Annotated in this window: 52 protein-coding genes (1 of these 52 running past the window's edge); 30 read left to right on the top strand and 22 right to left on the bottom strand. The window is 37.5% G+C overall.

Annotated features, from left to right (window positions below):
• The 3 genes from ACTCIM_RS08980 to pyk form a co-directional block, all read right to left on the bottom strand.
• Window positions 1-550, bottom strand: the 5' portion of a protein-coding gene (locus tag ACTCIM_RS08980; RefSeq protein ID WP_464280079.1) for a hypothetical protein. Its footprint begins 284 nt before the window's first position; only the first 550 of its 834 coding nucleotides appear in the window; it begins with the start codon at window positions 548-550; its stop codon lies beyond the left edge, outside the window.
• Window positions 551-764: 214 nt separating this feature from the next.
• Entirely contained in the window at window positions 765-1,751 is a 987-nt protein-coding gene (locus ACTCIM_RS08975) for an HD-GYP domain-containing protein (protein ID WP_464280078.1), read from the bottom strand.
• Window positions 1,748-3,148, bottom strand: a complete 1,401-nt coding sequence (pyk, locus tag ACTCIM_RS08970) for a pyruvate kinase (RefSeq protein ID WP_464280077.1) — start codon at window positions 3,146-3,148, stop codon at window positions 1,748-1,750. Before pyk ends, ACTCIM_RS08975 begins: the two co-directional genes overlap by 4 nt.
• 157 nt (window positions 3,149-3,305) lie before the next feature.
• Between pyk and mraZ the strand changes: the two genes are divergently transcribed.
• Genes mraZ through ACTCIM_RS08880 form a run of 18 tightly spaced genes read left to right on the top strand, consistent with a single transcriptional unit; the run spans window position 3,306 to window position 21,911 of the window.
• Window positions 3,306-3,761, top strand: coding sequence for a division/cell wall cluster transcriptional repressor MraZ (mraZ, locus tag ACTCIM_RS08965; RefSeq protein WP_029967971.1), 456 nt, complete (start codon window positions 3,306-3,308; stop codon window positions 3,759-3,761).
• Between the two features lie 2 nt (window positions 3,762-3,763).
• Complete coding sequence (gene rsmH / locus ACTCIM_RS08960) at window positions 3,764-4,690, top strand: 16S rRNA (cytosine(1402)-N(4))-methyltransferase RsmH (protein WP_472315096.1); 927 nt, start codon at window positions 3,764-3,766, stop codon at window positions 4,688-4,690.
• The gene (locus tag ACTCIM_RS08955) at window positions 4,687-4,953 is read left to right on the top strand and encodes a hypothetical protein (RefSeq protein WP_029967967.1); all 267 of its coding nucleotides are present in this window, start codon (window positions 4,687-4,689) and stop codon (window positions 4,951-4,953) included. The genes rsmH and ACTCIM_RS08955 overlap by 4 nt, the downstream gene beginning before the upstream one ends.
• Window positions 4,950-6,872, top strand: coding sequence for a penicillin-binding transpeptidase domain-containing protein (locus ACTCIM_RS08950; RefSeq protein ID WP_472315093.1), 1,923 nt, complete (start codon window positions 4,950-4,952; stop codon window positions 6,870-6,872). The genes ACTCIM_RS08955 and ACTCIM_RS08950 overlap by 4 nt, the downstream gene beginning before the upstream one ends.
• Window positions 6,873-6,875: 3 nt before the next feature.
• Window positions 6,876-8,300, top strand: coding sequence for a UDP-N-acetylmuramoyl-L-alanyl-D-glutamate--2,6-diaminopimelate ligase (locus ACTCIM_RS08945; RefSeq protein ID WP_472315090.1), 1,425 nt, complete (start codon window positions 6,876-6,878; stop codon window positions 8,298-8,300).
• Window positions 8,290-9,654: a UDP-N-acetylmuramoyl-tripeptide--D-alanyl-D-alanine ligase gene (locus tag ACTCIM_RS08940; RefSeq protein WP_464280073.1), complete on the top strand. Its 1,365-nt coding sequence runs from the start codon at window positions 8,290-8,292 to the stop codon at window positions 9,652-9,654. Before ACTCIM_RS08945 ends, ACTCIM_RS08940 begins: the two co-directional genes overlap by 11 nt.
• Window positions 9,655-9,656: 2 nt before the next feature.
• Window positions 9,657-10,733: a phospho-N-acetylmuramoyl-pentapeptide-transferase gene (mraY, locus tag ACTCIM_RS08935; protein ID WP_464280072.1), complete on the top strand. Its 1,077-nt coding sequence runs from the start codon at window positions 9,657-9,659 to the stop codon at window positions 10,731-10,733.
• Window positions 10,734-10,735: 2 nt separating this feature from the next.
• Window positions 10,736-12,040, top strand: a complete 1,305-nt coding sequence (murD, locus tag ACTCIM_RS08930; RefSeq protein WP_472315088.1) for a UDP-N-acetylmuramoyl-L-alanine--D-glutamate ligase — start codon at window positions 10,736-10,738, stop codon at window positions 12,038-12,040.
• Window positions 12,024-13,121 (top strand): putative lipid II flippase FtsW, encoded by a 1,098-nt coding sequence (gene ftsW / locus ACTCIM_RS08925; protein WP_472315084.1) that lies wholly within the window; start codon window positions 12,024-12,026, stop codon window positions 13,119-13,121. Before murD ends, ftsW begins: the two co-directional genes overlap by 17 nt.
• Window positions 13,118-14,197 (top strand): undecaprenyldiphospho-muramoylpentapeptide beta-N-acetylglucosaminyltransferase, encoded by a 1,080-nt coding sequence (gene murG / locus ACTCIM_RS08920; RefSeq protein WP_464280069.1) that lies wholly within the window; start codon window positions 13,118-13,120, stop codon window positions 14,195-14,197. The genes ftsW and murG overlap by 4 nt, the downstream gene beginning before the upstream one ends.
• Window positions 14,198-14,199: 2 nt before the next feature.
• Window positions 14,200-15,561: a UDP-N-acetylmuramate--L-alanine ligase gene (gene murC / locus ACTCIM_RS08915; protein WP_472315081.1), complete on the top strand. Its 1,362-nt coding sequence runs from the start codon at window positions 14,200-14,202 to the stop codon at window positions 15,559-15,561.
• The gene (murB, locus tag ACTCIM_RS08910; RefSeq protein ID WP_029967933.1) at window positions 15,558-16,436 is read left to right on the top strand and encodes a UDP-N-acetylmuramate dehydrogenase; all 879 of its coding nucleotides are present in this window, start codon (window positions 15,558-15,560) and stop codon (window positions 16,434-16,436) included. Before murC ends, murB begins: the two co-directional genes overlap by 4 nt.
• The gene (locus ACTCIM_RS08905) at window positions 16,427-17,182 is read left to right on the top strand and encodes an FtsQ-type POTRA domain-containing protein (protein ID WP_029967932.1); all 756 of its coding nucleotides are present in this window, start codon (window positions 16,427-16,429) and stop codon (window positions 17,180-17,182) included. Before murB ends, ACTCIM_RS08905 begins: the two co-directional genes overlap by 10 nt.
• Before the next feature lie 22 nt (window positions 17,183-17,204).
• Window positions 17,205-18,431: a cell division protein FtsA gene (gene ftsA / locus ACTCIM_RS08900; protein WP_472315079.1), complete on the top strand. Its 1,227-nt coding sequence runs from the start codon at window positions 17,205-17,207 to the stop codon at window positions 18,429-18,431.
• A gap of 28 nt (window positions 18,432-18,459) precedes the next feature.
• On the top strand, window positions 18,460-19,677 hold the full coding sequence (gene ftsZ, locus ACTCIM_RS08895; protein WP_029967927.1) for a cell division protein FtsZ: 1,218 nt from the start codon (window positions 18,460-18,462) through the stop codon (window positions 19,675-19,677).
• Between the two features lie 8 nt (window positions 19,678-19,685).
• Complete coding sequence (locus tag ACTCIM_RS08890; protein WP_472315076.1) at window positions 19,686-21,350, top strand: radical SAM protein; 1,665 nt, start codon at window positions 19,686-19,688, stop codon at window positions 21,348-21,350.
• Entirely contained in the window at window positions 21,334-21,630 is a 297-nt protein-coding gene (locus tag ACTCIM_RS08885) for a MoaD/ThiS family protein (RefSeq protein ID WP_464280063.1), read from the top strand. Before ACTCIM_RS08890 ends, ACTCIM_RS08885 begins: the two co-directional genes overlap by 17 nt.
• A 26-nt stretch (window positions 21,631-21,656) precedes the next feature.
• Window positions 21,657-21,911, top strand: a complete 255-nt coding sequence (locus ACTCIM_RS08880; RefSeq protein ID WP_029967921.1) for a DUF6899 family protein — start codon at window positions 21,657-21,659, stop codon at window positions 21,909-21,911.
• A gap of 51 nt (window positions 21,912-21,962) precedes the next feature.
• On the opposite strand, the gene ACTCIM_RS08875 is transcribed toward ACTCIM_RS08880, so the two are convergent.
• The 9 genes from ACTCIM_RS08875 to ACTCIM_RS08835 all read right to left on the bottom strand — a co-directional run bounded on the left by ACTCIM_RS08875 (window position 21,963) and on the right by ACTCIM_RS08835 (window position 33,068).
• Entirely contained in the window at window positions 21,963-22,568 is a 606-nt protein-coding gene (locus ACTCIM_RS08875) for an FmdE family protein (RefSeq protein WP_029967919.1), read from the bottom strand.
• Between the two features lie 164 nt (window positions 22,569-22,732).
• Entirely contained in the window at window positions 22,733-24,028 is a 1,296-nt protein-coding gene (locus ACTCIM_RS08870) for a sigma-54 interaction domain-containing protein (protein ID WP_472315073.1), read from the bottom strand.
• Between the two features lie 2 nt (window positions 24,029-24,030).
• Entirely contained in the window at window positions 24,031-25,263 is a 1,233-nt protein-coding gene (locus ACTCIM_RS08865; RefSeq protein ID WP_472315070.1) for a type II secretion system F family protein, read from the bottom strand.
• Window position 25,264: 1 nt separating this feature from the next.
• A complete protein-coding gene (locus ACTCIM_RS08860) occupies window positions 25,265-26,962 on the bottom strand; it encodes a GspE/PulE family protein (protein ID WP_464280059.1) in 1,698 nt (565 codons plus the stop codon).
• Window positions 26,963-28,369, bottom strand: coding sequence for an ExeA family protein (locus tag ACTCIM_RS08855; RefSeq protein WP_472315067.1), 1,407 nt, complete (start codon window positions 28,367-28,369; stop codon window positions 26,963-26,965).
• Window positions 28,370-28,371: 2 nt separating this feature from the next.
• Entirely contained in the window at window positions 28,372-30,306 is a 1,935-nt protein-coding gene (gene pilQ, locus ACTCIM_RS08850; RefSeq protein ID WP_464280057.1) for a type IV pilus secretin PilQ, read from the bottom strand.
• Window positions 30,296-30,808 (bottom strand): hypothetical protein, encoded by a 513-nt coding sequence (locus ACTCIM_RS08845; protein WP_464280056.1) that lies wholly within the window; start codon window positions 30,806-30,808, stop codon window positions 30,296-30,298. Before ACTCIM_RS08845 ends, pilQ begins: the two co-directional genes overlap by 11 nt.
• On the bottom strand, window positions 30,805-31,335 hold the full coding sequence (locus ACTCIM_RS08840) for a hypothetical protein (protein WP_464280055.1): 531 nt from the start codon (window positions 31,333-31,335) through the stop codon (window positions 30,805-30,807). Before ACTCIM_RS08840 ends, ACTCIM_RS08845 begins: the two co-directional genes overlap by 4 nt.
• Window positions 31,332-33,068: a hypothetical protein gene (locus ACTCIM_RS08835; RefSeq protein ID WP_472315064.1), complete on the bottom strand. Its 1,737-nt coding sequence runs from the start codon at window positions 33,066-33,068 to the stop codon at window positions 31,332-31,334. Before ACTCIM_RS08835 ends, ACTCIM_RS08840 begins: the two co-directional genes overlap by 4 nt.
• A gap of 145 nt (window positions 33,069-33,213) precedes the next feature.
• On the opposite strand from ACTCIM_RS08835, the gene ACTCIM_RS08830 reads away from it, so the two are divergent.
• Both ACTCIM_RS08830 and ACTCIM_RS08825 read left to right on the top strand, forming a co-directional pair.
• The gene (locus ACTCIM_RS08830; RefSeq protein WP_464280052.1) at window positions 33,214-34,476 is read left to right on the top strand and encodes an amidohydrolase; all 1,263 of its coding nucleotides are present in this window, start codon (window positions 33,214-33,216) and stop codon (window positions 34,474-34,476) included.
• On the top strand, window positions 34,437-34,979 hold the full coding sequence (locus tag ACTCIM_RS08825) for a cob(I)yrinic acid a,c-diamide adenosyltransferase (protein ID WP_472315062.1): 543 nt from the start codon (window positions 34,437-34,439) through the stop codon (window positions 34,977-34,979). The genes ACTCIM_RS08830 and ACTCIM_RS08825 overlap by 40 nt, the downstream gene beginning before the upstream one ends.
• Here the strand turns inward: ACTCIM_RS08825 and amrS are convergent.
• Window positions 34,976-35,995, bottom strand: a complete 1,020-nt coding sequence (gene amrS / locus ACTCIM_RS08820; protein ID WP_472315060.1) for an AmmeMemoRadiSam system radical SAM enzyme — start codon at window positions 35,993-35,995, stop codon at window positions 34,976-34,978. The two genes, ACTCIM_RS08825 and amrS, sit on opposite strands and share 4 nt — an antisense overlap.
• 81 nt (window positions 35,996-36,076) lie before the next feature.
• On the opposite strand from amrS, the gene ACTCIM_RS08815 reads away from it, so the two are divergent.
• Window positions 36,077-36,415 carry a tRNA-binding protein gene (locus ACTCIM_RS08815; protein ID WP_464280051.1) on the top strand — a complete coding sequence of 113 codons (339 nt, stop codon included), beginning with the start codon at window positions 36,077-36,079 and terminating at the stop codon, window positions 36,413-36,415.
• A 9-nt stretch (window positions 36,416-36,424) separates the two neighbouring features.
• Entirely contained in the window at window positions 36,425-38,410 is a 1,986-nt protein-coding gene (gene uvrB, locus ACTCIM_RS08810; RefSeq protein ID WP_472315058.1) for an excinuclease ABC subunit UvrB, read from the top strand.
• Here uvrB and ACTCIM_RS08805 read toward each other — a convergent pair.
• From ACTCIM_RS08805 to ahbD, 8 genes are all read right to left on the bottom strand, one after another.
• On the bottom strand, window positions 38,396-39,400 hold the full coding sequence (locus ACTCIM_RS08805; RefSeq protein ID WP_472315057.1) for a protein-tyrosine phosphatase family protein: 1,005 nt from the start codon (window positions 39,398-39,400) through the stop codon (window positions 38,396-38,398). The genes uvrB and ACTCIM_RS08805 overlap by 15 nt on opposite strands.
• Window positions 39,378-41,720 carry a PEP/pyruvate-binding domain-containing protein gene (locus ACTCIM_RS08800; RefSeq protein WP_472315055.1) on the bottom strand — a complete coding sequence of 781 codons (2,343 nt, stop codon included), beginning with the start codon at window positions 41,718-41,720 and terminating at the stop codon, window positions 39,378-39,380. The genes ACTCIM_RS08805 and ACTCIM_RS08800 overlap by 23 nt, the downstream gene beginning before the upstream one ends.
• Window positions 41,720-42,082 carry a response regulator gene (locus ACTCIM_RS08795; protein ID WP_472315053.1) on the bottom strand — a complete coding sequence of 121 codons (363 nt, stop codon included), beginning with the start codon at window positions 42,080-42,082 and terminating at the stop codon, window positions 41,720-41,722. Before ACTCIM_RS08795 ends, ACTCIM_RS08800 begins: the two co-directional genes overlap by 1 nt.
• A gap of 9 nt (window positions 42,083-42,091) precedes the next feature.
• The gene (locus tag ACTCIM_RS08790) at window positions 42,092-44,146 is read right to left on the bottom strand and encodes an ATP-binding protein (protein ID WP_472315051.1); all 2,055 of its coding nucleotides are present in this window, start codon (window positions 44,144-44,146) and stop codon (window positions 42,092-42,094) included.
• 3 nt (window positions 44,147-44,149) lie between these two features.
• Window positions 44,150-45,073, bottom strand: a complete 924-nt coding sequence (locus tag ACTCIM_RS08785; RefSeq protein WP_464280045.1) for a phosphate/phosphite/phosphonate ABC transporter substrate-binding protein — start codon at window positions 45,071-45,073, stop codon at window positions 44,150-44,152.
• Between the two features lie 87 nt (window positions 45,074-45,160).
• On the bottom strand, window positions 45,161-45,832 hold the full coding sequence (gene rpe / locus ACTCIM_RS08780; RefSeq protein ID WP_472315049.1) for a ribulose-phosphate 3-epimerase: 672 nt from the start codon (window positions 45,830-45,832) through the stop codon (window positions 45,161-45,163).
• A complete protein-coding gene (gene ahbA, locus ACTCIM_RS08775; RefSeq protein WP_464280044.1) occupies window positions 45,825-46,286 on the bottom strand; it encodes a siroheme decarboxylase subunit alpha in 462 nt (153 codons plus the stop codon). The genes rpe and ahbA overlap by 8 nt, the downstream gene beginning before the upstream one ends.
• Before the next feature lie 5 nt (window positions 46,287-46,291).
• A complete protein-coding gene (ahbD, locus tag ACTCIM_RS08770; RefSeq protein WP_029967857.1) occupies window positions 46,292-47,344 on the bottom strand; it encodes a heme b synthase in 1,053 nt (350 codons plus the stop codon).
• Between the two features lie 145 nt (window positions 47,345-47,489).
• Here ahbD and ACTCIM_RS08765 point away from each other — a divergent pair, with 145 nt between their 5' ends.
• Window positions 47,490-48,866 (top strand): FAD-binding oxidoreductase, encoded by a 1,377-nt coding sequence (locus ACTCIM_RS08765; RefSeq protein ID WP_029967856.1) that lies wholly within the window; start codon window positions 47,490-47,492, stop codon window positions 48,864-48,866.
• Between the two features lies 1 nt (window position 48,867).
• Window positions 48,868-50,127, top strand: a complete 1,260-nt coding sequence (locus ACTCIM_RS08760) for a (Fe-S)-binding protein (RefSeq protein ID WP_472315047.1) — start codon at window positions 48,868-48,870, stop codon at window positions 50,125-50,127.
• Here ACTCIM_RS08760 and ACTCIM_RS08755 read toward each other — a convergent pair.
• On the bottom strand, window positions 50,124-52,346 hold the full coding sequence (locus ACTCIM_RS08755; RefSeq protein WP_472315045.1) for an EAL domain-containing protein: 2,223 nt from the start codon (window positions 52,344-52,346) through the stop codon (window positions 50,124-50,126). The genes ACTCIM_RS08760 and ACTCIM_RS08755 overlap by 4 nt on opposite strands.
• 167 nt (window positions 52,347-52,513) lie before the next feature.
• Between ACTCIM_RS08755 and ACTCIM_RS08750 the strand changes: the two genes are divergently transcribed.
• From ACTCIM_RS08750 to ACTCIM_RS08725, 6 genes are all read left to right on the top strand, one after another.
• On the top strand, window positions 52,514-52,684 hold the full coding sequence (locus tag ACTCIM_RS08750; RefSeq protein WP_464280040.1) for a hypothetical protein: 171 nt from the start codon (window positions 52,514-52,516) through the stop codon (window positions 52,682-52,684).
• A gap of 18 nt (window positions 52,685-52,702) precedes the next feature.
• The gene (locus ACTCIM_RS08745) at window positions 52,703-53,518 is read left to right on the top strand and encodes a transporter substrate-binding domain-containing protein (protein ID WP_472315043.1); all 816 of its coding nucleotides are present in this window, start codon (window positions 52,703-52,705) and stop codon (window positions 53,516-53,518) included.
• Between the two features lie 82 nt (window positions 53,519-53,600).
• Window positions 53,601-54,605, top strand: a complete 1,005-nt coding sequence (locus ACTCIM_RS08740; RefSeq protein WP_029966608.1) for an amino acid ABC transporter permease — start codon at window positions 53,601-53,603, stop codon at window positions 54,603-54,605.
• A 10-nt stretch (window positions 54,606-54,615) separates the two neighbouring features.
• Window positions 54,616-55,356 carry an amino acid ABC transporter ATP-binding protein gene (locus ACTCIM_RS08735; protein ID WP_464280039.1) on the top strand — a complete coding sequence of 247 codons (741 nt, stop codon included), beginning with the start codon at window positions 54,616-54,618 and terminating at the stop codon, window positions 55,354-55,356.
• 340 nt (window positions 55,357-55,696) lie between these two features.
• Window positions 55,697-56,269: a hypothetical protein gene (locus ACTCIM_RS08730; RefSeq protein WP_464280038.1), complete on the top strand. Its 573-nt coding sequence runs from the start codon at window positions 55,697-55,699 to the stop codon at window positions 56,267-56,269.
• Between the two features lie 301 nt (window positions 56,270-56,570).
• Window positions 56,571-57,671, top strand: a 1,101-nt coding sequence (locus ACTCIM_RS08725) for an FAD-dependent oxidoreductase (protein ID WP_472315042.1), incomplete at its 3' end; no start/stop codon positions are given.

Below are 57,671 nucleotides of genomic sequence, written 5' to 3'. Positions count from 1 at the left end.
TTTCACCAGATAAAGGCTCTCTTATCTCAAGAGAAATCCACATTTCTACAAATAGTTTGCCTGTTTTAACTTCACATCTTATAGGATTGCCATAACCATCATCATAAAAATAATCATTTTTCTCTCTGTTTTCTTTTTCAATAGGATAAATATAAATAGTTTCAGTTAAGGTTAAATTTGAGTCTTTTTTATCTGGATATGGTATGTCATCCAGGCTAGAATATGGCCCTTTTGAGGTCATTCCTTTTGCTATAATAATCTGCTCTAAGCTTATTCCAATGCTATTATTGAAACTCTTTATAACTTTATAGTAATCTTTTGCAAGTTTTTCTTTGTATGTAGGTTCTACTACTGAGATTGTAAGTGGTATTGATGCTGGGGGTGAATAAGATTGTGGAGTATACCCAGAGAAAGAATATGCAGACAAAGTAGAAGGTAATTTCATATAGGTATTAGTAGTTTCTGCACAAGAAATAATCAAAAATAAAATTAAAATTAAACATCCAAACCCATATATAGATGTAGTCATAACTTTATTAAATTTTTGCATAGTTAAACCTCCAATTTTTACTATGGATAACAGAGATTAACAATTATTTTTATGTTGAAATATAGCTAATAATTTTGAAATATGTCAAGACTTTTTTAACTTTATGGTTAGGAAGTTTTCAACTAAAACTGTACTTTTTATTTTTTTAAAAAGGAGTAAGTAAGGGGTAAGTAATATCAATGGGTTATTTTTAGTTCTTATAAAATATTATCTTTTATTTAACAAAGGTATCTGTTAAAATATTTAACAATCCAGTATAGGCTTTGGAGTCCAGCTTTTTGCTTTGGGAGGGGAGTACTTCTATTAGTTGGATGGGTTGAATACCTTGAGCCAGGAGTTCTGCACTGAAGTTGGCCAGGCTACATATCCTGCCAGCTGTGCTTAATTCCTGTCCGGAAAGTTTGCGAGGATAGCCACTGCCATCTAAGAATTCGTGGTGTTCCAGATGACAGTTTAAAAGAGGTTCTTCCCGAATATCTAGCTTACGCATTATATTGGCACTGGTGGTGGGGTGGTTAAAAAGTTTTTGTTGTTCTTCTGGAGTGAGATTGGATTTTTTTTCTCGGATAAATTTGGGTATACGGTAAAAACCGAGTTCATAGGAAAAGAGCCCCAGGGTTATAAAGATAATTTCTTTTTCTTTAAATTCCCTGGACATGTTTAAAAGAATGCTAAGACCAATTATACCTGCATTGTAAGTGTGTTTGGTCAAGTCTTCAGAGGTCTGGGTAAAGAGATTTTTTAAAAGGCCTTTTAGGCGATAGGGGTCCTGGCGCACATATTCTAGTAAAACCAACACATCTTCTTTTAACTGTTCCCAGGCTGGTTTTACCGGTTGTTCATAAAATTCTAATATCTTTTCTGGAATAGCTAGCTTTAAAATATCTATAATCTCTGTAGGAGTTAGATTTTTATCCACTAAAATAAGGTCCAATTGTTTACTGATGTGCTTGGAATAAATGGGATGGTCGTCTCTGGAAACAAATACAACTCCTTCTTTGGCCAGATTGATGATGTTTTCTCTTTCTTCTTCCTGGAGTCTGGTTTCTTTTTTATAAAGAGGTTGAAGAGAGGCAATGTTTTCTTTGAAGAGGTATAAGTTTACTGGCATTCTAAACTTGGGAAAACTTTCTAAAATGCGAGGGGATATTTGATAAAATTCCTGATTTAAAGAAGCTGCATCAATTTTTATATTTTTCATTTTATGTAGACCTTAATCAAATTGGTTGGACAGCTATCCTGTCCTTCTTTAGGATGCCCTGCAGTAATTACTACCAAGTCTTTGGAAACAAATTTATTACTATTTTCCACAAAATATTCTACTCTTCTTAAATGGTCTATAATATTTTGTCCAGTCAATATTGGAATTACTCCCCAGAAAAAGTTCATATACTTTAACACACTTGCAGATGGACTGAGTCCATATATGGGCTCTTCTGGTCTAAAAGAGCTAAGTAATCTTGCTGTAGTGCCAGAGTTGGTATGGGCCAGTAAGGCTTTGGCCTTTAACTTTTGAGCCAATACACAGGCAGCGTGAGCTATGGACATTTCAGAATCTTTTTCTTGCGGCTCGGCAATGGATTTTCGCAATTTAAAGAAATTTTTTTCTGCTTCTTCTCCTATTTCGCGCATGTATTTTACTGCTTCTACAGGGTAATTACCTATAGCTGTTTCTTCAGAAAGCATGACACAATCTGCTCCATCCAGAATGGCATTGGCAATATCTGTGGTTTCAGCTCTGGTGGGCATGGGACTGTTGACCATGGAAAGTAGCATTTGAGTAGCTACAATAACAGGTTTACCTGTTTGTTTGCATTTGCGAATGATTTCCTTTTGTAAAAAAGGTAAGCTGGGCAGGGGACACTCCAGCCCCAGGTCTCCTCGAGCTACCATTATGCCATCAGCAATAGCTAAAATGTCCTCCAGCCTGTCCAGAGCGGCCTGTCTTTCCAGTTTGGCAATAACAGGTAATTTTTTATTTTTTTTGGCACAAATGGCTTTGGCCTGGGCAATGTCTTCTGGCCCCTGTACAAAGGAAAGGGCAAGGGCATCAATTCCCAGGTCTATGCCTTCTAAAATGTCTTGCTTGTCCTTTTCAGTAAGGGCTGCCAGTTTTAATCTTTTGCCTGGGAAGGTAATACCTTTGCCAGAAGTGATAAGTCCATTGTCTCTGGCTTTTAGGAGTAATTCCTCAGAAGAGTTTTTTAACACTTCAAAGGCCAGACCACCATCACTGATGCGCACCAGGTCTTTGGGAGAAAGAGTATCCAGTAGTTCCAGGTTGGCAAAAGGGATGAAATTTTCTGCTTCCTGCGGCCCTTTTCCCAGGTAGAAGAGCTCTTCTTTGTGTACGGTAAGAGGGCTTTTTTTCAGGTGTCCAATTCTGATTTTGGGTCCGCAGAGATCCTGGAGAAGGGTAAGAGGCTTTTTTAATTCTTCTTCAATGGTTCGGATTTTTTGCACTATATTTTCAAAGTCCTTGGCCCGGCCGTGAGAAAAGTTTAAACGAAAAATGGATACGCCATTTTCAATAAGACCTTTGATTACTTCTACTTTTTCACTGGCAGGACCTAGGGTGGCAATAATCCTGGTACGCATAGGCCTCTCCTTGTTCTAAGAGATTAGTATCTTTTATTTTCTTTATATCGAAAAAAAAAAGAAAAAAAAAGGGGTAAAGTTGTAAAAAAATAGTTGACTTTTTCTTGCGCTATGTAAAAGAAAGTGGTAAAAAGTGGTAAAAAGTAGAAGGAAAGGGATGTTTAGAGGGCACACACTGCGCAATATTGATGCCAAGGGAAGGCTACTCCTTCCTCCTGAGTTTCGGGAAGAGGTTTTACGGCTTTCTCCAGAGGGCAAGCTAATGTTGACCAATTTTGATCAGTGTGTGGTGGGGTATCCCTTGCCTGAGTGGGAGGCTATTGAAAAGAGTTTTTCCTCTTTAAATATGGCCAATAAACTTTTCCGAGATTTTCATCGTTTTTTTATTAGCGGAGCTATGGAAGTTTCCCTGGATAAGCAGGGAAGAATTTTAGTTCCTCCCTATTTAAGGCAATATGCCAAACTTCAGAAAGATATTGTACTGGCTGGTGTGGGGCGTAAGTTTGAAATCTGGGATAGAGAGCTTTTTGAAGCCCAGAGACAGGAAGTGGAAGCCAATTTTGAGCAGGTAATGGATAAACTGGCTGAACAGGGTTTTGAGTTAAGGTTTTAGCAATGGAACATATACCTGTTTTGGAGAAAGAAATTTTATTCTGGCTGGAGCCTGAAAAAAGAAAAAGAATTCTGGATGGGACCCTGGGTTTGGGTGGACATTCCTTTTCTTTGTTAGAGCATAGCCAGGCCAGACTGGTGGGGATTGACCTTGACTCTCAAGCCCTGGAACTAGCCAGACAAAGACTTACTCCCTTTGCAGATAGGGTGCACTTATTTGAGGGTAATTATGCGGATTTTGATTTGTTTTTGGCTGAGATGGGGTGGGAAAAAGTGGATGGAGTGCTCTTAGATTTGGGAGTGTCTTCCCTGCAGTTAGATTCGGCTGCAAAGGGGTTTAGTTTTTTAAGAGACGGTCCTTTGGATATGCGTATGAGTAAAAAAGAGGGGGAATCTGCTTTTTTTTTAGTTAATAAAGCTTCTTTTGAGCGCTTAAAGGAAATTATTTTTGAGTTTGGAGAGGAGCCCTTGGCCGGAAGAATTGCCAGAGCCATAGTAGAGGCTAGAAGTAAGAAAACTATAGAAACCACTTTAGAGTTAGCAGAGATTGTGAGCCGGGCCTATCCTGCCAAGCGAAGAAGAGAGGCCAGAAACCATCCGGCCACCAAGACCTTTCAGGCTTTAAGGATTGCAGTTAATAAGGAATTGGATTCTTTAAAAAGGTTTTTGGATAAAATATTTTCCTATCTTGCTCCCCAGGGTCGCCTGGCCATTATTTCTTTTCATTCGCTGGAAGATAGAATCGTCAAAAAGGTATTTAAAAAAGAAGCCAAAGACTGTCTTTGTCCCCCAGAAGTGGTGATTTGCCAGTGTGGCCATAAAAAACAAATTAAAATTTTAACTAATAAACCCATTTTAGCTGGAGAAGAGGAAGTTAGGCAAAATCCCAGAAGCAGGAGTGCTAAATTAAGAGTGGCTGAAAAGATATGAAAAAGGAAAGCTGGTTCCTGATAATTTTAATTTTTAGCGGACTCTTGTTGGGCTTTTTTAAAATCTGGCTCAGTATTTCCATTGCGGACTTGGCTTATCAATCCAGTAAATTAGAGAAAAAGGTTCTTGTAGCTCAGGAAAAACAGGCCAAGCTACTAGCAGAAAAAGAATACCTGCTCTCACCTTTAAGGTTAAAAGAAGAAGCTGAAAAATTGGGGTTAAGGCCGCCTCAGGAAAAGGAAGTAAGGGTACTGGCCAAATGAGCTTAAAGCATAGACTGAAAGCAAAAGACAAAAGTAAGCATCGCTTTGGACTGGTAGCAGTAGTTTTTTTTCTCCTGACTTTAGGGCTCTGGGCCAGGGCCTTTTGGATTCAAATTTGGTGGGCTCCAGAGATAAAAGCCAGATTTTCCAATCACTATTTTGTAGAAAAAAAGGTCCAGGGCTATCGAGGTAAGATCCTGGATCGCAATGGAGTGGTTTTAGCCCAGAGTGTCCAGACCTTTTCAGTATTTGCCAGACCATATGAGGTAAAAAGTGCCTCTTCAGTAGCTAAGCAGTTGGCCCGTATTTTAGAGTTAGATTCCAAGGAAGTATTAGAGAAGTTGCAAAAAAAGAATTCTTTTGTCTGGATTAAGAGAAAAATAAGTGATGCCAAGGCGGCTCAGATCAAGAAAATCTTTTTACCTGAGTCAGGGATATATTTGACTACAGAGTTCACCAGGGTTTATCCCCAGGGGCATCTGCTGGGGCAAGTCTTGGGCTTTACCAATATAGATGGAGAGGGTTTAGAGGGGTTAGAAAAGAGTTTTGATAAGGTTTTGCAGGGAAAGGAAAAACAATTTGTTGCCTTTCAGGACGGTAAGGGAAGGCTCATAAAATACACTTTCCTATCTCCTCTTTTAGCTGGCAAGGACCTGGTTTTAACCATAGACACAAGGGTTCAAGCCTTTGCCGAGGATATTTTGGAAAAAAGTGTGCAAAAGTTTCAGGCCAGGCATGGTCAGCTTATAGTGGTAGAGGTGGACAATGGCGAAGTCCTGGCTTTGGCCAATTATCCTTTTTTTAATCCCAACCTCTTTTATCTCTCCACTCCTCAAGAAAGAAGAAACAGGGCAGCCCTGGATCTTTTTGAACCAGGCTCTACAGCTAAGCCTTTTTTATTAGCTGCAGCTTTAGAAAAAAAAGTGGTGAAGCCCAAATCTATTTATTTTTGTGAGCAGGGAAAGTGGAAGCTGGACAACATAGTTATTGAAGATACTCATCCCTATGGCTGGTTGCCTGTAAACAAAATCCTTAGATATTCCAGCAACATTGGGGCAGGTAAAATTGCACTGGAATTGGGAGCTGAAAACTATTATCGCTTTCTCGCTGAGTTTGGCTTTAAGGATAAAGTGGATATCCCTTTACCTGGTCTTTCGGAAAGTTTGTTACGGCCACCCTATAAGTGGAATAGGGTAGACCTGGCTTCTGCTGCCTTTGGCCAGGGTTGGGCAACCACTGGTTTGCACCTGGTTCAAGCTTACTTAGCTATTGCCAGAAAGGGAGAGTTTGTTCCCTTAAAGTTATTACGTTCTCCTACAGTAGAGCAGGAAAAAGGAAGAAGAATTTTTAGCGTGCAAACAGGTAAGCAACTTTTGGACATGCTCTGGGAAGTGGTCAATCAGGAAGGCACAGGAAAGTTAAGCAAATTAGAAGAAGTGGAGTTAGGTGGAAAAACCGGAACAGCTCAAAAGGCGGATTTAAAACAAGGTGGTTATAAAGAGGGGGTTTATACTTCTTCCTTTGTGGGGTTGTTGCCAGCCAGAAATCCTAAATATGTTGTTTTTTTACTCTTAGATGAGCCTCGAAAAGGACATTACGGAGGGGTAGTTGCTGGTCCAGGCGTGAAGGAGATGTCTTTGCGACTTTTATCAGTAGATCACTCTTTACTTCCTTCAACTACTGTTCCTGCAAAAACAAAACATGTTTTTTCCCAGGAGATAAAAAAAGAAGTGGTATGGAAAAATAGATTGCCTGATTTAAGGGGACAGTCAGTGCGTAGAGCAATGGATGTGCTTATTTCCCAAGGCCTTATCCCTCAATTAAAAGGACAGGGTTTAGTGGTTAGAGGCCAGAAACCTGCACCAGGGGTGGAATTGAAGAAAAATATGCAGGTGGAATTATTGCTGGGAGAAAGTTAATTTATGTCTAAAGAATACTCTTTTTTACTGGATTTAGCTAAAAAAGGAAAAAGAGTTGTTTCTGACTCTAGAAAGGTTGAGCCTGGAGATATTTTTGTGGCTTTGCCTGGTACTACAGTAGATGGTAATGAATTCATACAAGATGCCTTGAGTAAAGGCGCTCAATATGTACTTTCTGCCAACCAGGAAATAGTTTCTAAACTGGGAGAAAAAGGAATTTTTCATCCCAATCCTACTCAGGCCCTGGGAGAACTGGCCAATTCTTATTATTTTCCTCAAGGACGAAAAATAAAACTTATTGGAATTACTGGAACCAATGGCAAAACCACTACTTCTTATTTAATTGCCCATGTGTTGGAAAAAATAGGGTTTAAAGCAGGTATTGTTGGCACTATAAATATAAGGATAGGAAATACTTCTTTCCCAGCTTCTTTAACCACTCCGGATTGTTTGAGCTTGTATAGTTATTTATCTGATATGGAAAAAAAAGGAATGGATTATGCTTGTATAGAAGTTTCTTCACATGCTTTAGACCAAGATAGAGTTGCAGGACTTGAATTTGAGGCTGGTATTTTTACCAATTTAACTCAGGATCATCTGGATTATCATAAAAGCATGGAAGAATATTTTTTAGCTAAGAAAAAGATGTTTACATTATATTCCAGTAGGGCAGTTGTAAATGGTGATTCTGAGTGGGGTAAAAAAATTATAGATGATTTAAAAAATAAAGATAGTATAACCTATGGTTTTAATGATTATAATGACATTAAGGTGTTAGATTATATAGCTAACTTAAAAGGAATAGAAGGTACAGTAAAGTTAAAAGATAGAATAGAAAAAATTTTTTTACCACTTTTGGGCAAATATAATCTCTATAACTTATTGGCCTGTATGGGCTTAATAGAGTGTTTACAGTTGTCAGTTGATTGGCCAGAGGTTTTAAGAAGTTTTCCCGGCGTTCCAGGCAGGGTAGAAAAAATTGTTAATAAGAAAAATTTAAATATAGTAGTAGATTATGCTCATACTCCTGACGCCTTAGAAAATGTATGTAAGACTTTAAGAGAACTTACAGATAAAAAGTTAATCGTTGTATTTGGGTGTGGTGGAAATAGAGATAAAAGTAAAAGACCTCTTATGGCTAAAGCAGTAAGTAAGTTTGCTGATATGGCAATCGTTACTTCTGATAATCCTCGTTTTGAAGAACCAGAAAAGATTATTGAAGATATTCTTCCAGGGTTTTCAGAGAATTATTCTTATGAGGTAGAGGTAGATAGAAAAAAAGCTATAAAAAGAGCTCTTGAGCTTTTAACTCCAGAAGACCTTTTGCTTATTGCTGGTAAAGGTCATGAAGATTATCAAGAAATAAAAGGAATTCGCTATCCTTTTGCAGATAAAAAAGTGGTGCAGGAAATTTTAAATGAAGCTTAGACTAAAGGATATTTATTTAATTACCAGGGCCATAGGAGAATTAAAAGGCCAGGAAGATAAAGCTATAAAGGGTATAAAAATAGATAGTCGTCTGGTAGAAGAGGGAGATATCTTTTTTTGTATTCGTGGCAACAGGTTTGATGGTCATAGTTTTGCCCAGGAGGCAGAAAAAAAAGGCGCTTTGGCTTTAGTAGTACATAGGCCTTTAGAATATGAACCTCACATACCTGTGCTTTTAGTAGATGATACTATTAAGGCTCTGGGTAGAGTGGCTAATTTTTTAAGAAAAAATTCTAAAGCCAAAGTAGTGGCTTTTACTGGTTCAGCTGGAAAAACTACAACCAAGGAAATTGCTTATTTTTTATTGAAGCAAAGACATAAAGTGGAGAGAAATTTTAAGAACTGGAACAATCAAATTGGAATACCTCTTTCTATTTTCAATTTTAGTGGAGAGGAAGATATTTGGTTGCTGGAAGTTGGTATAAATAACACTTATGATATGGATGAATTGGGAGAAATTGTGACTCCTGATGTGGCTGTGATTCTCAATGTAGGACCCTGTCATTTAGAAGGACTTAAGAATGTAAAAGAAGTAGCTAAAAATAAGATGAAGTTGCTACAATTTCTTACTTCCAGTGGTATTTCTTTTATTAATGATAAATATTTAGAATTAGTGGAAGAAGCTAAAAATTATCCCCGGGTTAACAAGATATATTTCAAGCAAGAAGATAGTATTCAGGTAAAATTTAAAGGCATTTCTAAAGATAAAAAAGGGTTGTTTATAATTACGTGGATAGGGGAAGAATTTGAAGTAGAGCTTCCTTTTTGGGGAATTCAATTTGAGGATAATTTAAAGTGTGCACTTTTATTAAGCAAATACTTTTCCCTAACTAAAGAAGAAGTTATTCAAGGCTTAAAAACAATAGAACTTCCCCAGCATAGGTTTAACTTTTTTCAGCAAGGTGTTTTTGGGGTTATAGATGATAGTTATAATGCCAATCCTCTTTCTATGCGGGCTTCTTTATATAGTGCCAAAACTATAGCTAATGAACTTCCTTTGATTTTGGTTTTAGGAGATATGGCTGAATTGGGAGCAGCAACAGAAGAGGAACACTTAAATTTAGGAAAACTATTAAGAGAAATAAATCCCTATTTGATTTTTTATAAAGGTAAAAATTATCGCTTTGTTGCTCAAGGTTATGGAAAAGAAGATAGTATTTTAGAAGTAAATAATGAAGATGAATTTATTTCTTATATTAAAAATTATAATCTAAAAAAAGGACTGTTTTTATTTAAGGCTTCCAGGTCTATTGGTTTAGATAACTTTGTAAACAAATTTAAACGAGAGTTTTAATCATGTTTTACCATTTATTATATCCTTTATCTGATGTTTATAGTGTCTTTAATGTTTTTAGGTATATAACTTTTAGGAGCATATATGCATTGCTTACTGCTTTACTTTTAAGCATAGTTTTTGGCCCAAGATTTATTTGCTGGCTTAGAAAAATAAAGTTTGGGCAATACATTCAGGAAGAAGTTAGTTGTCATGAAAAGAAACAAGGTACTCCCACTATGGGAGGGTTATTAATTGCCTTTAGTGTACTTACCAGTGTGCTTTTATGGGGGGATCTTACCAACAAATACATTTGGCTTAGCATTTTTGTTTTTGTTGGTTTTGGCCTGGTAGGTTTTGTAGATGATTATTTAAAAGTGGTAAAAAAGAACAATAAAGGGCTTAGTGCCAGGGGGAAGTTTTTAGGGCAAGTCATTGTTTCAGTGGGAGTGGTGACCTTGCTTTTAACTTTGCCAGGTTATGATACCAAGCTTCTGGTTCCTTTTTTTAAAAATTTTCAGCCAGACTTGGGACTTTTTTATATGCCCTTTGCCGTACTGGTCATGGTCGGAGCTTCCAATGGGGTAAACCTTACAGATGGTTTGGATGGCTTGGCCATTGGTCCTACTATTGTTTGTGCTGCCTGTTTTGCTTTGTTTATCTATGTCAGTGGACACATTCATTTAGCACGATATTTACAAATAGCCTACATTCCAGGGGTTGGAGAGGTTACAGTCTTTTGTGCTGCCCTGGTGGGAGCTGGCCTGGGCTTTTTATGGTTTAATGCCCATCCTGCAGATGTGTTTATGGGAGATGTGGGTAGTTTGAGTCTGGGTGGAAGTTTGGGGTTTATGGCGGTATTGTGCAAGCAGGAATTGGTTTTGGTGATAGTAGGCGGTCTTTTTGTCATTGAAACCCTTTCTGTAATCTTACAGGTGGGTTATTTTAAACTGACCAATGGAAAAAGAATCTTTAAAATGGCCCCTATTCATCATCATTTTGAGCTCAAAGGTATTCCAGAATCCAAGATTATTGTGCGGTTCTGGATTTTATCCATTTTATTGGCACTAATTGCTCTTAGTACTTTAAAGTTGAGGTAAGTATGCGCCAGTTGATTTTTCCAGGTCAATTAAAGGGTCATAGAGTGGGAGTGGTTGGTTGTGGTCGCTCCGGGCAGGGAGCGGTAAAACTACTTGCCAGGCTAGGCGCAGAAATAGTTTGGCTGGAGCAGGACCCTGCTAAAATCAGGGAAGAGGTGAAAAGCTTAGCAGATACTCTGGGGGTAAGGTTAAAAGTTGGGCAGCATGCTAAAGAAGACTTTCAAGGGCTGAATATGCTTATTTTAAGCCCTGGAGTGAATAAGAGAAATCTGGAAAGCTATCTAGATCCAAAGACCTTTGTTTACTCAGAGCTGGAACTGGCCTTCTGGTTTGTGGACAAGCCCATTATTGCGGTAACAGGTACCAATGGTAAAACCACTACAACTTTGATTCTGGAACATGTTTTAAAAAAATGGGGAAAGCGGGTTTTTGCTGGAGGAAATCTGGGAACTCCTCTCAGTGAATATTTGCTGAGTGGAGAGGAAGTAGATTATCTGGTACTGGAAGTAAGTAGTTTTCAGTTGCAAAATTGCAACTCCTTTTCTCCCCAGATAGGAATTTTACTCAACTTTTCCCCCAATCACTTGGATTTTCATTTAGATTTAGAAGAATATTGGGAAGCAAAATTAAATCTTTTTAGAAAGCAAAAAGAAAAGGACCTGGCTATATTACCTTTTATTTTTAAAGATAAATTGGAAAAATACAACTTTAAATCTTCACGCATTTATTTTGTAGCTAGAGATAAATTTAAAAATAAATATTTAAAAGGAAAACACAATCAGGAAAATTTAGAAGCAGCTTATCTAGCCTTAAATTACCTGGGATTATCTGAAAAGGAATTTCAGGACTACATACAGGATTTTAGGCCTCCTGCGCATAGGTTAGAATACTTTTGGCAATGGCAAGATTGTTATTTTATTGATGATTCAAAATCTACTACTGTAGATTCTCTTAGAGTGGCACTGGAAAGTGTATCAGAGCCCATAAGGCTTTTTTGCGGAGGGGTTTTTAAGGGCGGAGATTTAACCTTACTTGGAAGTTTGATTCAACAAAAAGTGAAGAAGGTTTATCTTTTTGGGGAAAGTAAAGAAATTTTTGAAGCAGCCTTTTCTGACCTGGTAGATATGTCCTGGACTCCCTCTCTAAAGGAAAGTCTTTTGCTGTTAAAAGCAGAAATAGGAATTAAAGAAAATATTTTACTTTCTCCAGCAACAGCAAGTTTTGACTTGTTTAAAGACTATAAGGAGAGAGGACAAGAATTTAAACGTCTGGTAAAAGAGATATTTAGTGATGGTAAAGAAGTATAAAAATTACTTTTTATATGATAATATACTTTTATTTTCTGTACTTATACTGTGTGTTATTGGTTTGACTATGATTTTTAGTTCCAGTTCTGTTCTAAGCGAAAGTAAGTTTTCCTACTTAACTAGACAGGCTGTTTTTATGGCTGTGGGTGTTTTAGTTATGCTTGTTACTTATAAAATAAATATAAATCTTTTTTTTAAAATGAGGTATATATTTATATTTGTGTCTATTTTGCTCTTAAGTTTGGTTCTATTTTCTCCCTGGAGTAAAAGTGCTGGTGGAGCCAGGCGCTGGCTTTATTTTCACTATTTTTCTGTTCAACCTCTAGAGTTTGTAAAATTTACTTTGCTTATATATCTTAGCTATTTTTATGGATTTAAACAGGATAAAATTGATAAATTTTCAGTAGGAATACTTCCACCTCTGGTCTTGACTCTTGCTTTTTGCACCTTCCTCTTTTTACAACCGGATTTTGGTGGAGCTGTATTTTTACTGAGCGTGTTTTTGGGGTTGGCTTTTGTGGGAGGAGTACCTCTACGCTATTTTGGAGGACTTTTAGGATTGGGAATTGGCGGAGTGGTTCTGGCTGTATTGCAAGCTCCTTATCGTTTGGAAAGGATTAAGGCCTTTTTAAACCCCTTCCAGGACCCTTATGATAGTGGCTATCAACTTATTCAGTCCTTTTATGGCTTGGTTAATGGGGGAATCTGGGGAGTTGGTTTGGGAGAGAGTAAACAAAAGTTTTTTTATCTACCAGAAGCTCATAATGATTTTATTTTGTCTATTTTGGGAGAGGAACTGGGGTTCTGGGGGTTAAGTTTAATTTTTGTCTTAATTCTTTTGATTTTTTGGCGCTGGATAGTGATTTTTTTGCGACAACAGGACCTGGAGAGAAGGTTGCTGGCCTTTGGGGCAGGGTTTATCTTGCTCTGGAATATGTATTTGAATCTGGGAGTGGTGCTTGGCGTTGTACCACCCAAGGGAATACCCATGCCCTTTATAAGTTATGGAGGAAGTAATCTTTTGTTGTCTTTTACTTTGGTAGGATTACTTTTAAATTTAAGCAAGCGAGGTCAAAGTTGAAAAGATTGGAAAAAATAGTCCTTTCCACTGGAGGAACAGGAGGACATATTTTTCCTGCTCTAGCTTTAGCTCAAGAAATAAAAGCAAAATATCCTGAGTGTGAAATTGTCTTTATGGGGGGTAAGTATGGACCTGAAGGTAAGATTGTGCAGGAAAAGGGCTTTGCCTTTAGGGGACTTCCAGTACGAGGCATAATGGGCAGGGGCATAAAGGGGATTGTTCAGCTTACTGGCCTGGGTCTGGCCCTTGTTCAAAGTATTTACTGGCTGAAAAAGATTAAGCCTCAGGTTGTGGTAGGCTTTGGCAGTTATGCGGGATTTGCTCCAGTGTATGCTGCTCATATCTTAAGGCTAAAAAGGGCCATTCATGAGCAAAATTCCTTTCCTGGCCTGACTAATAGGCTTTTGGCCAGAAAAGTAAATAGGGTGTTTCTTTCTTTTCCTGATGAGTTTGGCATTTTTCCTAAAGATAGGACAGTGCTTACCGGAAATCCCATTCGACAAGAGATAAAAAAAGTTTCCTTTAAGGAAGACTTTAGCTCTAAAAATCTTTTAATTTTGGGTGGTAGTCAGGGAGCCACTGTTCTCAATAAAGTTGTAGTTAAGTATTTAAAAGAATTTAAAAAACAAAAAATAAACATCTGGCATCAAACTGGTCCTAGAGATTATGAATGGGTAAAAAAAGAGTATGTAAATATTTATCCAGAAGCAAAGGTGGAGGCCTTTATTGACAACATGACAGAAGCCTACAGCTTTGCTGATTTGGTTTTTTGTAGAGCTGGAGCTTCTACCATTGCTGAACTCTGTGCAGTAAAAAGACCCAGTATTTTGGTACCCTATCCCTATGCTGCCTATGACCATCAATTAAAAAATGCTCAAGCCTTGGAAAAGATAGGAGCAGCTTTGGTGGTTTTACAGCCTTACTTACAGGAAATAAATTTTGCTTCCCTGGTTATTGACTATTTGGAAAGTCCTGCCAAATTGCGCCAGATGGCTGAAAATAGTTTAAAGTTGGGCGAAAACAGAGCCTCAGAAAAGATTCTAGAAGAGATAGAAGGGTTAATCCAAGGAGCTTAGCAGTGAAAATTAAAATCAAAAAAATTCACATGATTGGTATTGGCGGTTCAGGAATGTGTGGCATTGCTGAAGTGCTTTTAAATCTTGGTTATGAGGTGAGCGGCTCTGACTTAAAAGAAGGTGCTAGTGTAAAACGCTTACAATCCCTGGGGGCAAAGATTTTTATTGGCCATAGAGCAGAAAATCTAGGAGAGGCTCAGGTGGTGGTGCGCTCCACTGCAGTTAAGGATGATAATCCTGAAGTTATTGCTGCTAAAAAAAGAAAAATTCCCATTATTCCCAGAGCAGAAATGCTTGCTGAATTGATGCGTTTAAAGGTGGGTATTGCTGTGGCTGGCACTCATGGCAAGACCACCACTACTTCTTTTTTGGGTACTATTTTTAAAGAAGCAGGTCTTGACCCTACTGTTATTATTGGAGGTAGATTAAACGCTTTTGGTAGCAATGCAGTTTTGGGAAGTGGAGAATATTTAATAGCTGAAGCTGATGAGTCAGATGGTTCTTTTTTGTGTTTGTTTCCCATTTTTAACATTGTAACCAATATTGATGCAGACCATCTTGATTTTTATAAAGATATAACAGAGATAAAAGAAGCCTTTTTGCAGTTTATGAATAAAGTTCCTTTTTATGGTTTAAATGTAGTATGTGGAGATGATAAGAATATAAGGTCCCTTTTACCTCTGGTAAAAAGGCCAGTAATTACTTATGGTTTTTCTGAAGAAAATGACTTACAGGCTAAAATAGTTCATTGTGAACAGGGAAGTTGTTTTAGAGTGCTTTATAAAGGTAAAAATCTGGGTGAAGTTAGTTTGCCTCATCCAGGTAAACACAATGTTTTAAATGCTCTTGCTTCCATTGGTATATCCTTAGAAGTTGGTATTCAGCCAGAAGACATATTTAAGGGACTTTCTTCTTTTAAAGGAGTGGGAAGGCGTTTTGAAATCAAAGGAGAAAAAAAGGGAATAATCGTGGTGGATGATTATGGTCATCATCCTACAGAAATAGAAGCTACCTTAAATACTGCGCGCCTTTGTTTTCCAGAAAGAAGATTGGTGGTTTTATTTCAACCCCACCGGTTTACTCGTACCCAGGCCTTGTTTGGAGAGTTTTGCAAGGTTTTATCCAAACCAGACTTGCTTTTACTCACCGAGATATATCCTGCTTCTGAAACTCCCATTCCTGGAGTAAGTGGCCTTACTTTAGCCCAGGGGATCAAGCAAATGGGAAAGCAGGTCCTGTTTTTTGAAACCTTTGAAGAGGTGCAAAATAAACTGGAAGATATTTTGAAACCAGGAGATTTGTTTATCACCTTAGGGGCGGGTAGTGTTTATACCATAGGGGAGAAGTTTTTAGGTTTACAATGAGAATTATAAAAGAACCAGACTTAAAAAAACTGGCTACTATTAGGCTCCCGGGCAAGGGAACTTATTTATATCTTTTAGAAGAAGAAAGAGATCTGGACTTTATTTGCCAACTTCAGGAAAAACAAGAACCTTTTCTGGTTCTGGGCAGGGGAAGTAATCTTATTTTTGCTGAAAAGATAAATCAGCTTTTAGTAAGGTGGTTGCCTAAAAAAAGGAATTTACAGGTACTCAGGGAAGATAAGGAAAGCATAACTATTGGAGTGGATGCTTCCTTTTCTTTGCCCAGGCTACTTCAGGTTTGTGTTAGGGAAGGCTGGAGTGGTTTGGAAAATTTAGCAGGTATTCCTGCCAGTTTGGGAGGAGCTGTAGCCATGAATGCAGGCTCCTTTGGTAGCGAAATAGGAGAGGTCTGGGAAGAAGTGGAGATATGGACTGCTGAGACAGGAAAAATCAAGCTTTCCAAAGATAAAGTTGCTTTAGGGTATCGTTATTTTAACTGTGGCTATGAGTTCTTTTTGGTTGTTAATCTCAGGCTAAGGTTGAGAAAGGTAAGTAAGAGTCTGGTAAAGGAAAAAATAACATATTGGTACAAAGAGAAAAAGGATAGACAACCTCTAGCATATCCCAGTGCAGGCTGCGTGTTTAAAAACCCCAATAAAGAAGTTAGTGCAGGTAAAATTTTAGAGGAATGTGGCTTTAGAGGAAAGGTTTTAGGTGGTATGGCTTTTTCCGAAAAGCATGCCAATTTTTTAATAAATTTGGGACAGGGAAATCCTACAGATGCTTTTACTCTTATAGATATGGCCAGGGAAGAAGTATTTAAACAAAAAGATATTCTTTTGGAGCCAGAAGTAAAGTTAATAAAATGGCAGTAAGTTTAACCAGTAAAAAATATAAGAGAAAAAGAAGAACTTTAGATATATTTTCTTTGCTTTTTACCCTGTTTTTAGCTATTAGTTTTGTGGCTATAGGTTCTTTTATTGTTTTGAAATTATATTACACAATAACCACTATGGATTATTTTTCTTTGAAAAAAATAGAAATAAAAGGTAATGAAATGCTTACCTACAATGATATAACTTCTTATCTTGGACTTAGGCTTGGTGATAACTTATTTAGTTTAAATATATCTGAGCTTAATAGAAAGCTAAGAAGAAATCCTTGGGTTTATGAAAGCATAATTAAGAGAACTATTCCAGATAAACTAAGTATTGAAATAAAAGAAAAGGAACCTTTTTTCTTGTTAAAAGACAGTGATAAAATTTTTTATGCAGATATAAATGGAGATAAAATAGATATTCTAAATCCTAAAAAATATCTGTCTTTACCTTTGTTAGTGAAAAGAGACAATATTTCCTTAAAGCCCATTGTGCTTGCTTTAAGAGAAAAAAGTTTTCCCTTTTCCTGGCAGAAGATTGGGGGAATAAAGGTAAAAGGTAAAGAGGTAAGGCTTTTTATTGATGGTTATAATTTATGGATTTCTCTGGAAAGAAAAGGGCTGGAAGGAGAAATAACTTTTTTAAAAAAGGTCTTTATGGATTTAAAGTTAAAAAAAGAATTGGATAGGGTAAGAGAAGTGAAGATAGCTGGCAACAGGGCATGGGTTAGTTATGTCCACTGAAGTATAAGCAAGGAGCTTTTTTATGGCCAAAGACAATTTAATTGTAGGTTTGGATTTGGGCACTACTAAGATTTGTTGTGTGGTGGGGGAGATAACTTCAGAAGGAGTAGATGTTATTGGTATAGGCACCAGTCCTTCTACCGGGCTTAGAAAAGGGGTGGTGGTGAATATAGATCAGACTGTAAAATCCATTAAACGGGCAGTAGAAGAAGCAGAACTCATGGCTGGAAGGGAAATTCGAAGCGTCTATACAGGCATTGCCGGCAGTCATATCAAGGGATTTAATAGTCATGGAGTAATTGCAGTTAAAGGTGGAGAGGTAAGTTCCAGAGATGTGGATAGAGTAATAGATGCAGCTAAGGCTGTGGCTATTCCTCTGGATCGGGAAGTAATACATATCTTACCCCAGGAGTATATTGTGGATGAACAAAGGGGGATTATGGACCCTTTGGGAATGGCTGGGGTGAGGTTGGAAGTAAAGGTGCATATTGTCACTGGTGCTGTTAGTAGTGCCCAAAATATTGTGCGTTCTTGCCATAGGGCAGGTTTAGATGTTGAAGACATTGTCCTGGAATCTTTGGCTTCTGCCCAGGCAGTACTTACAGAAGAAGAACGGGAAATCGGGGTTGCTTTGGTGGATATTGGAGGAGGTACCACTGATATTGCTATTTTTTCCAATGATTCCATTCGGCATACTGGCGTTTTGGCTATTGGAGGGACTAATCTGACCAATGATATTGCCTTTGGCCTGCGTACTCCTATGGCTGCTGCAGAGCAGATTAAAATCAAATATGGATGTGCTTTGGCAGATTTGGTGCAAGATGCAGAAATAATAGAAGTTCCCAGTGTAGGGGGGAGAGCACCTCGTAAGTTGTCTAGACATATCTTGGCTGAAATTTGTGAACCAAGAATGGAAGAATTGTTGGCTTTGGTAGACCAGGAATTAGTTCGTTCTGGCTTTAAAGAATCTATTGCAGCTGGAGTTGTATTAACAGGAGGGGCGGCTTTAATTGAAGGTATACAGGACCTGGCAGAGCAGATCTTTAATTTACCTACCAGGGTAGGTGAACCCATTGGGGTAGGGGGATTAAAGGATGTGGTTAATAGCCCCATGTATGCTACAGCAGTAGGTTTATTAAAATATGGGTCTGAAAAACAGCATGAGGCCAGCAGATTTAGGATAAGGGATAAAAATATTTTTAATCGTATTTTAGGGCGCATGAAAAAATGGCTTTCTGATATAAGTTAAATTTTAACTTAAAGGGAAGGAGGAACTTATGGAGTTTTTGGAATTAGAAATGGAAGGTAATGCTAAAATTAAAGTAGTAGGTGTTGGTGGTGGAGGTGGTAATGCCGTAAACAACATGATTTGTTCGGCCATGAAAGGAGTTACCTTTATTGCTGCCAATACTGACTTGCAGGACCTCAAGAAGTCCAAGGCTGAGTTTAAAATCCAGCTGGGTGAAAAACTTACTAAGGGTTTAGGGGCTGGAGCCAACCCTGAAGTAGGTCGAGAGGCTGCCCTGGAGAGCGCAGATAAGATAAAAGAGGTATTAGAAGGCAGTGATATGGTTTTTGTTACTGCTGGTATGGGCGGTGGTACAGGAACTGGGGCAGCGCCAGTGATTGCCGAAATAGCTAAGGAAATGGGAGCCTTGACTGTAGCTGTAGTCACTAAGCCCTTTTATTTTGAAGGAAAAAGACGCATTAAACAGGCTGAAGCAGGAGTAAATAATTTAAAAAAGGTCGTAGACAGCTTGATTGTTATTCCTAACGACCGTTTACTTACTTTAGCCTCTAAAAAAGCTTCTTTTATTGAAATGCTTAAAAAAGCAGATGAAGTATTATATTATGCAGTTAAGGGTATATCTGACTTGATTATGGTCCCAGGCCTTATTAACCTTGATTTTGCTGATGTAAAGGCTGTGATGGGAGAAATGGGACTGGCCATGATGGGTACTGGAATCGCTCAAGGTGAAAGCAGAGCAAGAGAAGCAGCTATGAAAGCAATTACCAGTCCTTTGCTTGAAGATATTTCTATTGAAGGAGCTAGAGGTATTTTAATGAATGTTAGTTGTGGTCCTGATATTGGTATAGATGAAGTAAGTGAAGCTGCTAATATTATTCATGAGGCTGCTCACGAAGATGCAAAAATTTACTTTGGTGCTGTAATAGATGAAAATATTGGAGATGAATTAAGAATTACTGTTATTGCTACTGGTATTGAGCACAATGATGAAAGTGGGCAGGGAGAAGATAAGGTTACTTCTATTTCTGAGGCCAAAAAATATAAAGAGCAGGGCCTGAAAAAGTCTAGAAAGGTAAAAGTTAATGTGGAAAACGAGGAAGATCTGCGTATTCCAGCTTATCTCAGGCGGGGGAAAGTAGCATCTACAGAACTCCAGGAGCAAATGGAAGAAAATTCCAAAGAAGATTTTGTTTTTGATGATGATGAATTTGAAATTCCCTCTTTTATTCGTATGCAGGCTGATTAATTAGGTTAATGAAGAAAAAAAGGAGTGTTATCTACCCCAAATTAAAAAATGCACTAAAAGAATGGGGTGGACGACTGCCAGTAGCTATTGTTTTTCCGGAAAAGGAAAGTCTGGCGTTTTCCACTTTGGGCTGGCAGAGAATATATAAGGAGTTAAGCGAAGAAGATGACTTTGTTGTAGAAAGCTTTTACGGACAGGGGAGAAAAGAAGATTTGTTTTCTGTGGAAAACAATACTCCCCTTTCCTCCTTCCCGGTTATTTGTTTTAGTTTAAACTTTGAATTAGATATTTTGCCTTTTTTAAAGTTTTTAAGAGAGTTAAATCTTCCCTTAAAGTCAGAAGCCAGAGGAGAGGACTTCCCCCTTATAATTGGGGGAGGTCCTCTTTGTTTTTTAAATCCCTATCCTTTTCTTGGGACTCTGGATTTTGCCTTTGTAGGAGAAGGAGAAGAAAAATTTGTTCAATTATTAAAAGGTCTAAAAGACACCTACTTAAAACAAGGTAGTAAGCAAGATTTATTAAATGTTGCTTTAAAATCTCCTTATGTGCTTACCCTAGATAAAAAGGCCAAACGGGCTATTTGCGTACAAGATAGATTTAGCCCCAGTTATTCCTTGTTTATTTCTGACCGAAGTGCGTTCCCAGATACTCTTTTGTTGGAAATAAATAGAGGATGTTTGTATGGATGTAGGTTTTGTGCTGCTGGGTTTATCTATCGTCCTTTTAGAGAAATTAGAGTTGAAGAAGCTAAAAAAATAGTGGAAGATATAAAACCGCGTAAAGTTGGGCTGGTAGGTACTGCTCTTACTGATTGGCCTTATTTAAAAGAATTTCTTTTCTGGCTACAAGATAAAAAAATAAAATTTTCCCTCTCTTCTCTAAGAGTAAATAGTTTAGATTTTGAGTTTCTTTATTTTTTGAGAAAAACAGGTACCAGAAGTATTACTTTAGCAGTTGAAGGAATAAGTAAAAAAATTAGAAAATCCATTAATAAAAAATTTTCAGAGAAAAAATTTCTAGAAGTAGTAGAGCATATTTCCAAACTACAATTTAATAATTTAAAACTATATTTTATTTTAGGATTTCCTCAAGAAACAGAAGAAGACTTTTTAGAATTGGAAGATTTTTTTTTCAAAATAGAAGAAGCTAGAGCTAGGGGTAAGGGAAAACGGAAAAAAGGATTGGATTTAATAAGTGTAAGTGTAAGTTTTCTGGTCCCTAAACCCTGGACTCCCTTGCAGTGGATAGAGTTGCTTAAAGAAGGAGAACTGGAAAAAAGAGCTAAAAGGTTTAAACAAATAATTGGCAAATTTCCCAGGACAAAGGTGAGCCTGGAAAATCCTCTTTTATCCAGGATACAGGGGATTCTGGCCAGAGGAGATGAGAAGCTATTTTTCTTTTTAGAAGAAGCTTTAAAAACTAATTCCTGGGTTAGGGCCTATAAAAATTGTAGAGAAAAATTGGATCCTTATACCAGAGAGAAAGGTTTACAAACAAGTTTTCCCTGGGAGCATATAGACATGGGGGTAAATAAAGCTTACCTGTATAAGGAGTATCTTGATTTTAAAAGAGGAAAACAAAGCCCTAAGTGTTTAAAGGGTTGTGAACCTTGTGCTCGTTGTGGTTTAAAAAAATTTTATAAAGAGGAAGAGCTAGATGAAAATCACCTTTAATGCCTTTGGTTTTTTATTGTTTAAACTCAGGGAAAATAATATACCCTGTCAAAACGCTATCTTAGAATTAAAAGAAGAAGCAACTCCTAAAGATATTTTGGAATTATTAGATATTAAGGAAGAAGAAGTGGAAGGGGTATTTGTAAATGGAAAGGTAAAATCCTTTGACACCAAGTTAAAAGATGGTGATAGAGTGGCCCTGGTGCCTCCTGGCACTCCAGGTCCTTATCGGCATCTTTTAGGAATCAGAGATTGTAAACATAAAGGTTCTTCCACTTAAGTTTATTTTTTTTACAAGGAGTGTCTATGCCCTATATAAAAAAGGAAAGAAGAAAACTCTTTGATTCTTTTTTAAAAGAAATAGCTAAAAATGTAGAGAGTGAAGGAGAGCTTAATTATTGTATTTATAAGCTTAGTTCCCTGGTGATTGAAAAAATTGGAGAGAGTTATGCCAATTTAAGCATGTGCTCTTCAGCTATGGAGCATGCTAAACTGGAATGGTATAGAAAAAAACTTGTTCCTTATGAAGAAAAGAAGATCTTAGAAAATGGTGATATTTAAAATTGGCAGCAGCGAACAAATATTTTTTTGTCCGCTGCTGCAAAGAATAAATTATTCCTTATAACCACTACAGGGAATACAAACTTCGCTACCGTCTTCCAGTACTCTTAGTTTGTTTACAAAAGTAAGCTCTCCACATTTAGTGCATTTTTTAGCTGTGAAAACAGCTTTTCCTTTTTTTACTTCAAAGTCAAAAATATCTCCTATTTCCAGGAAGTTTTCCTCAGGCATTTTTAAAATCTTTTCCACTAAAGGATTGGCTATTTCAGGCTCAATATCTTGAGGAGGGATACCTTGTTTTCTTTTTTGAACAAAGGGAGAATTTAAGGCCTTTTCAAAAAAATCTGCTTTTAAGGCCACTCGTACGGCTTTTCCTTTTTGGGCATCAACCAGAGTAAAAGCCATTTTGTTGTAATAGAGTTTTTGGATATTGGATTTTCCATAGGTACAGCCTGTAGCCACCATGATGCCATCTAAAAAACAACCCGCAGCATGGCCTTTTCCGGTTTCAGAAATGACCATAAGTTCTTTATCTTTGGCCCTTTCCACTCCCAAGACCTTCATAGCTGCTAAACCTGCCCTGATTCCTAAGGGCATAGCAGGACACTTGTGGCCATGAAACTTTAGTCCCATTTCATAAAGTTCTTCTAATTGCATGATGACCTCCCGTATGGTTATAATATGTTATTTATATATTTCCATATATCTATATGATTTGATAATTTGTCAAGGTCTTTTTTAAAAAAGATATACTTTTTGTAAGGCGTTAGGTGAAGTTGTGGTAAGATTAAGATAGGGTTGGAGGGGGGTAAAAGGTGTTTTTATTTAAATTTGTTGGGGTCAAGGGCATATTTTTTTACTCTATGCCAAAGGCTCCTTTCCTTTATGCCCAGGAGTTTAGCTGCTTCTCTTTGTACTCCTCTGGCTTCTTTAAGAGCCTGTACAATAAGTTGTTTTTCTATTTCTTGCAGGTGTTCATCTAGGTTAGAAAAGGGAAGAGAAGAGGTTTGTTCGGGACTTTGTTCCCTGGAGATATTCAGGTGTTCTGGTAAAATTTCTTCTTGCGGGCAAATTAGGGCTGCCTGTTCCAGGACATTGAATAATTCACGCACATTTCCTGGCCAGGAGTAATTGTTTAACACTTGTAAGGACTTGGGAGATAATTTTTTTTGTGGAAAATTTTGTTTTAAAAAGTACTCAGCTAAAAGAGGGATATCTTCTTTGCGTTGCCTTAGAGGTGGAAGATAAAGGGGAAAGGCACTTAGTCGGTAATATAGGTCTTCTCGAAATTTTCCCTCCTGAACCATGATCTTTAATTCTTTGTTGGTAGCAGCAATAATTCTTATGTCCACTGGGCGAGGATATTTCCCTCCTAACTTTTCTACCTGTTTGTCTTCAAGAACTCTTAAAAGTTTTCCCTGTAGTTCTAAGGGTAAATCCCCTATTTCATCCAGAAGAATGGTGCCCTTATGGGCAAGCTCAAACTTACCAGGTTTGGAAGAAGTGGCACCAGTAAAAGCTCCTTTTTCATAACCAAAGAGTTCACTTTCAATGAGTTCTTTAGGCAGAGCTGCACAGTTTACCTTTATTAAGGGGCCATTTTTTCTTTTGCTTAGAGTGTGGATATTTTCAGCAATCAATTCCTTTCCTGTACCACTTTCTCCTAGGATTAGAACTGTAGTATCAGTACTGGCAATAGTGGCCACTTGTTTTAATATTTGACGCATTATTTCACTTTTACAGATTATATTGGGAAAAAGTTCTTCTTTTTCTACTTGAGTCAGGGACCTGGTTAAGCGATTAAAAAAGTATTCGTATTTAAATTCACTTTTTTCTTCTTTTTCCTTTCCTGGTTCTATTTCAATTATGGGACTAACTTTTTTTATAAATTTGTCTATGGGATGTAGAATTATTTTAATTAAAATAATGGTTAAAATAAAAATAATAAAGAAAACAAACACACCAGATGATATTTTTAACCACAGAGGATATTTACCTAAAAATAGACCAGCAAAAAAGAAAAGAAAGGACATACCTGCTAGAATTACTGCAATGGATACCTCTGCGGGTATGAAAAATTTAGTAGATTTAAGCTGGTGAATTATCTTTTTGAACATTTTTACATTTTGGCCATTTTGGTCAAATCCCACATGGGCATAAAAATGGCTAAGGCAAAAAAGCCTACCACAGCAGCCAGGCCCACAATCAAAATAGGACCAATATTGGTAGCCATTTTTTGAACAGCATAGGCCACTTCTTCATCATAGTGTTTGGAGATTTCTGTTAACATCTCATCTAAATTTCCAGTTTCTTCGCCCACAGCTATCATGGAGATAACCATGGGAGTGAAAAAGCGTGCTGACCTTAAAGGGCCTGATATGCCCATTCCTTCTCTAAGCTTCTCTTTTAATTTAGCAAATTCTGCAGCAATAGCTGCATTGCCAATGGTTCCGATAAGGATATCCAGAGAATTCAGAACGCTGATTCCACTTGCCTGCAAAATGGCAAAAATACTTGAAAATCTAGATAAGGCAGCTTTTTGAAACACAGGACCTATTAGGGGCATTTTGAGTAAAAAGGTGTCTCTGGCGATTTTTCCTGATTCAGTTTTAAAGTAGAGGTAAAATCCTGTAATTATAGACATAATTACTAAAATGCAAACATACCAATAATCTACGATAAAGTGATATAGGTTTAAAGCCATTACAGTGGGAAGGGGTAGAGTTATCCTAGCATTTTTAAAAATAAGAACAAATTTGGGTATAACAAAAGTTAATAGGAAAAAGAAAGCGCCTGTAAGGGCAACCAGTACGATTATTGGGTATTGTAGAGCTGATTTTATATCTTGTTTTACCTTGTATTCGTGGTCTAAAAGATAACAAAGCCTGTCCATTACTTCTACCAGAGAACCACTGGTTTCACCTGCCCGAATCATAGCGCAATAAAGGTGGGAAAATATTTTAGGATGTTTGGAAAAGGCCTGAAAAAGAGTTTTTCCCTCTTTAATATCTTGAGACATCTGGATAATTGCTTTTTTTAATTTTATATTTTCCACCTGGTTTTCCAGAATAGAAAAAATTTCTACCACTGGAAGACCTGCCTTAAACATGGTTCTAAATTGTTTGGTAAAAATAATTAACTCAGGTGTTTTTAGTTTAAAAAGAGTGGATTTTATTTTTTGCCACAGAGTAGCTTGGTCTGAAAGTGACTTTTCTTCTTCTTTTTTTATTTTTTGAGGGTATAAATTTTTTTCTAAGAGAAGTACTTCCGCTTCTTCAGAAGAAGATGCAGAAATACTTCCTTCTACTAAATTCCCGTTTTCATTTAGGGCCTGGTAATAAAATTTAGCCATATCAAGCAATAAATACCTTTAGGGCTTCTTCTGGAGTGGTTATACCTTTTTTTACTTTATTTAGCACATCTTGCTGTAAAGTGCGCAGTTTCCCTTCTTGCACTAGCTGTCTGGTAATTTGTTTGGAAGAGAGGTTTTTTAGAGTCATTTCCTGTACTTCTTCGTCATTGATAAGTATTTCATATACCCCAATACGGCCGATAAATCCAGTATGATGGCACTGTATACACCCTTTTCCGCGTTTAAAGCTGATGGGTTCCTTATCTAAACCCAAGTAACGGATTATTTTGGGGTCTGGAGAATATTCTTCCTGGCAATAGGGACATATTTTGCGCACCAATCTCTGGGCAATGGAAACAAGCAGGGAAGAAGCTACTAAAAAGGGCTCTATTCCCATATCAATGAAACGAGTGATGGCACTAGCTGCATCATTGGTGTGAATGGTACTTAAAAGCTTATGTCCTGTAAGGGCGGCTTGAGTGGCAATTTGCGCTGTTTCCAGATCCCTTATTTCTCCTACCATGATTACATCTGGGTCCTGGCGCAATATGGAGCGCAAGCCACTGGCAAAGGTCATGCCGGCCTTACGGTTTAATTGGACCTGGCGTACACTGGCCATTCTGTACTCTACAGGGTCTTCTAAGGTGATGATATTGATATCTGGCTTGTTTATAAGGGATAAAATGGCATAAAGAGTAGTGGATTTACCGCTTCCTGTAGGGCCTGTAGCCAGAATCATTCCATAGGGATTTAAAATAATTTTTTTTATCTTTTCCTGGTCTTCTAGCTCCATCCCCAGTTCTTCTAGGGAAGAAATGTTACGGTTCATATCCAGAAGGCGAAGAACAATGTTTTCTCCATAAATGGTGGGAAGGGAGGAAACACGGACATTTATTTCTTTATTTTCTAATCTTATAGTAAAGCGTCCATCTTGCGGTATTCTGGTATTGGCAATATCCATATTGGCTAGAATTTTTATTCTAGAGGCTATGGCCAGAAACATTTTTCTGGGTGGGGCTGGCCTTTCGTAAAGGGTCCCGTCTATGCGGAAGCGAAGCTGCACATGATCCCTTTCCGGGCTAAAATGGACATCACTGGCACGCTCTTTTATGGCCTGGCTTAAAATGGAATTAACCAATCTGACTACTGGTGCTTCTTCAGCTAGACCAGTTAAACTGGAAATTTCCAATTCATCTTCTTCTCTTTTTACTTCATCTCCTTGAGCTATTTCTAAGTCATCTATTTCTTCAATAATTTCATCCAGCTCTTTTTTACTTCCATAAAGAGTGGCTGTAATTTGCTCAAATTGAGTGGGGGTGCAAACAACAGGGTCTACTTCTTTATTGGTATATATCTCAATGGCATCTACTGCTTCCATATCCAGAGGGTCTACCATGCCTAAAGTTAAAATACGCCCTTGCAGTTTTAAAGGAATAACTTTGTGCTTTTGTACCAGATCCAAGGGTAAAATTTGGGCAAGAGCTGGATCAATGGGAAACTTATGAGGATCAAAAATAGGCAATCCTGTCTGTTTACTTAGCACCTGGGCCAGGTCTTTTTCTTTTATTAGACCTAAACTAATCAGATATTCCCCCAGTTTTTCTTTGGGAGGATTTTTAAGAATATTTTCCAGTTCTCCCTGACTGATTAAACCTTCTTCTACTAGAATCTCTCCTATTTTCTTGTTTATTAAAGCCATTTAACTTACCTCTTTTAGGGGAAGATGGTTAAAGATAACAGTTCCGGCAGGCAGAGATAGTAAATTATCTTTTAGAGGAGAAGAATTTCTTTTTATAAGATAAAAATTTACTTGGGTTTCTTTTGGTTTTTGAAAGCATAAAAAAAGGTATAGTTTTTTTTCAGGGTCATTTAGTAGAGAAAATTGAAAAAGGTCTTCCAGATTTTTACCTTTATATACGTAGTCAAAAGACACCTCTTTTTTTAGGGTTAAAAAGGGACGGGCAGGTATATTTAAATTCAGTCCTGGATATACGCTGTTGAGGTCCTTTAGTTTAGGATTTACTTTAAGTAAGTGAGGAAAAAATATTTTTATCTCTTCCAGGTTGTTTAGATTATAAATCCTAGATAATATTTTTACAGGCACATAACCTTCTTTGATTTCTATGCTACCCAAAGAAGCTGGTAAAAAAAATTCTTTTTTGGGGAAGTTGCTGGAGCTAGTCTTAAGAGTAGAAAAGTTTTTTAGAGGAAGAAAAAAGGATAAAGTTAAGAGAAACACTAAAAAAGTGCCTGTAACTATTAGAATTTTTCTAGATTTGGGATAGGTTAGTTTTTCTCTTTTAACTATAGCCTTTACTTCAGAGCAAGATACTCTGTCTTTGTTACTTATGGTTGCCTGTAAAAGGCTTTTGTGGGCCAGATGAATGAGTTTTCTTGGATAACCCTGGCTGTATTTTTTTAGGTAGTATATAGCAGGCCAGGTAAATAGAGAATTGGCTGTAAAAATATCTGCTCCAGCTACTCTTAATCTGTACTGTAAAAAATTTTTTACTTCTCTTAAATTTAAGGGAGTGAGATAGAGCGTTAGATGGATGCGATCTTTAAAATTTTTTCTTTCCTCTAAAACTGGTAAAAATTCTTCTTGAGCAAAAATAATTACTTGTAAGAGCTTATTTTCGTTGGTTTCAAAGTTTAAAAGCTCTCTTAAGGTTTCTAAAATAAAAATAGGAGTTTTTTGCCCCTCATCAATAAGAATAACAGGAGTTTTTCCTTCTTGTTGCAGTTCTAAGAGTCTTGTTTTTATTTCTTCTTTTAAAGTTCTGGAAGAAGAGGGGGCTTTTTTTTGCGGATAGAGAACAGAGTATATTTCTTGTAAAAACTCTTCAGGAGATTCAAAGGCCGGGTCTAAAATAAGACCTACTACAAAGCGTTGGTCTGCTAAAAGGATGGTTAAAAGCTTACGGCATAAGGTGGTCTTGCCCGTACCTACCTGGCCGATGACCAGATTTAGCCCTCTTTTTAATTCCAAACTTAACTGGAGCTGTTGAAGGCAGGATTTGTGAATTTTTGATTGGTATAAAAAAGCAGGGTCAGGGGTGTTGGCAAAGGGCTCTTTGGTTAAATTGAAAAGAGTGTAATAACTCATGCCTATCCTGTTAGCTGGTAAAATAGTCGTTTGTGGTTTTCACAGGCAGAATCATCTTCCAGGGCACAGCCTTTTTGATAGAATTTTAAAGCCTCTTGGGGATAACCCAGTTTTTCCAGTACTTCTCCTTTAACATTATAGGCTGAAGGCCAGCTGGGAGCCAGGATAAGAGCTTTGTTGCATTCTTTTAAGGCTTTCTGGGGCTTAGCCTGGGCCAGATAGGCCTGAGCGGCATTTAAGTAAGCTTCCACCAAACCAGGATCTAAACTTAAAGCCAGATAGGCCGTGCGCAAGGCTTCTTTATAATTTTTTTCCTGCAAATACTTTTTACTTTCTGCCAGCCACTTTTGGGCTCTGGGGTCATGGGTAGGTTTTAGTTGTTCCAGGTCTTCTGGACTCAGGGTGGGAGAAACTTCTTTAGCTAACTCAGACTTGCGTTTTAAAATAGTAGGAGTGATAAAAATGAGAATTTCTTCCATTTTCTTGCTCTTGCTATCTCCTTTAAAGAGATAGCCCAAACCAGGAATGTCTTTTAAGCCAGGAATACCAGAGATACTATCCTGTAAGGTTTGTTTGCTTAATCCTGAAATAACAATGGTTTCTCCATTGCCCACAATAAGTGAAGTTTGGGTTTCCTTTTTATAAATAGTGGGATTGCCATCTACTTTTTTCTCTTCAGAAAAGTCCACTTCATCTTTTTTTACTTTTATTTCCATTTTTAAATAATCTTCATTAATGACATGGGGAGTCATTTCCAGTCTTAAGACTGCATCTTCAAACTTTACTTCCTTATCTCCATCTTCATAGGTAACATAGGGCACCTTCTGACCATTTTCAGTAAAAGCCATGTGATTGTCCATGGTGGTAAGGGAAGGACTGGAAAGAATGTTTATTTTCCCTTCTGCTTCCAAGGCTGAGAGTTGCATTTCTAAGATGTTTTCAGCAGGATTGCCAATTAAGATATTTAAACCTGCACCTAGAGTGGATACAGAGGAGCCAGTAACCTGGCCTGTGGGGAAGTTAAAGCCAAAACTATTGCCACTTCTACCCGTGCCAAAGGCATCTCCACTGTCTGAGCCTATGGGGCCCTGGATGCCAATTTGGTCCTTATTGTTTATTTGGCTAAACCACTTTCCACCCCACTGGATTCCCAGGTCTCTAGCTACATTTCTGGTGGCTTCCACAATATAGGCTTTTAAATGAATCTGGTCTGTAGGTTTATCCAATACTCCAATCATTTTAATTATTTTTTGTAAGTCTTCTTCTGTAGCCTGAATGACCAGAGAGTTGGTATGACTATCTACTACAATACTTCCTCTGGATTTTCCCTCTTTGTCCTTGGTAAGCAGAGAACTTAAAACCTTTTGTAAGCTATTGGCATCTGCAAAATTTATTTTTATCACCTGGGTAATGAGGGGAGAGATTTGTTTTTTGGCTTCTTCTTGTGCTTCTTTCTGGGTTTTTATTTCTTCTATGGCCAGGTCGCGGGCAAAATCCTCTTTGGACATCACTCTGATAATATTACCTTCCCAAGTGTAAGTTAAACCATTGGCTTTGAGTAAAGCCTCAAAAGCCTGGTTCCAGGGCACCTTTTCAATGTTGACATTTATTTTACCTGCCAGGTTGGAACTAAGGATAATGTTTTGTCTGGCTGCCTTGGCTAGCGCTTGAATGATAGCTTTTATGTCTGTATCGCGCATTTTAAGGCTTACGGGAAAAGTAGGTAAAGCTGGAGAAGCTTTTTTAGTAGTAGGGGGAGAAGCCAGCTTAAGGCCTTTTTCTATTTCTACCTTTTTTAGAGAAGGACTGGGTGAATGGCCTAAGCTTTCTTTGGCTAAGGTCCTCCACTGATCAAAAAAAGGGTCCTTTTCTGGCTTTTTGGAACTACATCCCAAAACCAAGAGAAAACAGAGAAAAATTATCCATTTATTGTTCATTTTTTGGTCCACTCTTTATTTCTAAAATATCCCAGAAAGGTATTTTTAAAATATTATCTTTGCCTGGGCCTTTTACCAGTATATAATCTCTAGACACCTTTAGTAAAGAAAAACCACTTTCTTCCAGGGGTTCTCCTTCTGCATACTCTCGACCATTGATAATGGCAAATCGCTTGGACCCCAGAAAGAGATAGCCTGTAAATTTGAAAACAGCAGAACTCACTTCATTATTAGATGGAGCTTGGACCTTTGCTTCCTTTAGTTCGTACCAGAAGGGATCTCTTATTTCTTTTAACTTCAACAGGTAATACATTCTTTTTTCTTCAGGGGTTAAATTAATTTTGCTTAAGGAATTAATAAGTTGTGTTTTTAAAGGGGAAAAGTTAATTCTTTCCCCATTAGAATTGGACTCCCTGGGAGGTGTGGCAAATATAAAATGATATAAGCCGTATAAAAGGGCTATTCCAGCCAAGCTAAGGATAATTTTTTCTCTCTTAGTCATGAGCTTACTTCTATGTAAGAGGTAAATTCTATGTTTAAGGTGTCCAGTTCTTTATTCAGTTTTAATGCATCTATTTTACGGATATAACCAAGTTTTAGAAAATTTTCTAAAAATTTTAAAAAATTTTCAAAATTTCCGCGTATGGCTACTTCTATTTTTAATTGATTATTTTCTGTTAAATTAAAGTCAGGTTTTAGATAAATTAAGTTTAAATTATAGTCTGTACATTTTTTTTGTAATTCTTCTTTAAAATCTCTTATACTGATTGGCTTAAACTCTATAATACTTAGGTCCTTGTCAATTTTTTTTATCTCACTCTCTAGTCTGGCAAATAAGGGTAAAAAATCTTGTTGAAATTTTACCTTATATTCAAGATTTTCTAACTCATTTTTTAAGTTTTTTAATTCTTTTACTTCTGGCCTTAAGAAAAATAAATAAAAAATAAGACTTAAAAGAAGAAAAATGCTTAAAGGAGCTACTATTATTTTTAAGCCAAAAGGAAGATTTTCTAAGTTTACTTTACTCATTTTAATTCCAGCTCTACTTCAAAGGCCATAGCCTTTTGATTCTCTACAGGCTTAAAGTATTTATTAGTGATAGTTGTTTTCTTTATAAAAGGAGAATCCTTTAATTTCAATAGATAGTTGGCCAATCCTAATTCTGCCTGTTCTGGCTCTAAGAGAATAACTCCCTCTAAGGATATGGTTTGTTGGTTAAAATCAAGTTTAGTCCATTTTATGTCCTTAGGAGTAAGAACTGATAACTCTTTAAGTATAGCTATGTTTTTCAAAAAATGTAAATTATTTTTTAATTTTGTTTGATTTAAAGTTAACTCCTGTAGTTTTTTCTGGATTAAAGCAGAAGAAAGTATTGGCTTGGAATTGTTTAAAATATTAGATAGGTTTTCAATTTTTCCTCTGGTTGTTTTTATCTCCTGGCTTACTTGAAGGTGGAAGATAAATAGAAGTAGAAAAATAAAAATAAAAAATAGACTTGTTCCAGTGCGTAAATAATTTTCCAGGCGTTTTTGTTTTTTGTCTTTAGAAGTAAGAAGAAAATTTATACATTTAGCAGAGTCTAGGCAGGCTCCAATAGCTGGAGCAAAGTCCATTTCTTCCTGCAGGCTAAACTCACAGCTAAACTCAGAATCTACAATTTTTTTAGTAATGGGTGCTAAGGGCTCTATTTTTATTTCTAAATTTTTAGAAAGTTCTTCTAAGATAAACTCTGGAATGTTAAAAATGCTTGAGAAGTAGATTATAGTTACATTGTTTTTATTTAAATTACTTATATAGTATTGTAGAGAGCGTTTAATTTGCAGTAAAAGCCTGTTTAAAGCAGGCTGAAGAGCTTCTAAAATTTCTTCCTTTTGTATTTGTGTGCTATAAAGTGGATTGTCTGGGTCTTTGTTTTGGCCCAGAAAGTTTTTTACATCCTCCAGGGTTATTTCTTTCAGTTGGTTTTGTTTAAACTCTGGAGAGAGAAGGTTTTGAGTTTTTAAGTAGGTAAGCAATTCTTCAACCAGGCTAATAAATCCGGTTTTGATTTCGCGGTTAAAGATAAGCCGTCCATGATTGTAAATATCTATGCGTGACCAGTCTGAACCCAGAAAAAGATAACCAATATTTTTTTCTTTTTGTCTTATAAATAGGTCTGCTAAGGAAAATTGATAACTGGTAAGGGCTAAATTAGGCAGTTTGCCAGCTTTGGCCAGGTCTTGTGCTTGCTCTATGGCCTTTTTATCTACTACATAGGCAAATATTTCTAATTTTTCTACTCCCCGCTCTCTTGTTTTTCCTATAACCTGAAAGTCATAGGTTAAGCCCTCCAGATTTAATTCCAGATGTTTTTTTAGGGCCATTTTAGCTGTTTTGGAAAGGAGCTTTTTGTTGACCCTGGGAATAGTAAACAAAAGGGTTTTTACAGCATTGGCTGGCAGTAAAATCCAGTAAAGGGCCTGTGGATAGTGTTTGCGGAGTTTTTTGGTAAAGGACTTAAACCACTCTGTAAATTCTGGAGTATTTTTTTTTATATCCTTGGGATAGATTATTTTTTCTAGAAAAAGAAGTGTAGGCCTGTCTCCTTCTTGCAGGCCACAGACGAGCAGATAGGTTTCCCTGAAATCTAAAGCAATATTTACTTTGTTTTTGGTGAGAGAGAATAGGGATTTTTTAGGGGATAAAAATTGTGGTAATCTACACGCCTGGGTTTCTTTTAGACCTTCTATAAGTTTTTGGGTAGAGCTTATTTCTTGTTTCATATTAGGTATATTGATTTAAACTTAATTTTTTAGGTGATTTCCAGGGAAAAGTAAAGAAAATTTTCTGGGAAAAGGGGAGAGTTTGACAACCTAGAGGCCTAAAAGATATTAGGAGCCTCAATAGCTTAGTTGAAGGAGTAAAGAGGTGAGTATTTTAATAAAAAAGGTGCAACTGAATTTTAAAACTGTAGATATTTTAATCAAAGGAAATAGAATAGTAAAAATTGCAGAGAATATAGAGGAAAAGGTGGATCAGGAAATTGATGGTAAAAATAAGGCTGCTTTGCCTACCTTTCATAATGTACATACTCATGCAGCCATGACTTTGCTTCGGGGATATGCTGATGATTTACCTTTGCACACCTGGCTTGAACAATACATCTGGCCCTTTGAGCAAAAACTTACTTTTGAAGATGTCTATATAGGAAGTAAGCTTGCCTGTCTGGAGATGATAAAGTCTGGAACCACTTTTTTTTGTGATATGTACTGGCATCCTCTGGCCACTAAACAGGCTGTAGAAGAAATGGGGATCAGGGCGGCCTTATCTACTGTTTTTGTGGATTTTAATGATAATAAAAAAGCTAAACACTTCAAGGAGAGAACAGAACGATTTTTTGCTGAAAATCAGGATAGTGAACGAGTGTTTTTTATTCTTGGTCCTCATGCCATTTATACCGTATCCAGAGAATCTTTGCTCTGGTTAAAGGATTTTGCTCAGGCCAGGGACCTGTTTATTCATATCCACCTGGCTGAAACTAAAAAAGAATTAGAAGACTGCAGAAAAACTTATGGGCTTACTCCTGTAAGATACTTAGATTCCCTGGGCTTTTTAGGACCCAAGGTGGTGGTTGCTCACTCCATTTGGGTAGATGAAGAGGAAATGGAGATTTTGGCCAGAAGAGAGGTAAAAGTAGTTCATGTTCCCTCTTCCAATATCAAGCTGGCTTCAGGGCTTTTCCCCTATGCCCCAATGAAAGAAAAGGGAGTTTTCTTGAGCTTGGGTACAGATGGCTGTGCTTCCAATAACAACCTGGATATGTTTGAAGAAATGATGGTTGCTTCTTTTAATGCCAAGATTTATGCCCAAAGTCCTTCCAGTTTGCCTGCTGAGGAAGCCTTTGCTTTGGCCACGAAACAAGGGGCCTGGGCCTTTGGGCTGGATAGTGGGGAAATTAAGGAGGGAAAGCTTGCTGATTTGATGTTGGTCAATTTAAATCACTACTTATTGGTGCCCAACCACAACCTTATTTCCAATTTAGTTTATTCTGCCAATCCCGCTTGTCTGGATACGGTTATTTGTGACGGTAAGGTTTTAATGGAAAAGGGCAAGGTAGAAGGAGAAGAGGACATAATTGAGGAAGCCAGAGAGTGTGTGCAAAGGATTTTGGAAAGGGTAAGAAAGGGATGATTTTAGTTTATACCGGAGAAGGAAAGGGCAAAACCAGTGCAGCTTTAGGGCAAACCATAAGGGCTTTAGGCCATGGTTTTAGAGTGGTTTTTTTGCAATTTTTAAAAAGAGATGGTCAAGCTGGAGAGCAGATTTTTCTTAAGTCTCAGCTAAAGGAAGACTTTTGGGCCTGTGGCCTGGGGTTTGTTCGCAGCGAAGAAAATAAAAGGAAACAACGGCAAAAGATAAAGGAAGTTTTTTCCTGGCTGGAACAAAAGTTTGCAGAACGACCCTTTTTAATGGTTTTGGACGAAATTTTTTATGCCCTGAACTTAGGGGTTATAAAACCAGAAGAAGTGGAAAAGATAATAGACTTGGCCCGCCAAAAAGAAGTAAACTTAGTGCTTACAGGCAGGAACTTTCCCTTAGATTTTTTGGCCAGAGTGGATATGGTATCAGAAATCAAAGAGGTAAAACATCCTTTTCAAAAGGGAGTAAAAGCTAAAAAAGGGATAGATTTTTAGTTGAGATTGCTAAAATCTCCTGCAATTTTGTAATCACAAAAGGCACATTTTCCTTCTTTTAGATTAATCTCCAACAGGGTAAAGCCTCTTCTGGCTATAACTACTTTGCCACAAGCAGGGCAATAGGTACTTTCACTCATATGCCCGGGTACATTTCCCAGGTAGACATAGTCCAGTCCCACTTCTTTACCTATTTCATAGGCCTTTTCCAGAGTGCTTAAGGGCGTAGGTGGGTTGTTTAGCTTATAGCTGGGATGGTAGCGGGAGATATGCCAGGGAGTTTCTTTTCCCAGGTAATTCTGGATATACCTGGCTATGTTTTTTAATTCTTGAGGACTATCATTTAGCTCAGTAATGACCAGGGTGGTTATTTCCAGCCACCAGCCAAGTTTTTTCATGTGTTCCAGGTTGTTTAAAACTGTTTTTAAGGAAGCCTGGCAATATTCTCGATAAAAACATTCAGCAAAACTTTTTAAATCCACATTGGCTGCCTGAATGTAAGGACCTAGTTCTTCCAGGGCCTTGGGACTTTGATAGCCATTGGTGACTAAAATGTTTTTTATGCCTTCCACCTGGGCCTTTCTAGATACTTCTAAGACCAGTTCGATAAAAATAGTGGGTTCAGAATAGGTATAAGAAACACTCAAAGCCCCTTCTTCTTTGGCTAGTTGCAAAATGGAGTCAGCAGAAATATTTTCCCCCAAAATTGTCCCATCTTTTTTAGGGGGTTGAGATAAGCTGTGATTTTGACAAAAGATACAGGCAAAATTACAGCCCATGGTGGCAAGTGAAAGGGTCTTGCTTCCTGGCAGAAAGTGAAAAAGGGGTTTTTTTTCTACAGGGTCTAGATTGAGGGCAGCAATTTTATCTTTGACCAGAGTATACAGGCGACCTTTTTGGTTTATCCTTACTCCACACTTGCCCTTTTCTCCTTCTTTTAGATAGCAAAAGTGAGAGCAGGCTTCACACTGGATATCCAGATTTTTTACAGGACGCCACAAAATAGCTGGATGCATTATTGCTCTCCTTGGTTTAATTTATTAAACTTATTTAATATTTAATTTTATTGAAGAAAAAAATCAAGGTGGGAGGAAAAAATGACAACTATTTCCTGGGAGGATTTCTGGAAGGTAGAGCTTCGGGCAGGGACCATTGTCAAAGTGGAAGAATTTCCCAAAGCCAGAAAGCCAGCCTATAAATTGTGGGTGGATTTTGGTCCGGAAGTGGGGATAAAAAAGTCCAGTGCCCAGATTACCAAACTTTACTCACCAGAAGAATTGGTGGGAAAACAGGTTTTAGGGGTGGTAAATTTTCCTCCCAAACAAATTGCTGATTTTAAGTCTGAGTGTTTGATTACAGGCTTTATTTTAGAAGGGGGAGAAGTGGTGCTGGCTGTACCAGAAAAAAAGGTTCCCAATGGGACCAGATTGGCTTAAAAGTTGGCCATGTCGTTTAAACTCGTTAGTCCTTTTAAACCCACAGGAGATCAACCTAAAGCTATTTCTGCTTTGGTGCAAAACTTAAAGCAGGGAGTAAAGGAGCAGGTGCTTCTGGGGGTAACAGGCTCTGGTAAGACCTTTACCATGGCCCAGGTGATTAGTAAGCTCAACCGTCCCACTTTGGTCATGGCTCCTAACAAAACCCTGGCTGCCCAGCTTTATTCAGAGTTTAAAGAGTTTTTTCCTGAAAATGCTGTGGAATACTTTGTGAGTTATTATGATTATTATCAGCCAGAAGCCTACTTACCCCATCAGGATATTTATATTGAAAAGGATTCTTCCATAAACGAAGATATAGATAAGCTCAGGCACGCTGCTACCCATGCTTTGCTTACCAGAAGAGATGTTATTATTGTCGCTTCTGTATCCTGTATTTATGGATTGGGTTCGCCTGAATACTATGCTAAATTGATAGTTCCTGTTGAAGAAGGACAAAGTATAAGTTTAGAAAAGCTTATTTCTAGGCTTATAGAAGTGCATTATGAGCGTAATGAATATGACTTTAAAAGGGGAACCTTTAGAGTTAGAGGAGATATTTTGGAAATAATACCTGCTTATATGCAGGAAAGGGCCTTGAGAATAGAATTTTTTGGCGATGAAATTGAAAGTATCTATGAAATAGACCCTTTAACAGGACAGATAATTGCTAAACTTAAGAAAACCATTATTTTTCCTGCCAGCCACTATGTTTCAGATCGAGAAAATTTAAAGCGGGCTATTAGTTCCATTCAAGAAGAATTGCGATGGAGACTCCAGGAACTGGAAGCAGAGGGCAAGGTTTTGGAAGCCAAAAGGTTGGAACAAAGAACCCTGTTTGATCTGGAGATGATTGAAGAGCTTGGTTATTGCAAAGGCATAGAAAATTATTCTCGCCACTTGGATGGCAGAAAGCCTGGTCAGCCTCCTGCCTGTCTACTTCACTATTTTCCCAGGGATTTTTTGTTGTTTATTGATGAATCGCACATCACCATTCCCCAGATTAGAGGCATGTACAATGGTGATATCTCCCGCAAAAAAACTTTAGTGGATTTTGGCTTTCGTTTGCCCTGTGCTCTGGATAATCGTCCTCTTAATTTTGAGGAATTTTTAAGTTGTATCAATCAATGTGTATATGTTTCAGCTACTCCAGGAGAATGGGAACTGGAGCGCTCCAAACCTTATATTGTGGAGCAAATTATTAGACCTACAGGTTTGGTGGACCCAGAAGTAGAAGTAAGACCCACTACCAATCAAATCCCGGATTTGCTGGCTGAATGCGTGAAACGGATAGAAAAAGGAGAAAGGGTGCTGATTACTACCCTGACCAAGAGACTGGCTGAAGATCTGGCAGAATTTATGTCTGAAAGAGGAATTAAGTGTAAGTACATGCATTCAGATATTGATACCCTGGAGCGAGTGGAAATAATCCACGGCCTTAGAAAAGGGGATTTCTCTGTTTTAATTGGTATTAACTTGTTAAGGGAAGGGCTGGATTTACCGGAAGTCTCTTTGGTGGCTATTTTGGACGCTGATAAAGAAGGTTTTTTGCGTTCAGCCAGGTCTTTAATTCAAACCTTTGGCCGGGCAGCAAGAAATGTTCAGGGCAAAGTGATTCTTTATGCAGACAGGATGACTCCAGCTATGGCTGAAGCCATTTCTGAAACAGAGCGAAGAAGAAAAATCCAGCTTGCCTATAACCAGAAACACAACTTAACCCCTCAGACTATTCACAAGGAACTAAAACACGCCCTTTATAACCTACAGCAAAAATATGAGCCAGAGTTATTAAAAGAAGAGGAAAATTTGTATCAGCGCACTCCAGAAAGTTTAGAAAAAGAGATAAAAAAACTGGAGAAAGAAATGAAAAAACTTGCTCAAAATCTTGAGTTTGAACGAGCAGCCCAGTTAAGGGATAGAATTTTTAAGTTAAAGGAAGTATTACTTTCTCTTTAGATTTTGAGTTAAAAAGTTAAAGAATTTCTGGATATACTTTCCACTTATTACCTCTGGGTAGGTAAACTTTTCTGGATAATTTTCGAGGTTAAACTTTTCTTTTAAGAAATTTTCATTTAACTCTTCAATTTCTTTTTCCACTTCTAAAAATAACTTTTTATCCTTTACTTCTAATCTTCTACAGGCAGAAGGCCTAAAATCAAAAAGAACACATTTTTTTATATATAAAGGACATATCCGGGTGTTTTTCTTTTTTATGGTCTTTAAGATTTTCTCTCTTAGAGTTAAATCAAGCATGATGTTAAAATTGAATTGTAAGTAGTAAGCTTCTAAAAAGTTTATTTGTAGATTTTGAAAACAGCATATATTATGTTCTTTGCCGCAATATTTCTGGTTGGGAGTTAAGCTGGATAGATAGAGTTTAGTGTATTTTTTATTTAATAACTCAAAAGTGGAAAAACAATCTAGTTCGCAATCCAGAGAAAGGGAGGGATGTAAATTTTTTAAAGCCCCTTGTTGTTTTTGATAGGAAGATAAAAAATCCTTTTGACTGGTGCTTTCAGGAGTTGCTCTTAACTTGGAAATAATTTCTTCTATTTTCTTTGGCTTTACTCCTCTTCTAGCCAGATAAGCAGCCAAAAGGGTACCTGTCCTGCCAATACCAAAGCGACAGTGAATGTAAGTTTTTTTGCCAATGAAAACGTTTTTTTCCAGCCAGCTTAAGGCCTGTTCTAAGGTCTCTAAAGAAGGTGTTTTTTCGTCTTCTACTGGTAAAAAATAGACTTCAAAACCATGTTTTTGTTCCACTTCTACCAGGTTGGGGCATTCAGCACAAAGATTTAAAATAGCCTTGATTTTATGTTCTTTTAAAAGATTGAGGTGATAGTTAGAAAAGGGAGCAGGACCAACTGCAATATAAGGAGTGAGCCATTTGATATATTCGATTCTAAAGTTGGGTTTAAAAAATTTAAGTAATTTTTTCCAGTTCATCTTTCAGCTTATCACGATATTGTTTATAATTGGTATGGGTTAAGTACATGTCCAGTAGTCTGGTTTTACCCAGTAAAAAACCCAGTTTTTTTAAGTTCAAAGACATTTCAGCCCGGGGGCGTTTTTTTAACTCTGCCTTTAAAAAATCTCCTTGAGACTCTAATTGAAAGTGTAAATTTTTGAGTAAAAATTTTAAAAGTTTTAATCTCAGTAAACGACCTCTTTCTAATCCTCCACCACCTTTAAAGCTAATCTGGATATAGTTTTGTTCGGCAACTTCCCCAATTAAGCTGTCCACCAAGACAAAATGATAACCAAAGCGAAGGAGAAAGTGAAGGTAATCCTGGTCAATAAGGGCAAAACTGTTTAATTCCGGGTCTTTTTTAGGATTAAAAATACCTGCACTCATTTGATCAAATTTGTCCCAATCAAAAGCTGGTGGGATTTTGTCCCAGGGAATAGAGGGGTGGCTTAAGCCTTGGTAAAATACCTGAAAAGGTAAGGAATTGATTTGAGAAAGTTTTACTTCTTTTTCTTTGTTGGAAGTAGCAGTTTTACTTAAATCGATTAAATAAATGGTAAGGGGAAGTTCAGTACTTAATTTTTGAGCTTTGGAAGAGGCAGAAAATTTTTTTTCTGGAGTAAAGATTTCCTTTACGGCCATTTCATGACAGAAGCGAATAATGTCGTGTAAAGATTGACAGTTTTGAGGAGTAAAGCCTTCTTGGGTGGAAATTAAGTTGAGATTGGATAAATGTTTTAGGAGTTTGTTTAAAGTGGGTAGGGAGGTAGTCCTTGGGGATTTGGGCAAGACTGTTTTTCCCGAGTAGATTTTTCCTTCATGGGCATCCAGGGTGAGGTCTTTACCTGCATGACCCAGAATTTCTTCTTTATGAGCAACTCGTAAAATGGGTTTTTGCATTTCTCTTGCTATGTGACTTAAATGAGAGGCAGCACTACCTTCTAAAGTGATAATTCCTTCTACTTTGTCTAAGATAAGAGTTAATTCTGGATAGAGATAAGGGGTAAAGAGGATGCTTTTTAAAGGTACTTCTTTTATTTTTTGTAGGTCCTTTAAAATAAACAACTTGCCTGTACCCAGGCCTGGAGAAATATTTTCTCCTTTAAGCAAGAGTGGTAAGTTGAGATTATACTTTTTATCTTCTTCTTTAAATTTAAAAGGCCTGGCCTGAAGTAAAAAAACTTTATTCTTTTCTAAACCCCACTCAATGTCTAGAGGATGTTGGGAGAAGTTTTCTAACTCTATCCCCATTTGAAATAGTTTTGCTATCCAGGAAGAGCTAAGTTGCGGATTGTTCTTATCCAAATATAGGTGGTCTCCCTTGACCTTGCCTCCTACCAGATTTTCACCCAGTCCTTTATTATAATAGATGGCCAGACAGTTTTTCCTCTGGGGCAAGGAAGTATAAATTACTCCACTTAAATCTGGAGATAACATGGGCATGACCAGGACCGCCATAGGGGTTAAGTTGTCGGGCAAATGGTATTTTAAACGATAAAATATGGCCTGAGGGGAATATTTGCTGGCTAAAACCTGTTTGTAGGCCCGGGTCCAATTTTCTTTGGAAATATTTAAAACAGATTCATATTGTCCAGCAAAGGAGAGTTCACTGTCCTCCAGATAGGCACTGGAGCGAAAGGCCAGTTTGGTGTTTAGATTTTCTAAAAAAGAATGGACCTCTTTTTTGATTTCTTCTGGAACTGGGCTGTTTAAGATAGATTGGATAATCGTTGCACTGACTTTATCTATTTGAGAAAGGTGGGCAGAGCTCAAGCTTTCCAATTCTTGCTTTATTAATTCTTCCAGCTGGTTTTCCTTTATAAACAGAGAGTAGGCTGAGGTAGTAATGACAAAGCCTGGTGGAATAGTAAAAGAGGAAGTGCTTAAGTGTTGGCTAAGATGGGCTAAAGAACTTGCCTTTCCTCCGCAAAGGTGGGGGTTGGTAGCCTCTTCTAGTTTTAAGACAAAGGGTTTTTGAGGGGTTGGTAGGGCGTATTTTAAATTTAATTCCAGGTAAAATTTTATCTTTTTTAGATAGAGCAAGAGGTCTTTATACTTTTCTGGATTTAATTTTTGTAGGTTTAAAACTAATTCTTTTATCTGGAGATAAACTTTGTCTATTTTTTTGGCTAAAAAATAAAAGTCACAGGGTATTTTTTCTAGAATTATTTTTTCTATTTTAGCTATTTCTTCTAAGCTACTTCTGTCTAAATCCAGAATTTTTCGAAACAAAAGATAGCGTTCTTCAAAGGAAAAGGATTTAGCACTTACTTTAGAGATAAGTTTTTTAATCCACATTATTTTTGGGAAAGTACTTTAGCTACTTTTTCTTCTAATTCATGTTTATCAATTGGTTTTACTAAGTATTCATTTGCTCCCAGTTGAATGGCCTGTTGAGCTGTTTCCAGAGTGGGATAACCGGTAAGCATAATTGCTTTAGTAGTTGGAGATATTTCTTTTATACTTTTTAGTACTTCTATTCCACTGGATTTTTTTAGCTTTATATCCAAAATTGCCAGGTCTATACTGTTTTGCTTTACCCACTCTAAGGCCTCTTCTTCTAAGGTAAAATTAAAAACTTCATGTCCCTTTCGGGTTAAAATCCTTTTAATTAAAATACCAGCGTCTTCCACATCATCTAAAACCAGTATATTAGCCATATAAACCTCCTAGTCTTGGCAGGGCTCTAAATCTTCTGGTAAGCTTTCTTCCAGCAAAGGTAGCTCTACAATAAAAATGGTTGCCCATTCAATGTTTTTATCCACCTGGTCAGGGATATATTCTACTGGGGGCGGAGAGTAGGCAAAAATTTTACCCCCGTGGTCTCTGATGATTCCAAAACTAACAGAAAGCCCAAGCCCTGTTCCTTTGCCCACTTCTTTGGTGGTAAAAAAGGGGTCGAAAATTTTATTGAGATTTTCCTGGGAAATTCCACAGCCTGAATCCAGAAAGTGGATAACCACTCTGCGTCTATGGGCACAGAGCTTGGTCCTAACCAGGATATGGCCATTGTCCTTTACTGCATCAAAGGCATTGTTTAACAAGTTTAGCCAGACCTGTTTTAACTTTTCTTCATCTCCCTTGATGGGAGGAAGATTTTTTTCCAAAAGGGTTATTATTTTTATGTGATTTAGAGAAAAGGTGTGCTCTACTAAAGAAATAACTTCTTGCAAAGAATGATTTAAATCCACATCTTTGACTTCAGTAGGTCCTTTTCGAGAAAAGCGTAAAAGGTCTGCTACTATTTTTTTGCAGATTTTAGTTTGTTTTTCAATTATTTTTAAATCTTCTTTCCATTCTTCTTTATCTACGTCTTCTAACAGGAGCTGGGTATAACCTAAAATAATTCCTAAAGGAGTATTTATTTCATGTGCTACTCCTCCAGCTAATCTTCCTAAGTGTTCCATTTTTTGAGAGGCCAGGAGTTGTTCCTGGTATTTTTTTAACATGGTTATATCCCTGGCCGTTAAAAGCAAGCCCACAATTTTATCTCCATCTTTTACTGGCACTTTTAAGATGTGAAACCAACGGGATTGCTTGCCTTTTTGTACTTGAATTTCTTTGGATAAGGGTGCACCCGTTAGGAGAATTTGTTTGTCTTCATGATAGTTTAAATCTGCCTGAGTAGAAGAAAAAATAGCAAAATCATCTTTTTCCAAAATATCTTCTTCTTTTAAATTAAAATAATCACAAAAGGCTTTGTTTACCAGCTTATATTTTAAATTTGTATCTTGAAAAGTAATAAAGTCTGGAGTTGTATTGATAATGGTTCTTAGTAAATTTTCTTTTTCTTTTATCTTTTTTTGTTGAGACCTGATTTCAGATATATAGTTTCTAAGGCTAAGAGTCATTATGTCAAAGACTTCAGCTAAATCTTGAATCTCATCTCCACAAAGTCTATTATATACTTTACAATGCATACAAGACTCTAATTTATCTGGGTAAGCTTTTAAACTGCAGTTTTCGCATAAAGTTCCTACAAGATGCCAGCATCTTCTTTTTTTATCTTTATAGGCAGGGCATTCTTCATTTTTACAATCCATTATTTCCCAACAATTTTTATCCAGAATAGGGCCTGCCTGAACTTCTAAGTTGCCCTTTATAATTTCATCAGCAGATTTTTTTAAAACTTCAATTCGCCTGGTAATGGTCTTGGAGAAAAAATGGGTGAGTAAAAGTCCCAGGGAAACAATGGCAAAGGTGATTAAAAAACCTGTTTGATGTTGTTTGCGAATGATTTTGTTTAAACCCTCTCTATTTAAACCTAAGTGCAAATAAGCAATTGTTTGGTCGTTAATGCTTATTTTTAAACCAAAGTCATCAATAAGTCCCACATTGGTTTTAAGGGGCTGAATGTTTATTTCTTTTTTTAGGTTGTTGTTGATGGACAATAACTTTAAAGGAAAGCCAGAATTAAAAGAATGGAGTAAAATGTTTTTGTTTTTATCCAGAATGTACAAATAGACAAATTCTTGATTTTTTTTAAGACTGGTAATAATTTTTTGTATTTCCAGATAATTGGCAGAAAGTATGGCTTCTAGTGAACGATAGGCTATACTTTGTAAAAGGGCTTCTCCCCGTTTGTAGTGTTCTTCTAGGATAGATTTTTCAGATATTTTAGTTACAGCAAAACCCACACTAAGCCCACAGATTAAAAGAAAAACTCCCAAGCCAAAGGTAATTTTAGAGCGAAAGCTAAGCCTATTAAATCCTTTTAAAAACATTATCTATTCATCCAGATTTATTTTTAATTTTTTACATAGTTTTCTAATGGGGTCATAATCTTCATCTTTGGCTGGAATGATTTTGATAAAACCAGCGTTTTTTAAAATAGGAGCTTGGTCAGGATTGTGGATATCTAAACTTAACAGGGCCTTTTTTATCTTTTGGGCATCTTCTTCTGGTAAATTGGGTCTAAGGGCAAAAACCCAGCCTGGATACCAGGGCGTATTGGCCAGCACTTTTATTTTTGAAATATCAATATCGTTTTGCAAAACTTCCAAGGTACCTTCCCGAATGGAACCAAAGTCATATTTTCCCAGGTATACATTTAGAACTACCTGTTCCTGTTTGCCCCCTGCACCTGTGGCAAAGCTAATCTGGGAAAAGTCCTTTAATCCCAAACCGTGATCCTGAAGATAGCCCAGCACAAAAAGATAGCCACCAGCAGAGCTGGGGTCTACTGCTATCCAGGATTTTCCCCTTAAGTCTTGAATGGTTTTGATTTGAGGATGGTCCTTTCTGGCAATAATTTGACCTCGGAACTCGGCCTTGCCTGATTTTTCCACTACCCTGGCAATAGCTTTTGCCCCGTATCTGTGAGCTAGTTTTACATAGACAAAGGGATTGGAATAGGAGATATCCAGGCTTCCTTCTCCAAACATTTTCATGTGGTCACTAAAGGAATCCGGGAAAATCTGTCTGATGGGCAGGTTGGTAGCTTGTTTTAGATATTCCACCAGTAAGTGTTGGCGTTTAAAGGAAACCAGGTGAGAGTATTGGGGAAGATAGGCATAGGTATAGCTCCATTTTTGAGAGACCTGAGGGATTTGTTGCCGCTTGCTTAAATCCACATAGGGATAGTCATTGTTTTCGCAAGCTGTAAGGGAAAAGACAAAAAAAACAATAAAGAGAATAAACTTTTTATACATAAAATTATTGTTAATTGAAAAAAGGAAAAAGGGCAACCTAGATATTTTTTTCTCTAGGTTAAAGGGAGACAAGCCCAAAGCTTTGCTTTAGGCTTGCCTGGCTGCTTGCAAGAAATGTTGGTATCTTTCTTTATAGGGTGGGTGGTTAAAAAAGGCAGAGCCTGAAACAAAAATATTGGCTCCCAGCTTGACTAGTTTGCCAATGTTTTCCGGGCTTACCCCTCCATCCACTTGAATGGAAGTGCTGGCTTGCTTATCTTTTATTTTTTTAGCCAAATCCAGGATTTTTTGCTCGCAAAAGGGAATAAACTTTTGTCCGCCAAAACCAGGATTTACACTCATAATTAAAATCATATCCACTTCTGGAATTAAATATTCTACTTGCGTTAAAGGAGTAGCTGGGTTTAAGGCCAGGCCTACTTTAACCCCCTTTTCTTTTACTGCTTGTACGGCTCTTTCCAGGTGTAGGCTGGCTTCCACATGAAAGCAGATAAGGTCTGCACCTGCGTCTATAAATTCTTGAAAATAGCGCTCTGGTTTATCTATCATCAGGTGTACATCAAAAAAGAGGTTGCTTTTGGAACGCAAGGCTTTGATTACAGGTGGCCCAAAGGTAATATTGGGTACAAAAATTCCATCCATTACATCTAAGTGTACCCACTTTAGGCCAGCTTTTTCCAGCTCTGCCAATTCTTCTGTTAATCTCCCAAAATCAGCAGATAAAATGGAAGGGGCTAAAATTATCTCTTTATTATTCATCTTCACCTCGTTGCATGGGAAAATCTACTTTTATTTTAAACATTTTAGTAGCTGGCAAACTAAGTACTTCTATTCCTGTGCTTTCACTGATAGCTTTTAGGTCTTTTTCCACTTCTTCCCGGGATGGTCCAATATAGGTGAACCAGATATTAAACTTGTTCTTACGCAAGTAGTTATGAGTAACTCCTGGATATTTATTAACCTCTTGAACGAACTCAGTAATTTTTTCTTCTGGTACACTGGCAGCACAAAGGGTAGAAAACCAGCCCAGTTTACGGGACTGAAAGTTGGCTCCAATTCTTCGAATTACTCCCATTTCTTTCAGTTTTTTGACTCTGTTCAGGGCTTCTTCTTCAGAAATGCCCACTTTTTGGGCAATTATTTGATAGGGCCTGGAGTCTAAAGGAAAATCAGTTTGAATGATATCCAGGATTTTTTTATCTATGCTATCCATAAGTGTTAACCTTTCCTTTGAGGTATATAGGTGCAAAGGGGTTCTTCTGCCAGAAAGTTGTTTTTCATGGTATGCGCTCTTGCTCTACATCCTCCACAAACTCTGTGATATTCACAAATGCCACACTTACCTTCATAGCATTGAGGATTTCTTAATTTTTGAAAAATTTCTGAATGTTGCCAGATTTCGGGAAAGGGAGTTTTTCTTACCTGCCCGCAATCCAGTTCCAGATAACCACAGGGTTGAACCTGGCCAGAATGAGAGACAAAGCAAAAGCCTATTCCGCCCAGACAGCCTCTGGTATGGGCGTCTAAACCAAAGGTTTCCCTATCTACCTTTAAACCTTCTTCTCTGGCTCTTTGGCGCATGATGCGGTAATAGTGGGGAGCACAGGTGGCCTTGAGGTGCATGGAAGTGGTTTTGCGAAAGTCGTAAAACCAATTTAAGACCTCTTCGTATTCTTGAGCAGAAATGATTTCTTCCTGAATTTCTGCTCCTCTGCCTGTGGGTACCAAAAGAAATATGTGCCAGGCCACTGCCCCTAAGTCTTTGGCTAGATGAAAAATTTCCTTAAAGTGAGGCAGATTTTTTTTGGTCACAGTGGTGTTGATTTGAAAGGGAACACCTACTTTTTTTAACTCTTGGATTCCTTTTAAGGCCTGGTCAAAAGCTCCCACTACGCCCCTAAAGTCATCATGACTGCTGGCCCTGGGGCCATCTAAAGAAATGCTACACCTTTGAATACCTGCTTTTTTTATTTCTCTGGCCACATCTGCAGAGATAAGGGTGCCATTGGGAGCCATAACAGAGCGCAGGTTAAGAGAGGTAGCATGCCTTATTAATTCAAAAATATCCTTTCGAAGCAAGGGCTCTCCACCCGTAAAGATAATGACCGGGTCTCCAGCCTCTTTGAACTGATTTATTAAGGTAAGGGCTTCCTGGGTGTTTAGTTCTCCTGGGAAAGGATTAAGGCACGCTTCTGCCCGGCAGTGTTTACAAGCCAAATTGCAGGCTCTGGTTACTTCCCAGGCGATAAGTCTTGGGCCAGGTGTATGCATAGTTACTCCTTGTAAATTTTGGCTGGTTTTTGCCTGCCAAGTTTCTTAGGCAAAGTCAAATTGAAATCTTTGGGCTTTTGATTTAGCTTTTAAGCCTGGGTGTTGTTATCAAGCGAGTTTATTTCTCCCCTCAAATGGAGCCAATATGCACAAAAAATTAATTAAAAAACTTGAGCAATTACTGGGAAAGGAAAGGGTTTTACAGGAAGAAGCATTACTTCATGCTTATGCCTTTGATGGTTCCCCAGAAAAGCCCAGACTTCCAGGCGTGGTTGTGATTCCTGAAAATCAAGACCAAGTAAGGCAAGTAGTGAGTTTTTGCGCTCAAGAAGGTCTGGCACTTATAGTCAGAGGAGCTGGGACCAACTTAAGTGGCGGTACCATTCCAGTAAGGGAAAACACAGTGGTCCTTTTAACTGTGAAACTAAATAGAATTCTGGAGATAAATCCCCAGGACCTTTATGCCCGGGTGGAACCTGGTGTGATTACTTTAGATTTTGCCCGGGCTGTAAGCAAAGAGGGGCTTTTTTATCCTCCTGACCCTGGCAGCCAGGCTGTTTCCACTCTGGGAGGAAATGTAGCTGAAAATGCAGGCGGTCTAAGGGGTTTAAAATATGGAGTGACCAAGGACTATGTTTTGGCCTTAAAGTTTATAGATGGACTGGGAGAGGAAATAAAGGCCGGAGCCAGGACTGTAAAATGGGTAAGTGGATACAATTTGCCTGGCTTACTCACAGGTTCAGAAGGACAATTGGGAGTTATTACTGAAATTACCTTTAAACTTATTCCTCCTCCCAAATCTTCGCAGGCCATCTTGGTTCTCTTTAATTCCCTGCAAAGGGCAGCTGAAAGCGTATCCCTGATTATTGCCCAAAAAATTATTCCCTGCACCCTGGAATTTTTGGACAAATTTACCCTAAAGGCAGTGGAAGAATTTAGGCAAATAGGTTTGCCCACTTCTGCGCAAGCCATTTTACTTATTGAGGTAGATGGCCATCCAGAACAGGTAAAAGAAGAAAGCGAGCTTATTTTAAAGATTTGTCAGAAGCAACAGGGTGAGGTTTTTGTAGCCAGAGATGAAGAAGAAAAAAATAAACTCTGGCAGGCCAGAAGGGATGCCCTGCCTGCTCTGGCCAGGTTGAAACCCACCACTATTTTGGAAGATGCTACCGTTCCCAGAAGTAAGATAACAGAGATGGTTTTAAGCATAGAAAAGATAGCCCAAAAGTATGGACTGGACATTGGCACTTTTGGACATGCTGGTGATGGCAATCTCCATCCCACTATTTTAACGGATAAAAGAGATAAACGAGAGGCCCAAAAAGTGGAGAAGGCCATTGAAGAGATTTTTAACAAGGCCCTGGAACTGGAAGGCACCCTTTCTGGCGAGCATGGTATAGGTTTATCCAAGAAAAGATTTCTGGTGCAAGAAACAGGGCTTGCTACTTTAAATTACTTTCGGAGGATAAAAAAAGCTGCAGACCCTAAAAACATTTTAAATCCAGGCAAGGTGGTAGAATAAGGTGAAAAAGAGCAAACTTATTTTGCTGGCTAAAGAAATAAAGAAAATAGAAGAAGAATTGGTAAAATGCATGCAGTGTGGCCTGTGTCAGGCTGTATGCCCTTTGTTTAAAGAAACCAGGTTAGAAAGTGATGTAGCTAGGGGCAAAATATTTTTGCTTAAGCAGTTGGGAGAAAACCTACTCACTCAACCAGAACTGGTACAAAAATATCTGGATAGATGCTTACTTTGTGGTTCCTGTGGCTTTAACTGCCCCAGTGGGGTTTTGGGCGATAAGATTTTTTTAAGGGCCAGAACAATTTTAAAGGAGTTTTTAGGACTTAGCTTTATAGAAAAAAGGGTCTTGGCTACTCTTTTAAGGGCTCCTAAGAATTTGGATTTTGCCTGTTTGTTGTTGAAAAAAAGCACTCCTTTGTGGAGTAGCCAGGAGCAAGACTTTTTAATTCCCAAAATGGGCTTAAAAAGACCTATTTTACCTTTGGCCAAGGAATTTTGGCAACATAAAGTGGGGAAAATAGATGAAACCAGAGGCCAGCTAAAGGTTGCCCTTTACCCTGGCTGTCTGGTGGATAAGGTTTTTCCAGAAGTAGGCTTTAATATGCTCAAGGTGCTTCGCTATCTGGGGGTGGGCATTTTTTACCCAGGAGTTTCTCTTTGTTGTGGCCTGCCTTTACTTACCTGTGGCAATGTAGATGGATTTAAAAAGGTGGTTTTAGAAAATTTAAAGTACTATCAACAGGTGTCTTTTGACTATTTACTGACTCCCTGTGCTTCTTGTACCTATACTCTTTCTTCCTTATGGAAAATTTATGCCCCTGATTTGTCTTTAGAAGATAGAGAAGTACTAACAGAAATAAGTTCCAAAACATTGGATATAGGAGTGTTTTTACATCAACACCTAGACAAAAAGGATTTTAAAAAAGATAGAGAAGAAAATCTATACACCTATCATGACCCCTGTCATTTAAGAAAAAGCCTTAAAGTTTATGTAGAGCCCAGAAGTATTTTAAAAAGCCTGACTAATTTTGTAGAAATGGAAGCAAGTGAGGAGTGCTGTGGATTTGCAGGTAGTTTTAATTTAAAATACTATGAGCTTTCACAAAAAATTGGCTTAAAAAAGGTGCAAAATATTTTGAATACCAAGGCTAAAGCAGTTGCTACCTCCTGTCCTGCCTGTATGTACCAGCTTAAACTTCTTTTAAAGGATAAGCCTGTAGAAGTGGTTCATCTGGTAGATGTAGTGGCCCAGAATATAGGTTAAATTTTACGGCGATTAAGGGCATAACTACAACCAGGTATTTTTTTGGCCAATTTTTTAGTGCCTGCAGCCAGGGTACTTATTTTTTCCAGATTAATATCTGGATAGCCATTTACAATGGCTAGGGATATGCTAGCTAAAGGGAATTCTCTTTCTTTTCCATCTCTTCCTTTGGCCTGGAGAAAACCCTGTTTTTGATGTTCCAGGTTATAAAAAGCTGGAATATGTTTTTGAAAACTCTGGCATAAATTACTTGCAATTTCTTCAGCCAGACTGGGTTTAGTAATTAACACAAAATCATCTCCACCTATATGGCCAATAAAGATATTTTCTGCTTTGTATTTTTGGCTGACTTCCTTTAACAATTTAGCCACCCCTTTAATCATTTCATCGCCCCTGGAAAATCCATAGACATCATTATACACTTTAAAATTATCTATATCCAGATAGATTATGGATAAATTCTCAGGGTTGGTTTGTATTCTTTTTTCTATTTCTTGGTGAATGTGTTTATTGCCAGGAAGTCCAGTTAAGGGATTGGTGTTTTTGGCTAATTCTATCTGTAATTTTGCCAGATAATTGGTGAGTTTTTGTACAGAGACAATGCCTTTTAATTTATTGTCTTTTACCACAATTATGTGGTCATATATCTTTGCTTGTTCTCTTTGCATAGCCAGTTTAGCTACTTTTTCCACAGGAGTGTCATGGGAAACAATTAAGGGATTTTTATCCATAAGATAAGAGGCATCCTTTTCATAATAAAGGGCAACTCCGTAATAGGTGCTTAACTCTCTGTCCAGGTGGTGGCTCATAATAAGGCCCAAAGGTCTTTGCTCTTCGTTTACAACCACAATACCACTAAAAGGAGACTGTTTGGTGATTATTTTTTTTATTTCTTTAATTTTCACTTGAGGAAGAATGCTTATGACCGGGCTGGTTATACTTTCAATGGTATTATTGGTTTTAAGTTCATGCTCTTTTTTATTTAATAAATTGGATAAGCTGGGATATTTTTTTTCTTTATTGGGCCTGGCTAAAAAATAACCCTGACCAAAGGGAACATTTAACTGGCAAAGAAAAGAAAGTTGTTCTCTGGTTTCTATGCCTTCAACAATAATATTGATGTCCATTTTTTGGGCAAAGGAAAGAAAGGCCTCTAAAAGGGCCTGCTTGGTAGGATGGGTTTCAATGTCCTGGATTAAGTGGCGATCTATCTTGATAAAATCTGGTTGAATGTTGCCCACCAAGAAGAGGCCATTGTGTCCAGCCCCTAAGTCATCAATGGCTATTTTATAACCCTGCTCACGATAGTGTTCCAGGGTTTCAAAAAATAGCCTGAAATCTTTGGTAGAATGTCTTTCAGTAATTTCAAAAACAATTTGTTCTGGAGAAATGTTTAAACGGGTTAAGAGCTTTTTGGTCTCTCCACTGATAAACTTAGGGTCAGCCAGGGTTCTGGGATGGATATTTAAAAAGAGTAATTCTTCTTTTTTCAAAGGGGCAGCCTGTAAAATGGCCCTTTCTCTACAGACCTTTTCCAGGTCAAAAAGTAACCCCACTTCTTCTGCCAGTTTGAAAAGATTTAAAGGGCTTTCCAGAAAAGTTCCAGCAGGGCCTCTGCTCAGGGCTTCAAAGCCAAGTACTTGATTGGTAGTTAGATTGACAATGGGTTGAAAAAGGGTGGTAATCTTCTTTTTTTCTAAAATCTCTTCTAGAAGTTTTAAAAAAGGTAGATTTTTTAAAGGTATTTTGTTTTTTAGCTGGAATTTTGCCTTTTGGAGAGATTTAGCCAATTGTAAAGATATATTTTCTTCTTGTTCTAATAGGGCATAACTCACTAAAAAGTCTAATTTATAACCGCTTAAGGAGAAAATAAGAGTGTTTATTTTTTCTTCAAAAATGGTTTTTATTTGATAACATAAGGTAGATAGTTCTTCTTCGTCTTTATAAAGAGATAAAAAGAAAAACTTTCCAGGTTCTAGAAAGAAAAAATCTTTTATTTTGCAAAATTTATCTTTTATTTCCTTATGGTAATCCTCTATTTCTTTGCTTATTTGTAATATAAAATCAGCATCAAAAAGATTTTCTATTAGATAAAAGTTGTCTATTTCCAGGTAAATCAAACTGGAGTAATTGGATTTTGTAAAAGAAAATTCCTCTAATTTACGCAACTTTAATATCTCTTTTATTTTGTTGTTCCAGAAATAACTGAACTTGTTCATCTTTTCCCCTTAAGGACGGGCCAAGAGTAAAAATTTTTTGTGGAGAAAAGGTGACAAATAGGTTAAAGAAAAAAGACAGCATTTAAATGAGGGACTTGCCACTTTGCCGCTTGTCAAAAGGAGGCTAAAACACTAAGGAGGTCTTGGTTTAAATTAAGGAGGAAAAAATGGAGACCAAAATTTTAAAAGACAGATATAAACGAGAGCCAGTGGAAGTTGTTTGTCCTCTTTGTAAAGAGACCAAGATTGTTTACCTGCCTGAGGAAGAAATACCAAATTGCCCTGTATGTAAGGTAGAAATGGTCATCAGGGAAGTTTTGGTAGAAGGAAAATATTAAATTTAAGGAGGGGTGTTGATGAAAAGAATTTTACTTTTGTTCGTGGTGTTGTTCTTTGGTGCAGTTAATCTCTGGGCTGCAGACGCTGAGTTGGCCAAAAAGTCCACTTTGGAAGAGATTTTAAAAAGGGGCGAGCTTAGAGTGGGCTTTGATGCTGGTTATATGCCCTTTGAAATGACTGACAAAAAGGGAAATTATGTGGGCTTTGATATTGATTTGGCCAAGGAAATGGCCAAGGCCATGGGCGTTAAGTTTGTACCAGTGAATACTGATTTTGATGGTATTATTCCTGCTCTTATGACTGGTAAGTTTGACATTATTATTAGTGGTATGACTGTAACTCAACAAAGAAATTTGCAGATAAACTTTGCTGACCCTTATATTGTTGTAGGTCAAACCATTCTTTTAAATAAAAAATTGGCAGGTAAAGTTAAGTCCTATAAAGACTTAAATAACCCCAAATATGTTGTAGCCTCCAGGATTGGCACTACAGGAGAAATGGCTGTAAAGAGATACATGCCCAAAGCAACTTATAAGTCCTTTGATAAAGAAGCAGACGGTGCTTTAGAGGTTTTAAATGGGAAGGCTGATGCCTTTGTCTATGATTTTCCCTTTAATGTGGTCTTTGTGGCTCAACACGGAAGTGACAAAGTTGTTCACCTGGATAAGCCTTTTACTTATGAACCTCTGGCCTTTGGCATAAGAAAGGGTGATCCTGACTTTTTGAACTGGTTAAACAACTTTTTACGCCAGATTAAAAACGATGGACGGTATGAGCGTATTTACAATAAATGGATGAGAAATACTGATTGGTTTAAAAAAGTTGCTGAATAATTGTATTTTTCCTTAGGAATAAGGAAGGGTAGTCTTTTAGGGTCTAAAAGACTACCCTAAATTTTTTAGGGAGTGAGCTAGAATGCAGCGTTTAAGTATGGAAAGGCCTCCAGGTTTGGGTTATAATTTGTTCTGGAAAGGAGTTTTTTTAGGCATAATTTTTCTTTTTTCCTATCTGGTTTATTTTGCCTCTCAGTCTGTAGAGTATACCTGGCGCTGGTATAGAGTGCCCCAATATTTTTATTATACAGCTAAAATAGATGTTACTTCTCCTTTAGAAGGAGAGATAAGAAGTATTACAGAGGACAAAGACGGTATAAAAGTTGTTATTAAGGGAGAAGAAGAGGAAACCATCTCTTTACCTGCTAAATCAGAATTGCTTTTGTCTGAAGGGGATTATGTATATCCAGGAGATAAGATAGGTTTTTATAAAAAGGGAAAGCCAGGTCTATTTTTAGTAGGCCTTTACATAACTTTAGAAGTTAGTGTTTTAGCTATTATTCTGGGCATAATTATTGGTTTATTAACTGGTCTTGCCCGTATTTCTAAAAATCCTGCCCTGCGTTATCTGGCTATCACCTATATTGAAATTATTCGAGGCTCACCTTTGTTGGTGCAGATTTTTCTCTGGTATTTTGTGGTGGGCACCCTGGTCAATGCCATCTTGAGTAAATATGGATTTCCTCCCATACCTTCTTTGTGGTATGGAGTAATTTCTCTGGCTATTTTTTCTGGAGCTTATATTGCAGAAATTGTCAGAGCAGGTATTCAATCTGTATCTAAAGGCCAGATGGAAGCTGCCAGATCCCTGGGTTTATCTTATGCCCAGGCCATGCGTAAAGTTATTTTACCTCAAGCTTTTCGCCGCATTTTACCTCCTTTGGCAGGACAATTTATTAGCTTGATCAAAGACTCTTCTTTATTAGGAGTTATTGCCATAAGAGAATTAACAAAAGCCACTAGAGAGATTGTTACTACCAGTTTGCAGCCTTTTGAAATGTGGATTGTGTGTGCTCTTCTTTACTTGGTTTTGACTTTTACTCTGTCCATGTTTGTTCAATACCTGGAAAGAAAGGCTATTTTGTAGGAGTTTAAATATGATAAAAGTTCGTAAAGTAAATAAATATTTTTATGTTCCTCATACTTTACATGCTTTAAAAGATATTAGTTGTGATATTCAAAAAGGAGAGGTCGTAGTTATTATTGGGCCTTCTGGTTCAGGTAAAAGTACTTTTTTACGCTGTTTAAATAGACTGGAATTTCCTGACAGTGGAGAAATAATTATAAATGGTCAGGATATATTAAAAGCTAAAAAGGAGATAAACCAAATTAGAGCAGAAGTGGGAATGGTTTTTCAAAACTTTAATTTATTTCCTCATATGAATGTGCTGGAAAATATTACCATGGCTCAGATGGTGGTAAGAAAGCGTAAAAAAAAGGAGGCAGAAGAAAAGGCTTTGTTTTTATTGAGCAAGGTAGGATTAAAGGACAAAGCCCTGGCTTATCCCGGTCAACTCTCAGGTGGACAGCAGCAAAGAGTGGCCATTGCCAGGTCTCTGGCTATGGATCCCAAAGTAATGCTCTTTGATGAACCCACCTCAGCCTTGGACCCAGAGATGATTGGAGAAGTTTTGGCTGTAATGAAAAATTTGGCCAGAGAAGGTATGACCATGGTGGTGGTTACGCATGAAATGGGCTTTGCCCGAGAAGTAGCAGATAGGGTGATTTTTATGGATGAAGGTAAAATTATTGAACAGGGCATTCCAGAGCAAATCTTTACCAATCCTCAGGAAGAAAGGCTAAAACTTTTTCTTAACCAGATCTTGAGTGGAAAATAAAATGGTTTAGTTGTAAGTAGTTTAAGTTTAAAAGGTTAATTTTTTAGGGCATACCTGATTAAGGTTTAAAATTTTTTAGTTGCCTTTATCCCCACCTGCCTTTTTTTGTCCTTTTAACTCTTAAATTAAAATATTTTTCCAGAAATATATAGTGGTTATAATCGTTTTATTTTTTTTCATCTATTTCTTTTGGTTTCTATCCTTTTTAAACTACCTGCTTTAATTCCTTTTATTCCAAAGTTAAAAATTCCCTTAGTTGTTTTAAAAATATTTAACTTCTTGCTAAAAAAACAATTTTAAAATAGGAAAAGTTAATTTTAAATTATAAGGGGAGGGAGCTATGAAAATAATTAGGATGTTGGCAATTAGCTTTTTATTTTGTTTAAGTGGAACGCTAGCTTTTGCTTTTACCCATGAGGACTTATATCCTTTTTTAGAAGTTCAGCTTCCAGGTTATACAGCCGATGAACTGGATGGATTTGAGGCTGGAGGTAGTATTATAGCTGCTAGGGATTATTTTAAGGGAGGAAACGAGGATATTATTTTTGGCGTTTCCATTGTCCTGGGACAAGCGCTTAATGTTTCTCCAGCTTTACTTTCCAACCAAGGCCTTAAGGGGAAGGAGCATCTTTATAAGACCAGCATTCAAGGGTTTAAAGCTGATGTGACCAAGGGCGGGGAAGATTGTACCTTATGTGGAGGAATTTTGGTTCATTTGGAAGGTAAAAATCGTTATTTTGTTTGTAATTATCAAAATATAACGGATAAGGAAGCTATTTCTTTAATAAACAGGTTTGATCTAAAAGCTATCAGTAAAGCAATTAAAAATGTGCAGCTTCCTGAAGGTGGTATGATGAAAATCCCTGGTATGGGTGGTGAGAGTAAAGAAGAAGCAGGAGAGCTTGGTTATTAAAATTTTTTTAGTTTAAGCAGGAAGCTTAAGCTTCCCGCTTAAGGCAAAATTATCTTTTACCTTTCTTTTAACTATCTTTTACCCTCCTGTGTCCAATTTCTTTTTTCTATTGAACTAAACTATAGAGATTTAAATTTTAAATTAAGATCTCTATAGTTTTTATTTATTCTTCATATATAAAATCTATTGATTGTCTTTTTATTATTTAAAAAAGTAATTTGACTTTTTTAAAGAACAAGTCTGTTTATTACTTATCAAAGTGTCTTTTTAGCCAAATTTTAATTTATTTAAGGAGGTAGTTATGGCTAAAGTCGGAGTTTATGTTTGTCATTGTGGGACAAATATAGCTGGAGTAATAGATGTAGAAGAAGTTAGAAAGTTTGCTGAGGGCTTGCCGGATGTGGTTGTAGCTAGAAAAGATCTTTTTATGTGTTCCAATGCAGGGCAAGAGATTGTAAAACAGGACATTCAGGCTGGTTTAGTGGATAGGGTTGTGGTTGCTTCTTGTACTCCCAGGACGCATGAGCCCATCTTTAGAAGCGTATTGGAATCTGCCGGCTTAAATAAATACCTTTTGGAAATGGCCAATATCAGAGATCAGGGTAGCTGGGTTCATCCTCATGATAAAGAAGGAGCTACAGAAAAGGCCAAGCAATTGGTTGCTTCTGCTGTGGCCAAGGCCGTACATCTGGAGGCTTTAGAGGACAAATTTATAGATGTAACCAAGGCTGCCATGGTTATTGGTGGAGGAATTGCAGGCATTTCTGCTGCCTTGGAATTGGCCAAAATGGGTTATAAGACCTATTTGGTGGAAAAAGAGCCTTCTATTGGTGGAGTGATGGCACAGCTGGATAAGACCTTTCCCACCAATGACTGTTCTGCCTGTATTTTAACCCCTAAGATGGTAGAAGTGGCTAATCATCCCAATGTGGAACTGCTTACTTACAGTGAAGTGGTTGGATTAGAAGGTTTTGTGGGCAATTTTAGAGTAAAGGTAAAAAGAAAACAGACTTATGTGGACTGGGATAAGTGTACTGGTTGTGGTGATTGTGCCGAGGTCTGTCCAGCTAAGGTAACTGATACTTATAATGCTGGCCTTAGTACCAGGGGAGCAGCCTATATTATGTTTCCTCAGGCAGTGCCCAAGAAGGCTGTAATAGATATGGATAACTGCCGTAACTGTGATGGCCGCAAGCAAGGAGAAGAGCCCAGGATAAGCAAGAAGACAGGTAAGCCCATTTTAGCTCCCTGTGAGAAGGCCTGTCCTGCTGGAGCCATCGATAGGGGCTTGAAGTTAGATCCTGAGGGAGAGATTTTGGAAGTGGAAGTTGGCTCTATTGTAGTGGCCACTGGTTTTAAGGTAATGGAAAAGGATTGGTTCAAGGAATTTGCACCCAAATCT

It is taken from the genome of Desulfonauticus sp. (assembly GCF_055126295.1).
This window is presented reverse-complemented; position numbering and strand designations above follow the sequence as displayed.

Bases quoted from the DNA above. Each gene is read 5' to 3' on its own strand.
- ACTCIM_RS08875 (WP_029967919.1), bottom strand. From the start codon at position 22,568: ATGCAATTAGAAGAACTTTATGAAATGGGACTAAAGTTTCATGGCCAC.
- ACTCIM_RS08840 (WP_464280055.1), bottom strand. From the start codon at position 31,335: ATGAGTAAAGTAAACTTAGAAAATCTTCCTTTTGGCTTAAAAATAATA.
- ACTCIM_RS08800 (WP_472315055.1), bottom strand. From the start codon at position 41,720: ATGTGGATTAAAAAACTTATCTCTAAAGTAAGTGCTAAATCCTTTTCC.
- ACTCIM_RS08740 (WP_029966608.1), top strand. From the start codon at position 53,601: ATGCAGCGTTTAAGTATGGAAAGGCCTCCAGGTTTGGGTTATAATTTG.
- ACTCIM_RS08735 (WP_464280039.1), top strand. From the start codon at position 54,616: ATGATAAAAGTTCGTAAAGTAAATAAATATTTTTATGTTCCTCATACT.
- pilQ (WP_464280057.1), bottom strand. From the start codon at position 30,306: ATGAACAATAAATGGATAATTTTTCTCTGTTTTCTCTTGGTTTTGGGA.
- rpe (WP_472315049.1), bottom strand. From the start codon at position 45,832: ATGAATAATAAAGAGATAATTTTAGCCCCTTCCATTTTATCTGCTGAT.
- ACTCIM_RS08855 (WP_472315067.1), bottom strand. From the start codon at position 28,369: ATGAGTTATTACACTCTTTTCAATTTAACCAAAGAGCCCTTTGCCAAC.
- uvrB (WP_472315058.1), top strand. From the start codon at position 36,425: ATGTCGTTTAAACTCGTTAGTCCTTTTAAACCCACAGGAGATCAACCT.
- ACTCIM_RS08790 (WP_472315051.1), bottom strand. From the start codon at position 44,146: ATGTTTTTAAAAGGATTTAATAGGCTTAGCTTTCGCTCTAAAATTACC.
- ACTCIM_RS08765 (WP_029967856.1), top strand. From the start codon at position 47,490: ATGCACAAAAAATTAATTAAAAAACTTGAGCAATTACTGGGAAAGGAA.
- ACTCIM_RS08955 (WP_029967967.1), top strand. From the start codon at position 4,687: ATGAAAAAGGAAAGCTGGTTCCTGATAATTTTAATTTTTAGCGGACTC.
- rsmH (WP_472315096.1), top strand. From the start codon at position 3,764: ATGGAACATATACCTGTTTTGGAGAAAGAAATTTTATTCTGGCTGGAG.
- ACTCIM_RS08750 (WP_464280040.1), top strand. From the start codon at position 52,514: ATGGAGACCAAAATTTTAAAAGACAGATATAAACGAGAGCCAGTGGAA.
- ahbA (WP_464280044.1), bottom strand. From the start codon at position 46,286: ATGGATAGCATAGATAAAAAAATCCTGGATATCATTCAAACTGATTTT.
- ftsZ (WP_029967927.1), top strand. From the start codon at position 18,460: ATGGAGTTTTTGGAATTAGAAATGGAAGGTAATGCTAAAATTAAAGTA.
- ACTCIM_RS08815 (WP_464280051.1), top strand. From the start codon at position 36,077: ATGACAACTATTTCCTGGGAGGATTTCTGGAAGGTAGAGCTTCGGGCA.
- ACTCIM_RS08950 (WP_472315093.1), top strand. From the start codon at position 4,950: ATGAGCTTAAAGCATAGACTGAAAGCAAAAGACAAAAGTAAGCATCGC.
- ACTCIM_RS08795 (WP_472315053.1), bottom strand. From the start codon at position 42,082: ATGGCTAATATACTGGTTTTAGATGATGTGGAAGACGCTGGTATTTTA.
- ACTCIM_RS08940 (WP_464280073.1), top strand. From the start codon at position 8,290: ATGAAGCTTAGACTAAAGGATATTTATTTAATTACCAGGGCCATAGGA.
- ACTCIM_RS08805 (WP_472315057.1), bottom strand. From the start codon at position 39,400: ATGAACTGGAAAAAATTACTTAAATTTTTTAAACCCAACTTTAGAATC.
- ACTCIM_RS08860 (WP_464280059.1), bottom strand. From the start codon at position 26,962: ATGGCTTTAATAAACAAGAAAATAGGAGAGATTCTAGTAGAAGAAGGT.
- ACTCIM_RS08745 (WP_472315043.1), top strand. From the start codon at position 52,703: ATGAAAAGAATTTTACTTTTGTTCGTGGTGTTGTTCTTTGGTGCAGTT.
- pyk (WP_464280077.1), bottom strand. From the start codon at position 3,148: ATGCGTACCAGGATTATTGCCACCCTAGGTCCTGCCAGTGAAAAAGTA.
- ACTCIM_RS08865 (WP_472315070.1), bottom strand. From the start codon at position 25,263: ATGGCTAAATTTTATTACCAGGCCCTAAATGAAAACGGGAATTTAGTA.
- ahbD (WP_029967857.1), bottom strand. From the start codon at position 47,344: ATGCATACACCTGGCCCAAGACTTATCGCCTGGGAAGTAACCAGAGCC.
- murD (WP_472315088.1), top strand. From the start codon at position 10,736: ATGCGCCAGTTGATTTTTCCAGGTCAATTAAAGGGTCATAGAGTGGGA.
- ACTCIM_RS08835 (WP_472315064.1), bottom strand. From the start codon at position 33,068: ATGAAACAAGAAATAAGCTCTACCCAAAAACTTATAGAAGGTCTAAAA.
- amrS (WP_472315060.1), bottom strand. From the start codon at position 35,995: ATGCATCCAGCTATTTTGTGGCGTCCTGTAAAAAATCTGGATATCCAG.
- ACTCIM_RS08885 (WP_464280063.1), top strand. From the start codon at position 21,334: ATGAAAATCACCTTTAATGCCTTTGGTTTTTTATTGTTTAAACTCAGG.
- ACTCIM_RS08785 (WP_464280045.1), bottom strand. From the start codon at position 45,073: ATGTATAAAAAGTTTATTCTCTTTATTGTTTTTTTTGTCTTTTCCCTT.
- ftsA (WP_472315079.1), top strand. From the start codon at position 17,205: ATGGCCAAAGACAATTTAATTGTAGGTTTGGATTTGGGCACTACTAAG.
- ACTCIM_RS08730 (WP_464280038.1), top strand. From the start codon at position 55,697: ATGAAAATAATTAGGATGTTGGCAATTAGCTTTTTATTTTGTTTAAGT.
- ACTCIM_RS08755 (WP_472315045.1), bottom strand. From the start codon at position 52,346: ATGAACAAGTTCAGTTATTTCTGGAACAACAAAATAAAAGAGATATTA.
- ACTCIM_RS08975 (WP_464280078.1), bottom strand. From the start codon at position 1,751: ATGAAAAATATAAAAATTGATGCAGCTTCTTTAAATCAGGAATTTTAT.
- ACTCIM_RS08890 (WP_472315076.1), top strand. From the start codon at position 19,686: ATGAAGAAAAAAAGGAGTGTTATCTACCCCAAATTAAAAAATGCACTA.
- ACTCIM_RS08880 (WP_029967921.1), top strand. From the start codon at position 21,657: ATGCCCTATATAAAAAAGGAAAGAAGAAAACTCTTTGATTCTTTTTTA.
- mraZ (WP_029967971.1), top strand. From the start codon at position 3,306: ATGTTTAGAGGGCACACACTGCGCAATATTGATGCCAAGGGAAGGCTA.
- ftsW (WP_472315084.1), top strand. From the start codon at position 12,024: ATGGTAAAGAAGTATAAAAATTACTTTTTATATGATAATATACTTTTA.
- ACTCIM_RS08905 (WP_029967932.1), top strand. From the start codon at position 16,427: ATGGCAGTAAGTTTAACCAGTAAAAAATATAAGAGAAAAAGAAGAACT.
- ACTCIM_RS08945 (WP_472315090.1), top strand. From the start codon at position 6,876: ATGTCTAAAGAATACTCTTTTTTACTGGATTTAGCTAAAAAAGGAAAA.
- murB (WP_029967933.1), top strand. From the start codon at position 15,558: ATGAGAATTATAAAAGAACCAGACTTAAAAAAACTGGCTACTATTAGG.
- ACTCIM_RS08845 (WP_464280056.1), bottom strand. From the start codon at position 30,808: ATGACTAAGAGAGAAAAAATTATCCTTAGCTTGGCTGGAATAGCCCTT.
- ACTCIM_RS08870 (WP_472315073.1), bottom strand. From the start codon at position 24,028: ATGTTCAAAAAGATAATTCACCAGCTTAAATCTACTAAATTTTTCATA.
- mraY (WP_464280072.1), top strand. From the start codon at position 9,657: ATGTTTTACCATTTATTATATCCTTTATCTGATGTTTATAGTGTCTTT.